General features: G+C 61.4%; 53 protein-coding genes and 3 pseudogenes (1 of these 56 only partly in view). 22 read left to right on the top strand and 34 right to left on the bottom strand.

Features of this window, described 5'->3' with window-relative positions:
- Positions 1–927, bottom strand: partial view of a sarcosine oxidase subunit beta family protein gene (locus AC2FL1_RS00280; RefSeq protein WP_496875618.1) — the 5' portion only. The gene continues 318 nt to the left of window position 1, outside the view; 927 of the gene's 1,245 nt are visible here — the first part of the coding sequence; it begins with the start codon at positions 925–927; its stop codon lies off the left edge, out of view.
- Positions 928–1,104: 177 nt separating this feature from the next.
- Here AC2FL1_RS00280 and ccmI point away from each other — a divergent pair, with 177 nt between their 5' ends.
- The 3 genes from ccmI to AC2FL1_RS00265 are packed head-to-tail and all read left to right on the top strand — an operon-like array spanning position 1,105 to position 3,048.
- A complete protein-coding gene (gene ccmI, locus AC2FL1_RS00275) occupies positions 1,105–2,340 on the top strand; it encodes a c-type cytochrome biogenesis protein CcmI (protein WP_496875617.1) in 1,236 nt (411 codons plus the stop codon).
- Entirely contained in the window at positions 2,337–2,801 is a 465-nt protein-coding gene (ruvX, locus tag AC2FL1_RS00270) for a Holliday junction resolvase RuvX (RefSeq protein WP_496826349.1), read from the top strand. Before ccmI ends, ruvX begins: the two co-directional genes overlap by 4 nt.
- A gap of 13 nt (positions 2,802–2,814) precedes the next feature.
- Complete coding sequence (locus tag AC2FL1_RS00265; protein ID WP_496826351.1) at positions 2,815–3,048, top strand: DUF1289 domain-containing protein; 234 nt, start codon at positions 2,815–2,817, stop codon at positions 3,046–3,048.
- A 69-nt stretch (positions 3,049–3,117) separates the two neighbouring features.
- Here AC2FL1_RS00265 and AC2FL1_RS00260 read toward each other — a convergent pair whose 3' ends face one another.
- The 3 genes from AC2FL1_RS00260 to AC2FL1_RS00250 form a co-directional block, all read right to left on the bottom strand.
- Entirely contained in the window at positions 3,118–4,506 is a 1,389-nt protein-coding gene (locus AC2FL1_RS00260) for a calcium-binding protein (RefSeq protein ID WP_496875616.1), read from the bottom strand.
- Positions 4,507–4,653: 147 nt separating this feature from the next.
- Positions 4,654–5,439 carry a hypothetical protein gene (locus AC2FL1_RS00255; protein WP_496826355.1) on the bottom strand — a complete coding sequence of 262 codons (786 nt, stop codon included), beginning with the start codon at positions 5,437–5,439 and terminating at the stop codon, positions 4,654–4,656.
- Positions 5,433–6,257: a sulfite exporter TauE/SafE family protein gene (locus AC2FL1_RS00250; RefSeq protein WP_496875615.1), complete on the bottom strand. Its 825-nt coding sequence runs from the start codon at positions 6,255–6,257 to the stop codon at positions 5,433–5,435. Before AC2FL1_RS00250 ends, AC2FL1_RS00255 begins: the two co-directional genes overlap by 7 nt.
- A gap of 277 nt (positions 6,258–6,534) precedes the next feature.
- Between AC2FL1_RS00250 and AC2FL1_RS00245 the strand changes: the two genes are divergently transcribed.
- Complete coding sequence (locus tag AC2FL1_RS00245) at positions 6,535–8,181, top strand: tetratricopeptide repeat protein (RefSeq protein WP_496875614.1); 1,647 nt, start codon at positions 6,535–6,537, stop codon at positions 8,179–8,181.
- Between the two features lie 215 nt (positions 8,182–8,396).
- On the opposite strand, the gene AC2FL1_RS00240 is transcribed toward AC2FL1_RS00245, so the two are convergent.
- Both AC2FL1_RS00240 and AC2FL1_RS00235 read right to left on the bottom strand, forming a co-directional pair.
- Entirely contained in the window at positions 8,397–9,941 is a 1,545-nt protein-coding gene (locus AC2FL1_RS00240; RefSeq protein WP_496875613.1) for an alanine/glycine:cation symporter family protein, read from the bottom strand.
- 23 nt (positions 9,942–9,964) lie between these two features.
- Positions 9,965–10,399, bottom strand: a complete 435-nt coding sequence (locus AC2FL1_RS00235) for a universal stress protein (RefSeq protein WP_234136350.1) — start codon at positions 10,397–10,399, stop codon at positions 9,965–9,967.
- A 146-nt stretch (positions 10,400–10,545) separates the two neighbouring features.
- On the opposite strand from AC2FL1_RS00235, the gene AC2FL1_RS00230 reads away from it, so the two are divergent.
- Positions 10,546–11,001 carry an Lrp/AsnC family transcriptional regulator gene (locus AC2FL1_RS00230; protein ID WP_234166270.1) on the top strand — a complete coding sequence of 152 codons (456 nt, stop codon included), beginning with the start codon at positions 10,546–10,548 and terminating at the stop codon, positions 10,999–11,001.
- 11 nt (positions 11,002–11,012) lie between these two features.
- Here AC2FL1_RS00230 and AC2FL1_RS00225 read toward each other — a convergent pair whose 3' ends face one another.
- The 5 genes from AC2FL1_RS00225 to AC2FL1_RS00205 form a co-directional block, all read right to left on the bottom strand.
- On the bottom strand, positions 11,013–11,429 hold the full coding sequence (locus AC2FL1_RS00225) for a VOC family protein (protein WP_496826364.1): 417 nt from the start codon (positions 11,427–11,429) through the stop codon (positions 11,013–11,015).
- 31 nt (positions 11,430–11,460) lie between these two features.
- A complete protein-coding gene (gene dusA, locus AC2FL1_RS00220) occupies positions 11,461–12,450 on the bottom strand; it encodes a tRNA dihydrouridine(20/20a) synthase DusA (RefSeq protein ID WP_496875612.1) in 990 nt (329 codons plus the stop codon).
- Between the two features lie 264 nt (positions 12,451–12,714).
- Positions 12,715–13,134 carry a hypothetical protein gene (locus AC2FL1_RS00215; protein WP_496875611.1) on the bottom strand — a complete coding sequence of 140 codons (420 nt, stop codon included), beginning with the start codon at positions 13,132–13,134 and terminating at the stop codon, positions 12,715–12,717.
- Between the two features lie 474 nt (positions 13,135–13,608).
- Positions 13,609–14,310: a histidine utilization transcriptional repressor HutC gene (gene hutC / locus AC2FL1_RS00210; protein ID WP_496875610.1), complete on the bottom strand. Its 702-nt coding sequence runs from the start codon at positions 14,308–14,310 to the stop codon at positions 13,609–13,611.
- Entirely contained in the window at positions 14,307–15,674 is a 1,368-nt protein-coding gene (locus AC2FL1_RS00205; protein ID WP_496875609.1) for a formimidoylglutamate deiminase, read from the bottom strand. Before AC2FL1_RS00205 ends, hutC begins: the two co-directional genes overlap by 4 nt.
- 72 nt (positions 15,675–15,746) lie before the next feature.
- Here AC2FL1_RS00205 and hutI point away from each other — a divergent pair, with 72 nt between their 5' ends.
- The 8 genes from hutI to AC2FL1_RS00165 all read left to right on the top strand — a co-directional run bounded on the left by hutI (position 15,747) and on the right by AC2FL1_RS00165 (position 26,724).
- Positions 15,747–16,949: an imidazolonepropionase gene (gene hutI / locus AC2FL1_RS00200; protein WP_496875608.1), complete on the top strand. Its 1,203-nt coding sequence runs from the start codon at positions 15,747–15,749 to the stop codon at positions 16,947–16,949.
- Entirely contained in the window at positions 16,946–18,472 is a 1,527-nt protein-coding gene (gene hutH, locus AC2FL1_RS00195) for a histidine ammonia-lyase (protein ID WP_496875607.1), read from the top strand. Before hutI ends, hutH begins: the two co-directional genes overlap by 4 nt.
- Positions 18,469–19,260, top strand: coding sequence for an N-formylglutamate deformylase (gene hutG, locus AC2FL1_RS00190; protein ID WP_496875606.1), 792 nt, complete (start codon positions 18,469–18,471; stop codon positions 19,258–19,260). The genes hutH and hutG overlap by 4 nt, the downstream gene beginning before the upstream one ends.
- Positions 19,257–20,927, top strand: a complete 1,671-nt coding sequence (gene hutU, locus AC2FL1_RS00185; RefSeq protein ID WP_496830347.1) for a urocanate hydratase — start codon at positions 19,257–19,259, stop codon at positions 20,925–20,927. Before hutG ends, hutU begins: the two co-directional genes overlap by 4 nt.
- A gap of 85 nt (positions 20,928–21,012) precedes the next feature.
- A complete protein-coding gene (locus tag AC2FL1_RS00180; RefSeq protein WP_496875605.1) occupies positions 21,013–22,098 on the top strand; it encodes a TRAP transporter substrate-binding protein in 1,086 nt (361 codons plus the stop codon).
- Between the two features lie 55 nt (positions 22,099–22,153).
- The gene (locus AC2FL1_RS00175) at positions 22,154–22,651 is read left to right on the top strand and encodes a TRAP transporter small permease subunit (RefSeq protein WP_496875604.1); all 498 of its coding nucleotides are present in this window, start codon (positions 22,154–22,156) and stop codon (positions 22,649–22,651) included.
- Entirely contained in the window at positions 22,648–24,198 is a 1,551-nt protein-coding gene (locus AC2FL1_RS00170; RefSeq protein WP_496830353.1) for a TRAP transporter large permease, read from the top strand. The genes AC2FL1_RS00175 and AC2FL1_RS00170 overlap by 4 nt, the downstream gene beginning before the upstream one ends.
- A gap of 234 nt (positions 24,199–24,432) precedes the next feature.
- A complete protein-coding gene (locus AC2FL1_RS00165; protein ID WP_496875603.1) occupies positions 24,433–26,724 on the top strand; it encodes a cytochrome P450/oxidoreductase in 2,292 nt (763 codons plus the stop codon).
- Positions 26,725–26,819: 95 nt separating this feature from the next.
- Here the strand turns inward: AC2FL1_RS00165 and AC2FL1_RS00160 are convergent, their stop codons facing one another.
- Positions 26,820–27,572 carry an IclR family transcriptional regulator domain-containing protein gene (locus tag AC2FL1_RS00160; RefSeq protein WP_496875602.1) on the bottom strand — a complete coding sequence of 251 codons (753 nt, stop codon included), beginning with the start codon at positions 27,570–27,572 and terminating at the stop codon, positions 26,820–26,822.
- A gap of 43 nt (positions 27,573–27,615) precedes the next feature.
- Complete coding sequence (locus AC2FL1_RS00155) at positions 27,616–27,801, bottom strand: hypothetical protein (protein ID WP_496875601.1); 186 nt, start codon at positions 27,799–27,801, stop codon at positions 27,616–27,618.
- Positions 27,802–27,810: 9 nt separating this feature from the next.
- On the opposite strand from AC2FL1_RS00155, the gene AC2FL1_RS00150 reads away from it, so the two are divergent.
- The 6 genes from AC2FL1_RS00150 (at position 27,811) to AC2FL1_RS00125 (ending at position 33,741) form a co-directional block, all read left to right on the top strand.
- Positions 27,811–29,346: a sulfatase family protein gene (locus AC2FL1_RS00150; protein ID WP_496875600.1), complete on the top strand. Its 1,536-nt coding sequence runs from the start codon at positions 27,811–27,813 to the stop codon at positions 29,344–29,346.
- Positions 29,347–29,394: 48 nt separating this feature from the next.
- Complete coding sequence (gene dctP, locus AC2FL1_RS00145) at positions 29,395–30,444, top strand: TRAP transporter substrate-binding protein DctP (RefSeq protein WP_496830363.1); 1,050 nt, start codon at positions 29,395–29,397, stop codon at positions 30,442–30,444.
- Positions 30,445–30,498: 54 nt separating this feature from the next.
- Positions 30,499–31,620, top strand: a complete 1,122-nt coding sequence (locus tag AC2FL1_RS00140) for a class II histone deacetylase (protein ID WP_496875599.1) — start codon at positions 30,499–30,501, stop codon at positions 31,618–31,620.
- Positions 31,617–32,144, top strand: a complete 528-nt coding sequence (locus AC2FL1_RS00135; RefSeq protein WP_496830367.1) for a TRAP transporter small permease — start codon at positions 31,617–31,619, stop codon at positions 32,142–32,144. Before AC2FL1_RS00140 ends, AC2FL1_RS00135 begins: the two co-directional genes overlap by 4 nt.
- Entirely contained in the window at positions 32,141–33,430 is a 1,290-nt protein-coding gene (locus tag AC2FL1_RS00130) for a TRAP transporter large permease (protein ID WP_496875598.1), read from the top strand. Before AC2FL1_RS00135 ends, AC2FL1_RS00130 begins: the two co-directional genes overlap by 4 nt.
- An 86-nt stretch (positions 33,431–33,516) precedes the next feature.
- Complete coding sequence (locus AC2FL1_RS00125; protein WP_496830371.1) at positions 33,517–33,741, top strand: hypothetical protein; 225 nt, start codon at positions 33,517–33,519, stop codon at positions 33,739–33,741.
- 797 nt (positions 33,742–34,538) lie between these two features.
- On the opposite strand, the gene AC2FL1_RS00120 is transcribed toward AC2FL1_RS00125, so the two are convergent.
- Positions 34,539–35,057 (bottom strand): MarR family winged helix-turn-helix transcriptional regulator, encoded by a 519-nt coding sequence (locus tag AC2FL1_RS00120; protein ID WP_496875597.1) that lies wholly within the window; start codon positions 35,055–35,057, stop codon positions 34,539–34,541.
- 57 nt (positions 35,058–35,114) lie between these two features.
- Between AC2FL1_RS00120 and AC2FL1_RS00115 the strand changes: the two genes are divergently transcribed.
- On the top strand, positions 35,115–37,046 hold the full coding sequence (locus AC2FL1_RS00115) for an FAD-binding monooxygenase (RefSeq protein ID WP_496875596.1): 1,932 nt from the start codon (positions 35,115–35,117) through the stop codon (positions 37,044–37,046).
- Between the two features lie 58 nt (positions 37,047–37,104).
- On the opposite strand, the pseudogene AC2FL1_RS00110 reads toward AC2FL1_RS00115, so the two are convergent.
- From AC2FL1_RS00110 to AC2FL1_RS00080, 7 genes and pseudogenes are all read right to left on the bottom strand, one after another.
- Positions 37,105–37,989 (bottom strand): annotated as a pseudogene (locus tag AC2FL1_RS00110) (phosphate acyltransferase).
- A gap of 142 nt (positions 37,990–38,131) precedes the next feature.
- Positions 38,132–39,340, bottom strand: a complete 1,209-nt coding sequence (locus tag AC2FL1_RS00105; RefSeq protein WP_496875595.1) for a benzoate/H(+) symporter BenE family transporter — start codon at positions 39,338–39,340, stop codon at positions 38,132–38,134.
- Positions 39,333–39,749, bottom strand: a pseudogene (locus AC2FL1_RS00100) (CoA-transferase); the annotation flags it as partial. The gene AC2FL1_RS00105 and the pseudogene AC2FL1_RS00100, both read right to left, overlap by 8 nt.
- A 16-nt stretch (positions 39,750–39,765) precedes the next feature.
- Positions 39,766–40,626 (bottom strand): 3-oxoadipate:acetyl-CoA acetyltransferase, encoded by an 861-nt coding sequence (locus AC2FL1_RS00095; RefSeq protein WP_496875594.1) that lies wholly within the window; start codon positions 40,624–40,626, stop codon positions 39,766–39,768.
- Between the two features lie 8 nt (positions 40,627–40,634).
- Positions 40,635–40,829 carry a hypothetical protein gene (locus AC2FL1_RS00090; protein ID WP_496875593.1) on the bottom strand — a complete coding sequence of 65 codons (195 nt, stop codon included), beginning with the start codon at positions 40,827–40,829 and terminating at the stop codon, positions 40,635–40,637.
- A 30-nt stretch (positions 40,830–40,859) separates the two neighbouring features.
- Entirely contained in the window at positions 40,860–41,717 is an 858-nt protein-coding gene (locus tag AC2FL1_RS00085) for an alpha/beta fold hydrolase (protein ID WP_496875592.1), read from the bottom strand.
- A complete protein-coding gene (locus AC2FL1_RS00080) occupies positions 41,714–42,115 on the bottom strand; it encodes a hypothetical protein (RefSeq protein WP_496875710.1) in 402 nt (133 codons plus the stop codon). Before AC2FL1_RS00080 ends, AC2FL1_RS00085 begins: the two co-directional genes overlap by 4 nt.
- Positions 42,116–42,360: 245 nt before the next feature.
- Here AC2FL1_RS00080 and AC2FL1_RS00075 point away from each other — a divergent pair, with 245 nt between their 5' ends.
- On the top strand, positions 42,361–43,236 hold the full coding sequence (locus tag AC2FL1_RS00075) for a dioxygenase family protein (protein WP_496875591.1): 876 nt from the start codon (positions 42,361–42,363) through the stop codon (positions 43,234–43,236).
- Positions 43,237–43,332: 96 nt separating this feature from the next.
- A complete protein-coding gene (locus AC2FL1_RS00070; protein ID WP_496875590.1) occupies positions 43,333–44,235 on the top strand; it encodes a LysR family transcriptional regulator in 903 nt (300 codons plus the stop codon).
- Between the two features lie 33 nt (positions 44,236–44,268).
- Here the strand turns inward: AC2FL1_RS00070 and AC2FL1_RS00065 are convergent, their stop codons facing one another.
- The 13 genes and pseudogenes from AC2FL1_RS00065 to AC2FL1_RS00005 all read right to left on the bottom strand — a co-directional run.
- A complete protein-coding gene (locus tag AC2FL1_RS00065) occupies positions 44,269–44,967 on the bottom strand; it encodes an ABC transporter ATP-binding protein (RefSeq protein ID WP_496875589.1) in 699 nt (232 codons plus the stop codon).
- Positions 44,960–45,703 carry an ABC transporter ATP-binding protein gene (locus AC2FL1_RS00060; protein WP_496875588.1) on the bottom strand — a complete coding sequence of 248 codons (744 nt, stop codon included), beginning with the start codon at positions 45,701–45,703 and terminating at the stop codon, positions 44,960–44,962. Before AC2FL1_RS00060 ends, AC2FL1_RS00065 begins: the two co-directional genes overlap by 8 nt.
- The gene (locus AC2FL1_RS00055) at positions 45,696–46,700 is read right to left on the bottom strand and encodes a branched-chain amino acid ABC transporter permease (RefSeq protein WP_496875587.1); all 1,005 of its coding nucleotides are present in this window, start codon (positions 46,698–46,700) and stop codon (positions 45,696–45,698) included. Before AC2FL1_RS00055 ends, AC2FL1_RS00060 begins: the two co-directional genes overlap by 8 nt.
- A gap of 4 nt (positions 46,701–46,704) precedes the next feature.
- Positions 46,705–47,574 (bottom strand): branched-chain amino acid ABC transporter permease, encoded by an 870-nt coding sequence (locus AC2FL1_RS00050; RefSeq protein WP_496875586.1) that lies wholly within the window; start codon positions 47,572–47,574, stop codon positions 46,705–46,707.
- Between the two features lie 57 nt (positions 47,575–47,631).
- Positions 47,632–48,729 carry an ABC transporter substrate-binding protein gene (locus tag AC2FL1_RS00045; RefSeq protein ID WP_496875585.1) on the bottom strand — a complete coding sequence of 366 codons (1,098 nt, stop codon included), beginning with the start codon at positions 48,727–48,729 and terminating at the stop codon, positions 47,632–47,634.
- A 119-nt stretch (positions 48,730–48,848) separates the two neighbouring features.
- Positions 48,849–49,600 (bottom strand): annotated as a pseudogene (gene benD / locus AC2FL1_RS00040) (benzoate diol dehydrogenase BenD).
- 23 nt (positions 49,601–49,623) lie between these two features.
- Positions 49,624–50,646 carry a benzoate 1,2-dioxygenase electron transfer component BenC gene (gene benC / locus AC2FL1_RS00035; protein WP_496875584.1) on the bottom strand — a complete coding sequence of 341 codons (1,023 nt, stop codon included), beginning with the start codon at positions 50,644–50,646 and terminating at the stop codon, positions 49,624–49,626.
- Positions 50,647–50,718: 72 nt separating this feature from the next.
- The gene (gene benB / locus AC2FL1_RS00030; protein WP_496875583.1) at positions 50,719–51,243 is read right to left on the bottom strand and encodes a benzoate 1,2-dioxygenase small subunit; all 525 of its coding nucleotides are present in this window, start codon (positions 51,241–51,243) and stop codon (positions 50,719–50,721) included.
- 12 nt (positions 51,244–51,255) lie between these two features.
- The gene (gene benA / locus AC2FL1_RS00025) at positions 51,256–52,644 is read right to left on the bottom strand and encodes a benzoate 1,2-dioxygenase large subunit (RefSeq protein ID WP_496875582.1); all 1,389 of its coding nucleotides are present in this window, start codon (positions 52,642–52,644) and stop codon (positions 51,256–51,258) included.
- A gap of 73 nt (positions 52,645–52,717) precedes the next feature.
- On the bottom strand, positions 52,718–53,866 hold the full coding sequence (locus tag AC2FL1_RS00020) for a muconate cycloisomerase family protein (RefSeq protein ID WP_496875581.1): 1,149 nt from the start codon (positions 53,864–53,866) through the stop codon (positions 52,718–52,720).
- A 190-nt stretch (positions 53,867–54,056) separates the two neighbouring features.
- Positions 54,057–55,022, bottom strand: a complete 966-nt coding sequence (gene bhcD / locus AC2FL1_RS00015) for an iminosuccinate reductase BhcD (RefSeq protein ID WP_496875580.1) — start codon at positions 55,020–55,022, stop codon at positions 54,057–54,059.
- 146 nt (positions 55,023–55,168) lie between these two features.
- Positions 55,169–56,335 carry a 3-hydroxy-D-aspartate aldolase BhcC gene (gene bhcC, locus AC2FL1_RS00010; protein ID WP_496875579.1) on the bottom strand — a complete coding sequence of 389 codons (1,167 nt, stop codon included), beginning with the start codon at positions 56,333–56,335 and terminating at the stop codon, positions 55,169–55,171.
- Positions 56,336–56,349: 14 nt separating this feature from the next.
- The coding region (locus tag AC2FL1_RS00005; RefSeq protein WP_496875578.1) for a pyridoxal-phosphate dependent enzyme at positions 56,350–56,718 on the bottom strand (369 nt) is incomplete at its 5' end.

The following is a 56,718-nucleotide window of genomic DNA, read 5'->3' as shown; positions in this document are numbered from 1 at the left end:
GAAGCTGCCGCGCTGGGTAAAGTTGTTGAACCCGTCGGTGCCGCCGCCGATCACCATCTCGCCCTTGTCGGATTGCGACATGTAGCCATGCACCGTGTTGGCCATCACCACCACGTCCATGCAGGGCTTGATCGGTTCGGACACCAGCGCCTGTAGCGCCAGCGCCTCGACCGGCAGGCGGAAGCCCGCCATCTCGGCCAGCTGGCCGGAATGGCCCGCCACCACGACGCCCAGCTTGCCGCAATCGATCGACCCCTTGGTGGTGTCGACACCGACGACCTGCCCGCCCTCGCGGCGCACGCCGGTGACCTCGCATTGCTGGATGATGTCCATGCCCATGGCCGAGCAGGCCCGGGCATAGCCCCAGGCCACCGCATCGTGACGCGCAGTGCCGCCCCGCTCTTGCCAGAGCGCGCCCAGCACCGGGTAACGGGGCCCGTACAGGTTGATGATTGGCACCAGCTGCTTGACGCGCTCGGGGGTGATCCACTCGGTCTTGACCCCTTGCAGCGCATTGGCATGCGCGGTGCGCTTGTAGCCGCGGATCTCGTGCTGGGTCTGGGCCAGCATCATCACGCCGCGCGGGCTGAACATCACGTTGTAGTTCAGGTCCTGGCTCATCGTCTCGTAGAGCGAGCGGGCCTTTTCATAGATCGCCGCCGAAGGATCCTGGAGGTAGTTCGAGCGGATGATGGTCGTGTTGCGACCGGTATTGCCGCCGCCCAGCCAGCCTTTCTCGATCACGGCCACATTCTGTATGCCGTAATTCTTGCCAAGGTAATAGGCGGTGGCAAGCCCGTGACCGCCAGCGCCGACGATGACGACGTCATAGCGTTTCTTGGGCTCGGGCGAGCGCCAGGCGCGCTCCCATCCGGTGTGATAACGCAGCGCTTCGCGCGCAACGGCAAAGGCGGAATAGTGCTTCATGTGCGAATCCGATCCGGTTCGTGACTTGGTGGCAGATATGCCGTGCCCCCCCAGCATAGCCCCGTCCCGGACCGCCGCAATATTGCGAGATTGCGACATGGCACCGCCTCGCGTCCTTTTGCCCCTTTTTTCAGCGCACAGGCAGGTCTAGATGAAGGGCATCAACGCGGAGCGCTCATGACATTCTGGATCCTCGTCACCCTGATGGCCCTGACCGTGGCGGCGCTGCTGGCGCTGTCCATGCTGCGCGCGCGCGCTGCGGCGGAACCGGCGGCGGCTTATGACCTGCGTGTCTATCGCGATCAGCTTGCGGGCGTTGACCGCGATCTGGCGCGCGGCGTGATCGACGCCGCTGATGCCGAGCGCATCCGCACCGAGATCTCGCGCCGCATCCTGGCCGCCGATACCCAGATGCGCGCCGAGGCCGAAGGCGCCGGACAGTCCCGCCGCAAGGTCGGGCTGGCGGCGCTGGTGGGCGCTGTGGTGATCGTGGGCGGCACGATGACGCTCTACACCCGGCTGGGCGCGCCGGGCTATGGCGATCTGCCGCTGCAACTACGCCTCGACATTGCCCAGGCCAACCGCACCGACCGCCCCGGCCAGACCGAGGCCGAAGCCCGTGTGCCACCGCAGCCCGCGCTTCAGCTGGAACCGGGCTATGCCGATCTGCTGGAGAAACTGCGCGACACCGTGGCCCGGCGCCCCGACGATATCCAGGGCCATATGTTGTTGGCCCAGCATGAGGCCAATACCGGCAACTTCCAGGCGGCCTATACCGCCAAGGGACGCGTGATCGCCCTGCTTCAGGGCGATGCCAGCCCGCAGGATTACACCGAACAGGCCGAATTGATGATCCGCGCCGCCGGCGGCTATGTCTCGCCCGAGGCCGAGGCCGCGCTGTTCGAGGCGCTGCGGCGTGACCCCGAATACGGGCCCGCGCGTTATTACTGGGGCACCATGCTGGCCCAGATCGGGCGGCCCGACCTGGCCTTCAACACTTGGGCGCGTACATTGCAGACCGCTCCGGCGGGCACTGCCTGGGGCGAGGCGATCCGAGACCAGATCGGCGAACTGGCGATGCGCGCCGGGGTCACCGACTATACCCCGCCCGCCCCGCCAGCCACCACCGCGCTGCCCGGACCCCGGCGAGAGGATATCGAAGCGGCTTCTGAAATGGACGCAGAGACCCGGGCCGAAATGATCCGTGGCATGGTGACCCGCCTGTCGACCCGGCTGGCCACCGAAGGCGGAACGCCGCAGGAATGGGGTCGCCTGATCGGCGCCCTTGCCGTGCTGGGCGAAACCGACCGCGCCCGCGCCATCCTGGACGAAGCGCGTCAGGTCTATGCCGAAAGCGCGGATGCGCTGGTGCTGATCGAGAGCGCCGCGCAAAAGGCGGGGCTGGCCGAATGATCTGCGACACGGTCGAGGAATTCGCCGCCGCCCTGCCCCCGTTCAGCGCGCTGGCCGGGCTTGATCTGGGTGACAAGACCATCGGTGTCGCCGTGTCCGACCGGATGCGCGGCGTGGCCACCCCGCTGGAAACCATCCGCCGCAAGAAGTTCGGGCTGGATGCCAGCGCCCTGCTTGCAATTCTCGAGCAGCGCGAGATCGCAGGGATCGTGCTGGGCCTGCCCCGCAACATGGATGGCAGCGAGGGGCCGCGCTGTCAGTCGACCCGCGCCTTTGCCCGCAACCTGAGCCGCCTGACCGAGGTTCCGATCACCTTCTGGGACGAGCGCCTGAGCACGGTTGCCGCAGAAAAGGCGCTGCTTGAGGCGGATACGACACGAAAGCGTCGCTCAGAGGTGATCGACCATGTGGCGGCGGCCTATATCTTGCAGGGGGCGTTGGATCGCCTGCGCAATCTCTAGGGGGCTTTGGCCGATGTCCGACATGGTCTGGAAACGCAACGAGGTCGACAGCCCCTGCATCCGCATCTGCGTGGTGCACCCAACCGAGCGCATCTGTACCGGCTGCTATCGCTCGATCGACGAGATCTCACGCTGGTCGAAGATGCAGCCCGAGGAACGCCGCGCCATCATGGAAGACTTGCCGGGCCGCGCGCCGCAACTGCGCAAGCGCCGGGGAGGCCGGGCCGCGCGGCAGGCGCAGGACTGAACTGCTCTTTGCCTGAACAGACGCCGCCCGCATCCGGAATGCGCGGACGGCACTCTGTGATCCAAGACGTCAGGCCGTCAGCAGGTCATCGTTTTCCACAACCTGGATATCGGCGGCTGTCAGGCCTGGATAGGCCCCGTCGATCCATGCCACGATGACGCCGTCGTAAAGGACAAGCGCAACGCCCTCATTGTCGGGCTCTTCCTCGACGGTCACATCGCCGCTGCTGCCGCTGGGCACCTCGATTCGAAGCCGATCGTCGGCGGCATTGAAATCGTCGATCCGCGCAACCGCGGTCTCCTGCATCCAGGGCCCGACAACGAATGTGTCGGCCCCATCGCCGCCGGTGGCCTGATCGCCGCTGCCCAGCCACAACTCGTCATCTCCCGCACCACCCAGGATGGTGTCAGGATCCAGTCGGTCGATCACGCCCGGGGCCGCAGTGCCGGGCCGGCCGACAAGCCCCATGATCGTGTCATTGCCGTCGCCACCGTCCAGCATGTCGTATCCGGCACCGCCGTCGAGACTGTCAGCGCCCGCCTCGCCAAGGATCCAGTCTGCAGCATAGCCACCCAGCAAGGTGTCGTTTTCATTGCCGCCCAGCAGAATGTCCTTGCCCAGACCGCCGCGCAGCACATCGGCGCCGTCACCGCCCGCCAGGCTGTCTTCGCCCTCCTGACCACGCAGGACGTCGTCTCCAGCGCCACCCAATGCGATGTCGTTACCGTCCCCGGCGTCGATCACATCCGGCCCGACCCCGCCATCGAGGCTGTCATTGCCAGCGCCCCCCGACAACCGGTCGCTGCCATAGCCGCCCAGCAGAGTGTCGTTGCCCGCGCCTCCTTCCAGATGATCCAGCCCGGTACTGCCATGCAGCAGGTCGGCACCGTCGCCGCCGGACAGGGAGTCGTCGCCCTCCTGTCCGCGCAGCACATCATCCCCGCTACCGCCATCGGCGGCGTCATTGCCGTCACCGCCAAAGACCGAATCCGACCCGCCGCCACCGTCAAGACTGTCATCGCCGCCATTGCCGGACAAACGGTCATTTCCAAAGCCACCCTGCACCGTGTCGCTCCCGGCACCGCCAGACAAAAGGTCCTGACCTGTACTGCCATGCAGGAAGTCGTCACCGCCCTCTCCCGACAGCGTGTCGTTGCCACCCGCCCCACGCAGCGCATCGTTGCCAGTGCCGCCATCGGCGCTGTCATTGCCGAGCCCCGCAAAGATCACGTCATCACCGCCGCCGCCGGACAGGGTGTCATCCCCGGCACCACCGCTGATCCTGTTTGCCAGATCCGTTCCCTGAAGCAGATCGTTGCCCTCGGTACCGGTGATCTCGGGGCTTTCAGGCGGTTCTTCGCCCCCGCCCGAATTGTCGTCATCATCGCTTTCATCTATCGCCCAAACGATGGTCCCGACCGTCAGGGCCGTGCCGAGCAAAATAAGAGCCGTCAGCATAATCACATCCCCCCAAACCCCAAAAAACTGAGCAAAAATATCACATTTTTCAGGAAGTTAGCGGGGTTTTTCGGATTGTTTCCAGTTTACACCCTCCCCGCGAAAGCAAGATGTGCATTTCACGTATTGGGAGGTATTTTTCCCCGTTTACGGGTACTCGATCCACTCTCTAACCCCTCCGGGTAGTTCGGGCCGGAAATAGGCAATCATGCGGCCATCGGGAACGGCATCCACACTTTCGGCCCAGGCGGCGACCCCGTGCAGGCAGTGCCGATGTAGGAGATAGGCCTCGCCCGGGCGCGCATGCAGGGCGATTCGCGGGCAGGTTTCGAACACTTCGCGCCGCGCGGACTGATAGGCGTCGGTCACGTCGACCCGGTGCCAGTCCTCGGGCGGATACCCTTCCATCGCGCGGGCCAGCGCAGGACCCAGGATGCGGTGGCTGCCCTCCCACAGAATAAGCGGCGCGGCCTCGGGCGGCGCCTCGGTCAGCGGCAGGCCGAGGATCCAGCCATGCGGTTCATCGACATGACGGCGACGGTCGGGGCCCGAGGGCTTCAACCCGTCCACGTGCGCCGCCCCCCGGTTCAGGCGATAGCGGAAGGCTGCCTCGCCCTCGCCCCGGCGCGGGCGGGGATAGCCGGGATAGGTCACCGAGATCTGACCGCGATGCAGGGGCAACATGCTCAGATGACGGCGGATATAGTCCACCGCCTGCCCGGCCAGCACCGGACCATCCCCCACCCGGCCCTCAGCATCGTTGTCCAGCGCATCGACACCGATGAACCAGGTGCCCTCGCAATCGAGCCATTGCGCATGGGCAGGATCGGTCACCGCACGCCGCGCGACAGGCAGAACATGAGCGCACCAACGGGCCAGTACCGGATCAAAGGGAAACCGCAGCCAGCCCCGGCGCAGAAACTCCTCTACCATCCCAGAGCCTTGCGCAGCATGTTGAGCGCCACCAGCGTCAGGAACACGGCAAAGATGCGTTTCAGCGGTTTGGGGTCCATCGCATGGGCCAGCTTCACCCCCCAGGGCGTGGTGATCAGCGTCATGCAGATGACCACGCCGAATGCCACCAGATTGACCGCCCCCACTGTCAGCGGCGGCCGCTGCGCCGGGTCGATCTGCAACAGCAGGAACCCCAGCACCGAGGGCACCGCGATGATCACGCCAAAACCCGCGGCGGTGGCAACCGCGCGATGGATGGGCGTGTTGTAAAGGCTCATCAGCGGCACGCCGAAACTGCCACCGCCGATCCCCATCAGTACCGACAGGAACCCCACCATCGGCGACAGGATCAACCGGCGCGGGCCGACAGGCATCGCCTCGCCCAACCGCCAATGGGCGCGCCCCAGCCCAAGATAGGCGCCAATCACGACCCCCAGCACGCCAAACAGCGCCTGCAACGCGACCGAGCGCAGCGAAGCCGCCACCATGACACCCAGAACCGCACCCAGCGCGATCCCCGGCCCCCAGCCGCGCAGGATATCCCAATCCACCGCGCCCTTCTTGTTATGGCTCAGAACCGAGCGCAGAGAGGTCACGATGATGGTGGCCAGCGACGTGGCCAGGCACATCTGCATCAGCTGCGGCCCGCCATAGCCCAGCGTCTGGAACGCGTAGAAGAAAGCCGGGACCAGCACGATACCGCCCCCCACGCCCAGCAGCCCCGCCAGCACCCCGGCAAAGGCGCCGATCACAATCAGCAGGGCCAGCATCTGCAACAGCAGCATCGTATCGGGCATGGGGCAGTCTCCGCTCTTGGGTTCCGTCAGGGGTACAACGCCGGCGTGGCAAGGAAAAGCGGTCTTGTAGGACAAGTGCGTGTGTCCAACGTCACATGAAGTTGACCCTCACGTCGTCAGCCGACCCTGAATATGCAACAAAATGGAGAACGGCAGATCAGCGTCCGAAGCAACCAGTATCTTGAGCCTATGCCCACATGGAAACCCGTTGGCACCGCCCCTTTGGAAACGAGCGCTTCCGTCGTATGGTTAAACAATTGGATGGAAGGATAGTGCGATGGAATATTACGAACTCGGGAGCTATTCCCGGAAAGTGACAACAAGGTCGGATGCAGCACAGCGTTGGTTTGACCGGGGTTTGGCCTGGACATACGCCTATAACCACGAAGAGGCGATCATATGTTTTCAGAATGCCGTGGCTGAAGATCCGGGCTGCGCTATGGCGTACTGGGGCATCGCCTACTGTATCGGGCCAAACTACAACAAGCCTTGGGAGGCGTTTGAAGATGAGGAAAAGCCTGACTGCCTAGGACTGGCGAAGTCGTCCATCGGTTCAGCCATGGCGCTGCTCGACCAGCTAACACCGGTTGAGCGCGCTCTGATCGAAGCCATCCCGGCGCGCTACCCCACATCATCGGATATCGAGGATTTCAGCCCATGGAATGATGCGTTCGCCGACGCGATGCGAAAAGTTCATGCCCAATTCGGTCAGGATCTCGATGTGTGCGCCATATTTGCCGAGGCGATCATGAACCGGACACCCTGGCAGCTTTGGGATCTCCCGACAGGGAAGCCGGCGGATGGGGCCGACACGCTTGAAGCCATCGCGTTGCTCGACAAAGCTTTTGCCTCGCTTCCCGGCGCATGGCAGCACGCTGGGCTGCTACACATGTACATTCATCTGATGGAGATGTCGCCGCATCCCGAGCGGGCGCTTCGTCACGGGGATGCATTGAGCACTTTGGTACCCGATGCCGGACACCTGCTCCATATGCCGACCCATGTCGACGTCTTGTGCGGAGATTACATGAACGTGGTGCTACGCAATCATGCGGCCATTGTGGCAGACCGGAAATTCCTCGAGCGCGAAGGACCGGACAACTTCTACTCCGTCTATCGGTGCCACAACTATCACTTCAAGATCTACGGTGCGATGTTCCTGGGGCAGCCCACAGCTGCATTGGAAGCGGCCGAAGAACTCATCGACACCTTGCCATCGGAAACTCTTCGCCCGATGGCCGACTGGTTTGAAGGCTTCGTCCCCATGAAACAGCATGTGCTGATCAGATTTGGGCGGTGGCAGGATATTCTGGATCAGGATCTGCCAAAGGATGAAGAGCTCTATTGCGTAACGATCGCCATGATGCGCTATGCGCGCACGGTTGCCTTGGCCAACCTGCACAGGATCGCGGAGGCCGAGCAAGAAAAGGCAGAGTTCTATGAGGCATTGGCGCGGGTCCCCGAAAGCCGCATGCTGTTTAACAACACGTGTCGTGACATTCTCAAGGTCGCCGAACAAATGATGCTGGGTGAACTCGCCTATCACAAGGGAGAGCACGAAACCGCTTTTGATCATCTGCGCAAATCTGTGGAGATCGACGACAACCTCCCCTACGACGAGCCCTGGGGATGGATGCAGCCCACCCGCCACGCGCTCGGTGCCTTGCTCCTTGAACAGGGTCAGATGGAGGAAGCAGAGGCGGTATATCGCGCCGACCTTGGTCTGGACACCACGCTCAGCCGGGCATGCCAGCATCCGGGAAACGTGTGGAGCCTGCACGGTCTGCACGAATGCCTCACCCGGCGTGGCGAAACGGTTGAGGCCGCCCACATCAAGCTTCAGCTGGACAAGGCGGTGGCTCGATCCGAGGTGCCCATCAAGGCATCCTGTTATTGTCGGCAGAAAGCATTGGCGGCGGAATAATCCCTGCCAAAGCCAGAGCTCTGGTCATTCACAACGTCCACATCTCCTGCCAAGGCAGACTTTTGAGAGGATGGGCTGACGATCGGATCATCGGGCCGGGACAGCTGCGCGCCACGATGCCCCTCCACAGGCAAGAGGCCCGCTCAGGTCACTTACTTTTCCTCCAACGCAAAAGGGCGGGGTTTCCCCCGCCCTTTTCATTTTAGTCCAAAGCTTTAGTTGAACTTCTTGATTTCGCCCGACTTGAGCCGCGACAGATAGGAGTCGAGCTCTTTCTTGACGATCGGCATCAGCAGATAGAGCGCGATGATGTTGACAACCGCCATGGCAAAGATCGCCGCATCCGAGAAGTCGATGACCGGGCCCAGGCTGGCCGACGCGCCGATCACCACGAAGAGGCAGAAGATCACCTTGAACACCAGTTCGGTGGTCTTGCCTTCGCCGAACAGGAAGGTCCAGGCCTTCAGGCCGTAATAGGACCAGCTGATCATGGTCGAGAAGGCAAACAGGATCACCGCGATGGCCAGGATGTACTTGAAGAACGGGAAGGCCGAGGAGAAGGCCGCCGAGGTCAGAGCCACGCCCTTGTTGCCGTCCACGGTCTGGATGGTGCTTGCGCCCTCGTCCAGCAGGTAGAGGCCGGTGTTCGGATCGCTGACCAGCTGACCGGTGATGATGATCACCAGCGCGGTCATGGTGCAGATCACCACGGTGTCGATGAACGGCTCCAGCAGCGACACGAAACCTTCGGTGATCGGTTCCTTGGTGCGCACCGCCGAGTGGGCGATAGCCGCCGAACCCACGCCCGCCTCGTTCGAGAAGGCGGCCCGCTTGAAGCCCTGGATCAGCGCGCCGACCATGCCACCGGCAATGCCCAGCCCGCTGAAGGCACCGGCAAAGATCTGGCCAAAGGCCCAGCCGATCATGTCCGCGTTCATCAGGATGATCACCAGCGCGGTGGCCACATAAAGAACGCCCATGAACGGAACGACCTTTTCGGTGACGCTGGCGATGGATTTCAGACCGCCGACGATGACGGCAAAGACGATACCAGCGAAGATAATGCCGGTGATCCAGCCCGGGAACTCACCCACAACATTGGTGATCTGCGCATGCGCCTGGTTGGCCTGGAACATGTTGCCGCCACCAAAGGCGCCCAGGATACAGAAGATCGAGAACAGGATGGCCAGGAACTTGCCCGCCGGAATGCCGCGCTCTTCAAAACCCTTTGTCATGTAATACATCGGGCCGCCCGAAACGGTGCCGTCTGCATATTCGTTGCGGTATTTCACACCCAGCGTACATTCGGTGAATTTCGACGCCATGCCCATCAGACCGGCAAGGATCATCCAGAAGGTCGCGCCCGGACCGCCGATGCCCACGGCAACGGCCACACCGGCGATGTTGCCCAGACCCACGGTACCCGACAGCGCGGTGGCCAGCGCCTGGAAATGGCTGACCTCGCCCGCGTCATTGGGGTCGGAATAGTCGCCCTTGACCAGCGAGATGGAATGCGGAAACGCCCGGAACTGGATGAACCCGAAATAGAGCGTGAACACCGTAGCGGCGATCACCAGCCACATCACGATCCAGGGAAAGGAGGTGCCGGGAAAGGGGCTGAAAATGAAATTGACGAACCAGCCGGTCGAGCTTGCGAAGATCTGATTGACCTTCTCGTCGACGGATTGGGCCAGGACCGGCGCTGCGCTGAGCGCGGCCATGGGCGCGGCCAGTGCCGCGGCTTTGATGGATGTGTTCATGATATCCCTCGTCTGTTGGCCGTTTACGGCACGATCGTGCAAGGCACGGGGGCGCATTGTGCAAGCGTTCCGGCAACCGAGCCGAAAACACGCGCGGCCAGGCCGCTTTCACCCTGACGTGCGATGAAGATTTGTGCCGCACCGCTCTTGGTGGCGATGTCACACAGCGTGTCGGCGACCTGCCCGTAGCGGATCGCGGTCTCGACCTCGACGCCGCTGCTGGCCAGTTCCGCCTTGAGCGGGGCCAGGATCGCGGTTTCGGCGCGGGCCATTTCCTCGGCGCGGCGCTTGTGACGCTCTTCGATCTCGGTCGGTGTCAGGAACGAGTAAGGCGACCATTCCAGAACATGTGCGACGATGATCGAGGCTCCGCCAGCCTTCGCCCGCTCCATGGCGAAGTCGAGCGCCCTGCGGGACGCCGCGCTGCCGTCGTAGCCGACGACGAATTTGGTTGTCATGTCTTCCTCCCTGGGAATGCTGCGCGTCTTTCTGACGCACTTGTAAAGTACACCACAGATCAGACGATTTGTTTCGAAAATTCCTTGTCAGTTGGAAAATTTTCGGAAAAAATCCTAATCTGAATGGCGAAGTGAGAAAATTTCCGATGGATAGCCTAGACAAGAAGATTCTTTCCGTCTTGCAGCAGGACGGCCAGATCTCGATGTCGGCCCTGTCCGAGCGGATCGGGCTGTCGTTATCGGCGTGTCACCGGCGCGTCAAGCTGATGGAAGCCGAGGGCATCATCCGCAACTATGCCGCCCAGATCGACCGCCAGACCGTGGGGCTGGAGGTGCAGGTCTTTATCGAGGTGAAACTGAATTCGCAACGGCGCGAAGACCTGGAAGCCTTTGAAAAGGCGATCCTGTCGATGCCCGAGATCCTGGAATGCCACATGATCACCGGTGAGTTCGATTTCCTGATCCGGGTCTGCGTGCATTCCCCCGCTGATTACGAGGCGCTTTACCGCAGTTCACTGTCGGCGATCCCGGCCGTGTCGCAGATGAAAACGCTGCTCAGCCTGTCGACGGTCAAGGAGTTTCGCGGCTATCACCTGCGCTGAATCACTGGCCCCTACCCGTCCCGCCCGGGCTCTGCCGGGTTGCTGGAGAACAGCGCGATCTTGTTGCCCTGCGGGTCACGCAGATAGCTCACATAGAACTGCGGCCCATAATCGGGGCGAAACCCCGGTTGCCCCTCGTCCGCGCCGCCCGCAACAAGGGCCGCGGCATGCAACGCGCGCACCTGCGCCTGATTGCGCGCCTCAAAGGCGACCATGGCGCCATTCCCGGCCGAGGCGGGGCCACCGTCAAAGGGCGGTTTGACATAGAAATCCGGCAGCAGCGGCGACTGCCCCGGCGCCACCGGCAGCGCATAGCTGAGGCCCTCGGGCCCCTCTTTCAGACCATATCCCAGCAACGGCAGGAAGGCCGAATAGAACCGTTTCGCAGCAGCGATGTCATCGGCGCCAACAGTGACATAGGCAATCATTGCATCCTACCTTTTCCCAAGGTCGCGGCGCTTACCCGGCAACCTGTCCCAGCGCCGCCTCGACCAGCTCCGGCCCGGCGCCCGGGCGCACCGCGCCTTCGGACAGCATCCGCCGCCAGCCGCGCGCACCCGGGCGCCCGGCAAACAGCCCGAGCATGTGCCGGGTCACCTGATGCAGCCGCCCGCCATTGGCCAGATGCGCCTCGATATAAGGCAGCATGGCACGCGCCACCGTCACCGGGTCGCTGGCCTCGCCCGTGCCATAGATCATAGGATCGGCCTGGCACAGGATATCGGCAGGCTGGTGATAGGCCGCCCGCCCGATCATCACCCCATCCAGCCCCGCGTCCAGATGCGCCCGCGCCGCCGCGAGCGTGTCGATACCGCCATTGATCGAGATATGCAGTTCGGGAAACCGCGCCTTCATCCGGTGCACCAGATCGTAATCGAGCGGCGGGATGTCCCGGTTCTCCTTCGGGCTCAGCCCTTGCAACCAGGCCTTGCGCGCATGGATGATGACCCGCTGGCACCCGGCCCCGGCGACCTGTTCCAGGAAATCGGGCAACACGGTCTCGGGGTCCTGATCGTCGACCCCGATCCGGCATTTCACCGTCACCTCGACATCGACCGCCGCGCGCATGGCGGCCACACACTCGGCCACCAGCCCGGGATGTTTCATCAGCACCGCCCCGAATGTGCCCGACTGCACCCGATCCGACGGACAGCCGCAGTTGAGGTTGATCTCGTCATAGCCCGCATCCGCCCCCAGCCGCGCCGCCTGCGCCAATTCCTCGGGGTCCGAGCCGCCCAGTTGCAAGGCCACCGGATGTTCTTCGGGGCTATATTCCAACAGATGTAATGCGCCCCCCCGGACCAAAGCCGGCGCGGTCACCATCTCGGTATAAAGCAGCGTCTGTCGACTGAGCAGCCGATGCAGATAGCGGCAATGCCGATCTGTCCAGTCCATCATAGGTGCGCAAGACATACGCCAAGATACGATATTGTGCGACTTACTTTTCATTGCAGACGTTTATCGCAGCTTGGGCAGTCCCGCCAGAGCATGTTTCAGGCCCGTTTATTGCTCGTCCGAGCCCGTTTTCGATCAAGTTACAACAAATGTTGCGCCTTAATCGCGATGTTGTAGCTCGGCTCTACCCCTCTCCGTTCGTCGTTAGGGGATTGGTTCCAATCCGTTCACGCACGTTTGCCGCCATTCGCTACGCCGCGCGTGAACTCACAGAATGTGGACAAACAGGTCCTTAGACTTATCAGTGCCAATGGCCGTTTACAAACCTGACACGACCCTGCCTGCGACGATAGTTAAGTGCACTTCTGAAAAAGAGATCGAGCTTATCTGCTGGCAGATTGTCCGCTGATGCAAAATGTATGGCTCGGTTGCCTTCATGCGCAAAGGCTTTTGGAGAATTGTCTGAAAGTCAGCGACAATTCTGGTCTTACAATGCACACCTACTGCGAAGCCGCCCTCATTGGGACAGCCGAACCGTATCGTCGTGCCTGATTTCGTCTCTGACGTCAGATAGGCGGGCTGACCCCATTTGAGCATTTGTTCAAGATGCCCGACGCCCTCGCTGCGCGCGGCCACTTCAAGGATGAGTCTGCGCAGATGCAGCAGGCCCTCCCGAGCCGCGCTTGGGAAAGCGGAAAACGCGCGCAATACGTTAGGATCGTCGAATGGCAGACCCATCCTGTTGCCCCTTCGTGTTCAGCGGACTGACGGGGCGCTGGCCAGTCTGTCAAACACCAGCTTTATCCGGCGACTTGTTTGCAGTTCGCGGTGCGCGACAAGCCAGACGGGGAGTGAGAAAGGCTGCGTTCAGGGGCATTTGGCGATCTCCTCGAAGCGGCTCATATTCCGAACGGACCCGCAGTGCACACCATGCGCACAAGAGGGACCTGTCGCTACCCCGAACCGTACAGCGACAGGCGTTCGGCGGTGTTTGGGGAGATTGAGCGTCAATCTTCCAACTGATGGAGACGCGAAACAGTTTGTTCGAGCGCAGTCAAGGACAGTCCATCACCGACGTATTGGAGCGTCAACCCGGTGTGGCCGTCCTTGCATCGCCTAAAACCTGCAAGACGACCTTTGCCCAAGAGAGCGCAAACAGAAATTCAAGCCCCTTTCCGGGGCAACGGGCTGACCGCCGCACACTCGACCCGCTCAGTTCCGGGCCGAAAGCTGATACCCCGGAAGAGCCACGGCCTGCACGGTCGTGATCGGTGCCGGGCCGATCCATGTGGTCCGCTCGATGACGAACAGGGCGCTGCCAACAGGGGCAGAGAGGTGTTTCGCAGTCTCGCCTTCCGCGTTCACCGCCGAAAAACTGACTTCGATACGACTGTATGGCTTATGGCGGACAAGCCATTCGTTCGCGCTTTCCCGTGTGAGGTCTACGTTCAGGATCTCCGGCGTCGACGTCGTGTCGATCCAGCGATCCTCAAGGATGTAGGGCCGGTTGTCGGCAAGGTGCAACGCCTTCACATGCAGCATCTGGGAAGGCTGCTGGATGCCAAAACGCGCCATGATTTCAATGGGCGTCTCCTCCAGTTCGCGGCTGATGAGCTGGTAATTGTACTTGGCACCGCGTTGCTCGACCTCGCGCCGGGTGATCGGAATGTCGAATGTGGCGCGGGTGACGGGGTCGGTCCGGACATGGGTGCCGCCCTTGCGCTTGCGCTCCACAAGCCCGGCAAGGGACAAATCCTGCATTGCGCGCTGAACGGTCGTGCGGGCACAGCCCAATTCCGCTGCAATGTCCTCATCGCGAGGCAGCTTGTCGCCCGGCGAGTAAGTCCTGTTCAGGATCCGCGCGCGGATCTCGTCACGAACCTCAGTCCATGAAATGCGCGTTTCCACGTTCAAATATCTGTCTCCAACCGTGTCATCGTCAGCTTGTATCGTTCAACTATCGCATCGCGCCTGACATGGCGACCGTTCGTCACGACGTGACGACCAGCGCTCCAGACCTCGCGGATGCAGGACTGGCCGCGGCCCCCAAAGATCAGGCTGTCGAGCGTCGCATCGCCGTGCCGATTGCAGAGCCATTCATTGTCATCGTCCAGCCCGACAAGGTCCGCAAGCGCGCCCACCTCGATCCGGCCAGTGTCGCGCCCGCCCGCCTGTGCACCGCCTCGCGTGGCGGCCTCGTAGAGCACGCGCCCGGTCGACCGGTCCGGCATCGCCAGCGCGGCCCGTGACCTGTCCCGCAGGCGTTGGGAATATTCCAGCGTCTTCAACTCGTCGAAGAGCGAGATGTGGATGTTGGAATCCGATCCGAAACCGATCGTGCCCCCCGCGCCAAAATAGGTCGTGCCATTGAATATCCCGTCACCGAGGCTCGACTCCGTTATCGGGCACAGCCCCGCAACGGCCCCGGTCCGCGCCAAGGCGGTTGTCTCGGCCTCTGTCATCTGTGTGCAATGGATCAGGCACCATCGCGGGTCGACCGGATGATTGCCCAGCAACCACTCCGTCGGGGGCGCGCCAAGATGGGCCAGGACCTCTTCGACCTCGGCCACCTGCTCGGCAAGGTGCATATGGATCGGGCCAGACCGGGCCTGGGTCAGGATGGCATTCAACCCTGCCGGATCGACCGCGCGCAGGGAATGGGGGGCCATCCCAATGGCATTGTCCGCAAAGCTGCGGTCAATGATACCCGCCGCGTCAGCATGCAGGCGCAGGAAGCGGTCGGGATCGTTGCCAAAACGTTGTTGGCCGCCATTCAAAGGCCGCAGATCACAGCCGCCATATTGGTAGTGCACCGGCAGCAGGGTCAGGCCGATCCCGGCCTGCTCTGAAGCAGCCACGATCCTTTCGGACATCTCTGCAAGCATCCCATAAGGCCTGCCGCCGACGTCGTGATGCAGGTAATGGAATTCTGCGACGGCACCATACCCCGCCTCCAGCATCTCCATGAAAACCAGCCCGGCGATAGCTTCGACATCGTCTGGCGTCAGCTGGTCGAGAAACCTGTACATCAGGCGCCGCCAGCTCCAGAAGCTGTCGCGCGCGTCCGGGCCCCTGGCTTCGGTCAGGCCCGCCATGGCGCGCTGGAAGGCATGGCTGTGCAGGTTGAGCGGTGCCGGAAGCAGCAGGGCAGTCCGGTGCGTCGGCGTTTGCGAGACCGGGCCGATCTGTTCGATTCGACCGTTTGCGCCGATCGCCACCTCCAGATCAGACTGCCAGCCGCTTGGCGTAAGCACTTGGCTTGCATGAACTATTTGCACGCCAACAACTCCATTGACATTTTTATGTAGCTACATATTAACTTTAAGGGGGCTATATTCCAAGGGAAACCAATGGCACAGAGCTATGTGATCTCTGGAGCAAGGGCCGCCACCTTCGCGGAAGGGGCCAATGCCTATGGTCTTGTCGAAGATGCCGCCATCGTGGTGGACGGCGCCAACATTGCCTGGGTGGGTCCGGCCGCTGATATCTCCCCCGAACATGGCGGGCTGCCGCGCCACGACCACACCGGTCGCCTGGTCACGCCGGCCCTGATCGACTGCCATACGCACGTCGTCCATGGCGGCAATCGCGCCCGCGAATTCGAGATGCGGCTGACCGGGGCCAGCTACGAAGAAATCGCCCGTGCCGGGGGCGGCATCGTGTCCACTGTTGCAGCCACGCGCGGAGCTTCAGAGGCGGAGTTACTGCAAAGCGCCCTGCCCCGCATCGACGCGCTGATCGCTCAAGGCGTGGCAACGGTCGAGATCAAGTCAGGTTACGGGCTGGACCTGGACACCGAACTCAAGATGCTGCGCGTGGCCCGTGCCCTGGGCGCGGCTCGGCCGATCTGGGTTGTGACCAGCTTCCTTGGCGCACACGCTGTCCCGAAGGGCCACGATGCAGAGAGCTATATCGACGAGATCTGCATTCCGACGCTGCGCGCGGCGCATAAAGAAGGCTTGGTTGATGCGGTGGACGGGTTCTGCGAAGGCATCGCCTTTGACACCATGCAAATCGCCCGGGTGTTCGATGTGGCCCAGGCTCTGGGCTTGGGCGTCAAACTGCACGCCGAGCAGTTGAGCCACCTGGGCGGCACCGCGCTTGCGGCCCGATACAAGGCGCTCTCTGCCGACCACGTGGAATATGCCACCGAGGCAGACGCCAAGGCGCTGGCCGCCTCCGGCACGGTGGCCGTCCTGCTGCCGGGCGCCTTCTACACGATCCACGAAACCCAAGCGCCCCCGGTTCAGGCGTTCCGCGATCACGGCGTGCCGATGGCCGTTGGCACCGACTGGAACCCCGGCTCGTCTCCTCTTGGGTCACTGTTGCTGGCAATGAACATGGCCTGCACCTTGTTCCGTCTCACACCAGCCGAGGCTTTGGCAGGGACAACCCGCAACGCGGCGCGCGCGCTGGGTCTGAAGGATCGCGGCATCATCGCCCCGGGCATGCGCGCCGATCTTGCCATCTGGAACGTCGGCGATCCCGCTGAACTCCCCTATGGCATCGGGATCAACCCGCTGCACAGCCGCATCTTCGGGGGTCTCTTGTGACGCACAACCTTACCCCCGGCACAACCACGTTGGAGCAACTGGAACGCCTGTGGCGGAGCTGCGATGCGGTGACGCTGGACCCATCGGCCCGCGCCGGTGTCGAGGCATCGGCTGCGCTGATCGCCAACGCCGCACGCGGCGACTCGCCGGTTTACGGCGTCAACACGGGCTTCGGCAAGCTTGCCTCTGTGCGGATCGCGGCGGATGACACCGAAACCCTTCAGCGAAACCTCATCCTGTCCCATTGCTGCGGCGTTGGGGAGCCGCTGGAGCCAGCCACAACGCGGCTGATGATGGCGCTCAAGCTGGCATCGCTTGGCCGAGGCACGTCTGGTGTCCGCTGGGAACTTGGCGCCCTGATCGAAGCGATGCTGGCGCGCGGCGTGATGCCGGTGATCCCGGTTCAGGGCTCGGTTGGTGCCTCGGGCGACCTCGCCCCGCTGGCCCATATGGCGGCGGTGATGATCGGCGAGGGAGAGGCAATATATCAGGGATGGACAATGTCCGGTGGCGCTGCGTTGATGGCTGCCGGGCTGGTGCCGGTCGTGCTTGGCCCCAAGGAAGGGCTGGCATTGATCAATGGAACGCAGTTTTCCACGGCCTGCGCACTCGCCGGACTGTTCGAGGCCTGGCGCGCGGCGCGGGCGGCGATCGTGACCTCGGCGCTTTCGACAGACGACATCATGGGGTCCACAGCCTCGCTCAACCCGGCCATTCACGCACTGCGGGGGCATCAGGGCAAGATCGACGCGGCAACCGCGATGGCGCAACTTCTGGACGGCAGCGACATCCGCGAGAGCCACCGGGACGGCGACACGCGGGTGCAGGACCCTTATTGCATCCGCTGCCAGCCGCAGGTCACCGGGGCCGCCATCGACCTGTTGCGCTTTGCCGGGCGCACGCTGGAGGTGGAGGCGAACGCGGTCACCGAAAACCCGCTGTTGATTGCCGAGACTGGTGAAATCCTGTCGGGTGGGAATTTCCACGCCGAGCACGTGGCCTTTGCCGCCGACCAGATCGCACTGGCCGTGGCCGAGATCGGGGCTATCGCGCAGCGCCGGGTCGCGCTGATGGTCGACCCGACGCTCAGCTTCGACCTCCCGCCCTTCCTGACGCCCGAGCCGGGTTTGAACTCGGGACTGATGATTGCCGAAGTGACCACCGCCGCCCTGATGAGCGAGAACAAACATCTGGCGAACCCCTGCTCCACCGACAGCACACCGACCTCGGCCAACCAGGAGGACCATGTGAGCATGGCCGCCCATGGCGCGCGGCGTCTGGCACGCATGACCGGGAACCTGTCGGTCATCATCGAGATCGAAGCAATGCGCGCGGCCCAGGGCATCGAACAACGCGCGCCGCTCAAGACTTCGGCACGACTGCAAGCAGTGATGGCCAGCCTGCGCGCCGTGGTGCCCAGCCTGCAGCAGGACCGCTATCTCGCAGCCGACACCGGGCGCGCCGCAACCTGCGTGACCGAGGACGTGTTCGCGCAGGCCGCAGGATTGGAGGTATTCCTTTGAGCATTGTAGAGATCATCCGCGGTAACAGCCCTCTGGTTCTGGGCCTGCCCCATACCGGCACGCACATCCCACGCGACTGCGTTGAGCGGCTGAACGAAACGGGCCGCGCGATTGCGGATACGGATTGGCACATCCACAGGCTCTATACCGGGTTGGTCGACGGCTGCACAACCGTGCGCACCACGGTGCACCGCTATGTCATCGACGTGAACCGCGACCCCTCGGGTCAAAGCCTCTATCCCGGTCAGAACACCACGGGGCTTTGTCCGCTGACCGATTTTGACGGGTGTCCAATCTATTCCGAGGGGCAAGAGCCCGACGCTGCAGAAGTCGAACGCCGCCGCCTGATTTACCACGCGCCCTACCATTCAGCCCTTGAGGCGGAACTTGAGCGGGTCAAGGCGGTCAACGGTTTCGCGGTGCTCTATGACTGCCATTCGATCCGGTCGCATATCCCGTTTCTCTTTGACGGCACCCTGCCCGATTTCAACATTGGCACCAATCAGGGCACGACCTGCGACCCGCAGATCGAGACGCGTGTCCTGCAAATCTGCCAGGCCGCGGACGGCTACGACAGCATCCTCAACGGGCGTTTCAAGGGCGGATGGACCACGCGGCGCTACGGACGCCCTGCCGATGGGCAGCACGCCATCCAGATGGAGTTGGCACAGTCCACCTACCTGTCATCCGAAGCCCCGCCGTGGAGCTATGACGCCGACCGTGCGGACCGGCTGCGCGCGCATCTCAGGACCATTCTGCAAACCCTGTCCGACTGGAGGCCCACATGAGCGACCCCCGCAAGAACACCCGCGATGTCTTTCCGCCCACTGGCACCGAGCTGAACGCCAAGAGCTGGCAGACCGAGGCCGCGATGCGGATGCTGATGAACAACCTGCACCCGGATGTGGCCGAGAACCCGCATGAACTGGTGGTCTATGGCGGCATCGGACGCGCGGCACGCACGTGGAAGGATTTCGACACCATCGTCGCCAGCCTCAAGGAGCTGGAGGCCGACGAGACGCTGGTGGTGCAATCCGGCAAGCCCATCGCCATCGTCAAGACCCACACCGATGCCCCGCGCGTGCTGATCGCCAACTCTAACCTCGTGCCGCATTGGGCGACATGGGACCATTTCAACGAACTGGATAAAAAGGGCCTGGCCATGTACGGCCAGATGACAGCGGGATCGTGGATCTATATCGGCACGCAGGGCATTGTTCAGGGCACGTATGAGACCTTTGCCGAAGCGGGTCGGCAGCATTATGGCGGCGACCTGACCGGCAAGTGGATCCTGACCGGCGGCCTTGGCGGGATGGGCGGCGCGCAACCGCTGGCCGCTGTCATGGCTGGCGCTTGCTGCCTTGCCGTCGAATGCAACCCCGACAGCATCGATTTCCGGTTGCGCACCCGCTACGTGGACGAAAAGGCCGACAGCCTCGACGAGGCGCTGGCGATGATCGACCGCTGGACCAAGGCGGGAGTGGCGAAATCGGTCGGGCTTTTGGGCAATGCGGCCGATGTGTTCCCCGAGCTTTACAAGCGCGGCATCCGCCCCGATATCGTCACCGATCAGACCAGCGCCCATGATCCGATCAACGGCTACCTGCCGCAGGGCTGGACCATGGCCGAGTGGAAAGCCAAGCGCGAAAGCGACCCCAAGGCAGTTGAAAAAGCCGCGCGCGCGTCGATGAAGACCCACGTGGCGGCGATGGTCGATTTCTGGAACGCCGGTGTGCCGACGCTGGATTACGGTAACAACATCCGACAGGTGGCGCTGGAAGAAGGGCTGGAAAATGCCTTTGCCTTCCCCGGTTTCGTGCCCGCCTATATCCGCCCGCTCTTTTGTCGCGGTGTTGGGCCGTTCCGCTGGTGTGCGCTCTCGGGTGATCCCGAAGACATCTACAAGACCGACGCCAAGATGAAAGAGCTGTTCCCCGACAACGCCCATCTGCACAACTGGCTTGACATGGCACGCGAGCGGATCGCGTTCCAAGGCCTGCCCGCACGGATCTGCTGGATCGGGCTGGGGGATCGGCACAAGGCGGGGCTCGCGTTCAACGAGATGGTGGCGAGCGGAGAGCTGAAGGCTCCCGTCGTGATCGGACGTGACCACCTCGACAGCGGCTCGGTCGCCTCGCCCAACCGCGAAACCGAAGCTATGAAGGATGGATCGGACGCGGTGTCCGACTGGCCGCTACTCAATGCGCTGGTGAACACGGCCTCGGGGGCCACCTGGGTCAGCATCCACCACGGCGGCGGAGTCGGCATGGGGTTCAGCCAGCATTCCGGCGTGGTGATCTGCGCCGATGGCACACCCGAAGCAGCCAAGCGCCTTGAGCGCGTTCTGTGGAACGATCCCGCGAGCGGTGTCTGGCGGCATGCGGACGCAGGTTACGACGACGCCATCGCCTGCGCCCGCGAACATGGGCTGCGCCTGCCACGCATCCTTGGCTGATCAATTCCCGCCGAATGATCGCGCAAGACGGTCAGCGGCATCCAACCCCAACCCACCATGAACTTGTCCACAAGGAGAACCAACGATGGATAGACGGAAATTCCTGACGACAGCCGCTCTCGGCACCGCCACAACCACGCTTGCGGCCCCTGCAATTGCGCAGGACGTGCGCAACTGGAAACTGGTTTCGGCATGGCCCAAGAACCTGCCCGGACCGGGCGTTGCCGCGCAGACGCTGGCTGACCGCATCACCACCCTGTCAGGCGGCCGGATCAACGTGACACTTTATGCCGCCGGCGAGATCGTTCCCGGCAATGGCGTGTTCGACGCGGTCTCCGAAGGCACGGCAGAGCTGTACCACGCGGTTCCGGCCTATTGGGGCTCCAAATCCAAGGGCATCCTGCTCTTCGGGTCACAACCCTTTGGCTTGCGCGCAGATGAGCAGTTTGGATGGATGTATCACGGCGGCGGTCAGGCGCTTTATGACGAGATGTATGCGCGCTTTGGCATCAAGCCCTTCCTCTGCGGCAACTCCGGCCCGCAATGGGCAGGCTGGTTCAAGAACGAGATCACCTCGGTCGAAGACCTTAAAGGCCTGAAGTTCCGCACCACGGGCATTGCCTCGCAAATGGCGGCCAAGCTGGGCATGGCAGCCGAGGCGATGAGCGGCCCGGCAATGTTCCAGGCACTGCAGACCGGCGCGCTGGACGCGGGCGAATTCATCGGGCCGTGGACGGATTCGGCACTGGGTTACTATCAGGTTGCCCCGCACTACTACTGGCCCGGCGTCGGAGAGCCCTCTTCGGCAGAAGAATGCGGCGTGAATGCCCAGGTCTTTGCAGAGCTTCCCGACGACCTCAAGGAAGTCGTGACCCAGGCCTGCCACGGGCTCTACAACCCGGTCTGGACCGAATACATGACCAAGCACGCGCAGTCGCTCAAGACGCTGGTCGAGGAGAACGGCGTTCAGGTTCACAAGCTGCCCGATGACGTGATCGCGGCAATGGGTGTGGCCGCGGGCCAGATCATGGAAGAATACCGCGCCGACGATGATGAACTGGTGGTGCGCATCACCGAAAGCTTCATCGCCTACCGCGATCTGGTGGGTGGCTACATGTCCTATGCCGACAATGGCCAGATGAACGCCCGCGCTGGCGTCTTCGGCTACTGACGCTCAAAAGGTGCGCGGCCCGGCGTCGCGCACCTCCTTTCGCAGGGGCTGGATGATGCTTGGCATTGCACATGCAATCGACCGGATGAACACCATCGTCGCGGATGTGGTCCGCTGGCTGGCGCTGATCATGGTCCTGGTTCAATTCTGTATCGTCATCGGGCGTTATGTCTTCGGCTTCAACTCCATCGCCGCGCAGGAGAGCGTGCTCTACATGCACGCCACCCTGTTCATGCTGGGCGCGGGATACACCCTGCTGGTCGACAAGCACGTCCGCGTGGATGTCTTCTATGCCAAGGTCAGCGAGACCGCCCGGCGACGCATCGATATCTTCGGGCATGTCTTCCTGCTGATCCCGTCCATGGTGGCCCTGCTCTACTGGTCGTGGCCTTCGGTTCGCAATTCGTGGAAGATCCTCGAAGGCCCGATTTCGGTCGGCGGGATCGAGGCGGTCTTTCTGCTCAAGTCCCTGATCCCAACCTTCTGCATTCTGATCCTGCTTCAGTCGCTGTCGCTTCTGGTGCGCCTGTTCCACGAAGGAGCTAGGGCATGACCGAGTATCTCGACCTGATCATGTTCGGCGCCCTGATGGTTGCGATCCTCTCCGGCTTTCCGGTGTCCTTTGCCATTGCCGGCGTTGCCGTCGCTTTCGCCTATCTCGGCTGGACGCTGGGCGTCATGGACGTGTCCTTGCTGGGTGCTCTGGGGCAACGCGCCTTCGGGCTGATCACGAACACGACGCTGATCGCGATCCCGGTCTTCGTCCTGATGGGCGCCATCCTGGAAAAGAGCAGGATCGCCGAAGACCTGCTCGACACGATGGGGCGCAGTTTCGGCCAGTTGCGCGGGGGGCTTGGCATCTCGGTTGTTCTGGTGGGCGCGCTGCTGGCGGCCTCGACGGGAATTGTCGGCGCGACGGTTGTGGCGATGGGCATGATCGCCCTGCCCTCCATGCTGCGCGCGGGATACAGCCCATCCGTCGCCTCGGGCATCGTGTGCACCGCAGGTACGCTGGGGCAGATCATCCCGCCCTCGACGCTTTTGATCATCCTCGCGGATGTGATGTCCAACGCCTATCAGCAGGCACAATACGAACAAGGCAAGTTTTCTGTCGAGGCGCTGTCCGTCGGCCAGTTCTTTGCCGCGGCGATCGTTCCCGGTCTTTTGCTGGTCACGCTGTACCTGCTCTACATCCTGATACGTGGCGCAGTTCGTCCGCAGGACATGCCACCCGCCGACATCGGGCTGGCGAAACCTGACCGCCACGAGGTCATGGCCGCCATTGTTCCGCCGATCCTGCTGATCTTCGCGGTGCTGGGGGCAATCCTCGGAGGCGTCGCCACCCCCACCGAAGCCGCATCTGTCGGTGCGATCGGCGCGCTGCTTATGGCCGGGCGCAAGATCGGCATCAATCCGGGACTGATCCTGATCGGGGCGGTCGCGCTGATCTTGCTGGGGCTTCTGGCCGGTGCTTATCCGGTACGGCTGCAACGCAACGACAATGGCGCGCTCGAATGGATGATCGGCAGCGTCTATATCGTGATGGCGGTAATTGGCCTTGCGGCGGTCGGCTTCGCCCTGCGCGCTGCCGTGCAACAGAGGATGATCCACGACGCTCTGTCTTCGACGCTGACCATGACCGCAATGATCTTTGCGACCATCCTCGCCGCCGGGTTCTTCTCGCTGGTCTTCATCGGCCTTGGCGGAGAAGAGCGCGTCGCCCATCTGTTGGAAAACCTGCCCGGCGGGGCAACAGGCGCCTTGCTGTTCGTGATGGTCTTTGTGTTCGTGCTTGGCTTCTTCCTCGATTTCGTGGAGATCTCGGTGATCGTGCTGCCGCTCGTGGCGCCGTCGCTGATCCTGATGGGGCATGACCCGATCTGGCTGGGCATCCTTCTGGCCATCAACCTGCAGACAAGCTTCCTGACGCCGCCCTTTGGGTTTTCCCTGTTCTACCTGCGCGCCGCCGCGCCGCCCGAGATCAGGACCGAACAGATATACAAAGGGGTCGTTCCCTTCATCGGCTTGCAGGCCTTGGGGGTCGTGCTTGTCTGGGCCCTTCCTTTCCTCGCGACCTGGCTCCCGAACGCGCTGTTCTAGGGCCTGTTTCCGACCACTGTACAGCGGCTGCCGCGACCAACGCGGCACTCCTTTCGACAGCTGAGTTTGGCATCGGTTTGCATGCCAACTTTGGTGAAACTTTCGCAGGAAATTTCGTTCAGTGAAAGGCGTAGCTGAACGGGTTGCTCCTGCGCGCCGATTTCGCGACTTTGCAGATGATCCAAGGCGCGCGGACTGTTGCCAGCCCGATAGAATGAAAGAGCAGGGAAGCGGATGCAGGAACACCCCGGAACAGCGCAGGCGGGATGCCCCGTTTCAGCCTTTGCCGAGAAATTTGATGCCTTCGGTGATGAATTTCGACTGGACCCCGCCGAGGCGCTTCGATGGGCGCGCGCGCAGGAACCTGTGTTTTACAACCCCCGCCTTGGCTATTGGGTCGTCAGCAGGTTCGAGGACGTCAAAGCCGTTTTCCGCGACAACATCCTGTTTTCCCCTTGTATCGTGCTTGAGAAAATCACCCCGTCTCCGCCCGAGGCGGCCGAAATCCTGAGCCGCTACGGTTACGCGCTCAACAGGACGCTGGTGAACGAAGACGAACCTGCCCATATGCAGCGCCGCCGCCTGTTGATGGATGACTTCCTGCCCGAACGTCTGGAGCATCACGCGCCCATGGTGCGCGACCTGACACGCAAGGCAATGGACCGGTTCATCGACGAGGGCCGCGCCGAGCTGGTGGCCGACATGTTCTGGGAAATCCCGCAGGTCGTGGCGCTGAAGTTTCTCGGCGTGGACGAAGAAGACATCGAGGACCTCAAGTCCTTTTCCGTGGCCCACACGACCAACACATGGGGCCGCCCTGAACCAGAGGAGCAGCTTGCCGTGGCCGAAGCGGTAGGCAAATTCTGGCAGGCTTCGGGCCGTATTCTGGAAAAGATGAAAGCCAACCCCGACGCGCCGGGCTGGATGCAGACGAGTATCCGACAGCACCTCAAGCACCCGGAAATCGTGACGGAATCCTATCTGCATTCGATGATGATGGCGATCCTCGTGGCCGCGCATGAAACGACGGCCAACGCCTCGGCCAACGCCATTCGCATGCTGCTGAGCCAGCCGAGTGTATGGGATGAAATCCTCGAAAACCCGGGCCTTATTCCCAATGCGGTGGAGGAATGCCTGCGCCACTCCGGCCCGATTGCGGCATGGAGGCGGCAGGCCACGCGCGATTGCGAGTTGGGCGGCGTTTCCATCCCGAAGGGTGCGAAGCTCTTGATCGCAACCGCCTCGGCCAACCATGACGAGCGGCAGTTCGAAAACCCTCATCTGCTGGACCTTTACCGCGACAACTCCTCTGACCATCTGACCTTTGGCTATGGCAGCCACCAATGTATGGGCAAGAACATCGGGCGCATGGAGATGCGTATATTCCTTGATGAGTTTGCCCGCCGCCTGCCGCATGTAAGGCTCAAGCCCGATCAGCAGTTCGAATACCCTGCCAATATCTCGTTCCGCGGGCCAAAAGAGGTCTGGGTGGAATGGGATCCCGCGCTCAACCCCGAGAAGGTGGACCCGGCATCCGTCCGCCCGCCGATGGACTTCCCGATTGGCCCGCCAGAGAAGCGGTCGATCATCCGTCATCTCATGGTGGCCGCGGCCGAAAAACGCGCCAATGTGCTCTACCTGACGCTCGAAGATCCGCGCGGGCGGGAGCTGCCGGCATGGAGTGCGGGCGCGCATATCGACCTGATCGTTGGCGACTACGTGCGCAAATATTCGCTCTGCGGCGATGCGGGCGACCGCAACCGCTGGCAGGTCGCCATCCTGCGCGAAGAGAACGGGCGCGGCGGGTCGATCCATATTCACGACACGCTTGCAACAGGCAGCAAGGTCAGCACAACCGGGCCGCACAACCATTTCCATTTGGCCGATGCGGACGACCGCCATGTGCTGATCGCCGGCGGCATCGGCATCACGCCGATCCTGGCGATGGCTGACCGGCTCAAAGAGGCGGGCAAGCCCTATGAGCTGCACTTTGCCGGTCGCACGCTTGCCGATATGCCGTTGCTGGCCCGCGTCCAACGGGATCACGGTGAGAACCTGACGCTTTATGCAGGGAACGACGGACGGCGGATGAAGCTGGCTGATATCACTGCGGGCTGCACTCCGGCGAGACCTGTCTATGCCTGCGGGCCGGAACGGTTGCTCTCGGAACTGGAGGAGCTGGCAACAGGCTGGCCCGATCAGAGTCTGCACTTCGAGCATTTCAACGCCGCCGAGAACCTGCTCGACCCCGAGAATGAGCATGCCTTCGAGGTAGAGCTCACGGATTCCGGTCTGACGCTCACCGTCGGTCCCGACCAGACCTTGCATCAGGTTTTGATCGACGCGGGCATCGATATCACCTGCGACTGCAAGGAAGGGCTTTGCGGGTCTTGCGAGGCGACCGTGACCGAAGGCGAGATTGACCACCGCGACCGGGTTCTCACGCAGGCTGAGCGCGCGGCGGGCAAGCGGATGATGACCTGTTGTTCGCGGGCCAAGGGCACCAGGATTTCGCTGGCACTCTGACCGCATGCCAAAACCGGTTGAACGCTATCCGACGTCGACAATCATGTTGACAAAAGTCGTTCGCGCCACGACCCAGCAGCTCTGCTTTGACATGGTCAGCCGTTGCTCTTGTCGATTGCGGCAGCGATCTCCTGTGCCGCTGCCGTCAACCGCTCGAGATGGTCTGATGCGATGTTTTCCTGCGAAACGGCGCTTTTGTAGTAGAACAGGTTGATACAAGCTGCGGGGCTGCCCTTGACCATGACGGGAACAGCTATCGCACTGAAACCATCATGCTTGATCTTGCTGCGCACGCCGTAACCCTGCTCGCGCGTCTGCCGAAGCAGTTCAGGGAACGATTTCGGATCGCGCAGTTCGGGATGCGCGGGCGTTGCTTCTTTGATGCTCGCGATGATTTCGGCGCGCTCCTGCTCGCCGCAAAACGCCAGATAGGCACGGCCCACCGCAGTAAGCAGCATGTCCGGCTGGTGGCCATGCGGTGTCGGCTTGATCGGAAAGGGGCTGAGCATCCGGTTTGACGCAATCACTGACATGCTATGCCCATTGCGCACCACCAGATCGGTCGGCCAGGCGATATCCTTGCAAAGATTGGACAGGATCGGCACGGATGCCTCTTGCAGAACGAGTTTCAGATCGCGCTGCCGGCCGAACAGAAAACTGTTGCTGCTGACCTGGTAGCTTTTGTCAGCGATGGCCCGAAAAATGATACCCCGGCTTTCAAGGGCGGCGAGAATCCGCAGCAGGGTCGGCTTGGGCAGACCAGTCGCCTCGTGTATCTGGTGAAGCCCGCAGGGCCCATTCTCGATCACGCATTGAATAACCGCAAGGCCACGGTCCAATGCTTGCATCCCAAGCCTCCGAAAAAGTTTTCCTCGGATGTATCCTAGCACGTCATTTCAAAAATGCGAAATACCAGCACAACATTCCGTTGTATGAAATTTTCGCCATTTCTGTTTGCCGCATTGATGGATTGGCTGCACCGTCACGAACAATTCCTTGCCAAGGGGACATCAGACCTTGCCTGCCGGAAAACCGAATTTTCTTGTCATCATCACCGATCAGCAGCGGGCCGATCACCTGTCCTGCATGGGCAACAGCATCCTCAAGACCCCGAACATCGACAAGATTTCCGAACAAGGACGACGCTACGAGAATTTCTATGTCTCGATCCCGATCTGCATGCCGAACCGGGCAACATTGTTCACCGGAAGGATGCCGTCGCTGCACGGCGCGCATTGCAACGGAGCGCCGCTGAGTCTGTCGTCGAACACGATGACCGAACTGATGCGCCGCGCGGGATACCACACCGAGCTGGTCGGGAAATCGCATCTGCAAAACATGACAGGCCGCGAAGCCATGATGCCGCGCCGGTCGTATGATGGGCTGGTCCCGCCCGATCCAGAGGCCTCGGAAGCCCGTTTGGGCATGTGGTCGGATGGCGACTACGAGCAGGAAAACACGCGGCTTTGGGCCGAAGACCCGGCGCACGAGCCGACCTTGCCCTATTACGGGTTCAGCAAGATCGACCTGTCGACCATGCATGGCGATGTCGTGGGTGGCAGCTGGCGGCGTTGGGCCAAGTCGCATGACCCGGATGTGGAACGCTTGATCGGCCCGGAAAACGCGGACCCCGACCCGCGCTACATCACCCCGCAAGCCTATCGCACCCGTATCCCGGAGGAGCTTTACCCGACGCGCTATGTCGTGGATCGCACGATGCAGAGCCTGGACGCGGTGAAAGCCAACCCCGAGACACCGTTCTTTCTGGTGGCGTCTTTCCCTGATCCGCACCACCCGTTCACGCCGCCCGGCAAATACTGGGACATGTACGATCCCAAGGACATCCCCACCCCGGTGTCACTTTGCAATACCGGCGATCCGGCGACGCCTGCGCTGGAGCACATGCGGCGTGCGCGGGCCGAGGGCAGAGCAAACACGCAAGGTACCCTGCCCTACGCTGTGAACGAGCGCGAAGCGCGCGAAGCCATTGCGCTGACCTATGGCATGATCGCGATGATCGACGACGGTGTTGGCCGGATCATGCAGCGGCTCGAAGAGCTGGAGCTGACCGACAACACCATCGTGATCTTCATGAGCGATCACGGCGATTTCATGGGTGACCATGGGCTGATGCTCAAGGCCGCGCTGCACTATCAAGGCCTGGTCAAAGTGCCCTTTATCTGGAGCGAGCCGGGCCAGCCCAAAGTGGGACAACCGACCAAGGCCCTGCACAGCACCGTCGATATCGCCCGTACGATCCTGTCGCGTGCAGGTCTCGCGCCGTTCTGGGGGATGCAAGGAACAGACATGGCCCCCAGCCTTGAAGACCCCTCGCGAGAGGGTGTCGAGGCGGTGCTGATCGAAGAAGACGGGCATGAACCGGCACTGGGCTTTGAACAGCCCGTGCGGGTGCGGTCGGTTCTGACGAAGCGGTATCGGCTGTCGATCTATGAGGGCGCCGAATGGGGCGAGCTTTATGACCTGCAGAATGACCCGCACGAGATGACCAACCTCTACGACGATCCGGCTCATGCCGGGTTGCGCGCCGAAATGTTCGAACGCCTTGCCTACCAGATGATGACCCACGCAGACCACAGCCCGTTTCCCACCGGACGGGCCTGAGCCTAACAGAAAGACCGCTCAATCGGTCGACAACCAAGGGAGTTGAGAATGAAACACACACTGCAAAAGGCCTTCTCATTGAAGAAGACCATGACGACCGCGGTGACTGCCGCCTTGTTGGCAACCACGATCGCCCCCGCGGCACAGGCCAAGGAATTGCTCTACAGTCTGATCGCGCCGGGCCATCCGCTGAACGAGCCGGTCTTCGGAGCATGGGCCGCCAAGGTCGCCGAAGCAACCGAAGGGCGCGTGACCGTGCGCATCATGGACACTGCCGCAGCGCCTGCACCGCGGCTTTATGATGCCACGCGCACCGGAATCGTGGATGCGTCGCATACCTTTATCGGCTTTCTGGGTCAGGCCGCGCCCCTGATCCAGCTGAGCATGCTGCCGATGATCTCGGAGTCTGCCGAAGCGAACGCGGTTGCGCTGGCGCGCACCTATGCCAAGTTCATCGAAGAGAAAGAAACGCTCGAAGGCGTCAAGATTCTCGGCTTTCTGAGCAATCCGGGCGGTGTGATGTGCTCGCTCAAGGATCCGATCGATTCCCCCGAAGCCCTGAAGGCACTCAAGATGTGGTCGCTGCCCGGCTATGCCGCAAATGCGATGAAGGCGATGGACGTACCCGTGGTGGCAGGCCCCGCGACAGAGATGTACGCGCTCGTCTCCAAGGGCACCGTCGACGGCTTCAACGGTATTTCCATCGGTGACGCCTTTGCCTTCAAGACCGCGCAATACGCGAAATCCTGCACCATGGTGAAAGGCGGTGTCTTTACACCGATCTTTGCCCTGATGATCAATCAGGGCACGTGGGATGCGCTGGATGACGCGGACAAGGCGGCGATCGAAAGCGTCTCGGGCGAAGCCTTTGCCCGCCTGTCCTCCGAAACGGACGCATGGAACGAAAAGGTCGTGCAGGCCTACCGGGACCAGGGCGGCGAGATCGTCGTGCCCTCTGACGCCTTCAACGCTGAATTGACCCAGAAATGGGCCCCCATGCACGCCGCATGGATTGAAACGGCAAATGCTGCCGGTTTGAACGGTCAGGCAGTCTATGACTACTACAAGGCGCAGGTTGCTGCAGTTCTGGCCGAATAATCACCACAGGCCAGGCCTTTGTCCAAGGCCTGGCCCAAACTTGGGGGCAAAGAGATGGCGACCGGATTGATCTGGGATGAACGGCTGATGTGGCATGACGCCGGCAATCATTTCGGCCCGCGCAGCACATGGATCGAACCTGCCGCCCACCCCGAAAGCATGGAGTCCAAGCGCCGCATCAAGAACCTGCTCGATGCCAGCGGCTTGACCCAACAGCTTGTTCAGATCGCGCCCAAGATGGCCACGCCAGAAGAGATTTTGCGGGTGCATACCCCAGAACATCTCGCCCATGTTGAGCGGGTCAGTCTGGCCGGGGGCGGAAATGTCGCCAGCAAAGCGACCACGCATATCGGCGAAGGCGGGTATGAGAGCGCCCGCCTTGCCGCCGGGGCCGCGATCACGGCAGTGACAGCCGTGGTCGGAGGTCAGGTGCAGAACGCCTATGCGCTGGTGCGCCCGCCGGGCCACCACGCCGAGGCAGACGAGGCGATGGGGTTTTGCGTTTTCAACAATTGCGCGGTCGCCGCGGCCCATGCCTTGGACGCGCTGGGCCTGTCGCGTGTCGCGATCATCGACATCGACGCCCATCCCGGCAACGGAGCGCAATCCATTTTCTGGCGCGATCCGCGCGTTCTGGCGATTTCGCTGCACCAGGCAAACGGTTTTCCTTTGCGAGCAGGTGAAAGCAGCGAACAGGGCGAGGGTGCCGGGTTTGGGTACACGCTGAACGTTCCACTGCCAGCGGGCAGCAGTGAGGCGGCCTATCTTGCCACGCTTGACCAGGTGGTTGGGCCCGCGCTTGACCTTTATCAGCCCGAACTGATCATCGTGGCCTGTGGGCTGGATGCGGGCTTCATGGACCCCACGGCGCGCATGATGCTGTCCAGCGACAGTTACCGCGCGATCACCGCCAGGCTCATGGCCTTTGCTGACCGCCACTGCGACGGGCGGATCGTTTTTATGCATGAGGGTGGCTACCACGTCCAGACGGTTCCCTTCTTCGCGCTGGCGGTCTTTGAGTCCCTGAGCGGCATCCGCACCGACGTGGCTGACCCGTTCCTTCCTGCAATTGCGGCGGCCTGCGCCGCGCCGTTGCAGGACCATCAGAACGAGGTCATCACCCGCGCCGCAGCGCGGCTTGCGGCGGCCCCTCCTGTCAAAGGCTTCCAGCGATGACCGACAACGGCGACTTTGAAACCGAGATGACGGGCACCATCCCGTTGCCGGCGGTATTGCTCGGCACATTGCGGCTTTTGATTGCCTTCGTGGCCTTTGCCATGATGGCGCTGATCTTTGTCGATGTCTTCATGCGCTACCTGTTCAATGCCCCGCTGGCGGGTGCCTTCGAGATCGCGCAGTTCCTGCTCGCCCTTCTGGTGTTCCTGTCCTTGCCGATCGTTGTCTGGGCCGAGGAGAACATATCCGTCGCGCTGTTCGCGGGCTGGTTTCGAGGTCGCGCTGCGCACATGCTGAAAGCGGCGGTGATGGTGGTGAACATCGCCGGGATGTGTCTTCTGGCGGCGCTGATCTATCGGCAATACGGATCCTTGCAACGTAGCCAGCAGGTGACCGGCTATCTTGAATGGCCGATCTATCCGCTGGCGTTGCTGATGGTCGCGCTTGTCGCGCTGGCGGTCCTGATCCAATGCGCGATGCTGTGGCATCATCTGCGGCCGAGACCCTCGGAGGGCGCGCAATGACCTTGTCACTAATCGGTCTGGGGCTGCTCTTCCTGATCTGTTTTCTCGGCGTACCCTTGGGTTTCGGCATGCTGATCATCGGCACGCTCGGCTTTGCCTATATTCGCGGCACGATCCCGGCGATCGAGATGGCCGGACAGCAGATCATCGACCTCTCGATGAACTACAATTTCTCGACTCTGCCGCTGTTCATCCTGATGGGGGCCTTCGTGCATCGCGCGCGCCTCTCGGATGACCTCTACGGAGCGGCCCATGCGTGGCTCAGTCATTGGCGCGGCGGGCTGGCGATGACGACCATCGCCGCCTGTGCAGGGTTTTCCGCCGTCTCGGGCAGCTCACTCGCCACGGCCGCGACCATGTCGAAAGTTGCGATGCCCGCCATGCGCAAGTACCGCTACAGCGACGGGCTGGCAACGGCCTCCATCGCCGCTGGCGGCACTCTCGGGATCCTGATACCGCCCTCGGTGCCGCTGGTGATCTACGGCATCCTGACCAATTCCGATATCGGCAAGCTCTTCGTGGCCGGTGTCGTGCCCGGGCTGTTGCTGGTTGTGCTCTTCATCGGCGCGATTTCGGTCCTGACGTTCATCTACCCCGAATTGGGCCCCAACGGCCCCAAGACACCCTGGGGCGAGCGCTATCGCGCCTTGGCCCGGGTCTGGGGTATACTGGTGTTGTTCCTCATCGTGCTTGGCGGCATCTATCTGGGTGTTTTCACCCCGACCGAAGCGGCCGGGATCGGAGCCGCCGGGGCCATGCTCTTTGCATGGGGTCGCGGGCGGTTGACCTTTTCGGCCCTCGTCAGCGCCTTGGTCGAATGCGGCGTGACCACGGCGATGATCTTCGTCGTCGCATTTGGCGCTGTAGCCTTCTCCAACTTCGTGGCCATGGCAGGCCTGACCGGCACGATCGTTCAGGCCATCAGCGCGATGGAGCTATCGCCGATGGGCGTCGTTCTGGTTATGTGCGCAATCTACCTCGTCATGGGCAGCGTCTTTGACAGCTTGTCGATGATGTTACTGACCATCCCGGTGTTCGCGGCGATCCTGACCAACCTGGGTGTCGATCTGATCTGGTTCGGGATCGTCGCGATCATCGTCATTGAATTGGGCCTCATCACGCCCCCGATTGGCATGAACGTCTTTGTCGTCAAATCAGTCGTCAAGGATGTGGACCTTTGGACGATCTTTGGCGGTGTCTGGCCATTTGTGTTCGCTGGTTTGGTTGCCCTGGCGCTGGTTCTGGCCTTCCCGGCCCTCGCCCTGTGGCTGCCATCAAAGATGTAGGTTACGGCCCAAGTCACAAACGGACTTGGGCACATCAGATCGCGCGCCCTGCAAAGCGTCATCAATTGACCGACAGGACCATCAGAATGAAAGGCGAAAAATTTCTGAAGGCCAACAGTACCAGAACATTCTGGCATCCGATGACCAGCCCCGCCCAAAACCGTGCCACGCCTCCGGCAATTCTTGTTGACGGAAAAGGCGCTAGACTGACGGATATCGATAGGCACGAGGTTGTCGATGAAACCGTCGGCATGTGGAGCGTCAGTCCGGGATACTCCTGCGCGCCGGTCAAAGCCGCGCACGGCCTCTGAAAATAGCCACTTTTTCTTCTCGGCCAGATCCGCTCAACATGAAACAGCGCTCCGTGGCACGATGACCGAAATATTTGGCCGCTTCTCCGTCTTTGCTCGGCGACAGGAGGATCGCGGGATAAGCTGGCCAAAGCGCTCACATGTTTTGGAAGAGTAAGGGGTCAGCAAACCGGCGCTCGAAAGTTACAACAATTTTTTCAAAATGCCCCAAAAGGTCCAGACAAAGCCTTCAGAACAAGAAGGAAAAATTAGACCGCCCGTTCCAGCCATCATGGGCGCAACCGACAAGCGTGAAACGCTGAGAATACCATATTTCTATCTTTATCAGAGACTTATCACCCACCCCATCAGCCTTGCTCTTGTCTGATTTGTTGTAATTTCCACCCATTTCCAGTGTGATTTATAATAAATGTTGTAGAAGAAACCTCATGCTATAACGCCATGGGTGGCATCATCAAGCGCAAGCGGAAAGACGGCTCCGTCGCCTGGCTCGATCAGATTGCCATTCGGCGGCACGGTAAGACTGGCACGTTGAAATGTGTCGGTGCTCGTGGAACCGACTGGGGAACATAAACCGACAGGCAAACACCTCAGGCGACTTGACCCAGAATACCCACATCGGGTCGCTACGGAGTCGGTCCGATCCTCCATCGATGACGATTTCAACGCAGGCTTCAGTCGCTTCACATCGACGAATACTGCTGGTCGGATTCACAGATGGGCCGACATACGGCTGCTGAACCGACTGGATTCAATGTTACACTCAGTGCAGTTGGAGATCGGCAACCTTTAGACCGCTATCCAGATGCTTCGGTAGCACCGATGGCCTTGGTGGCCAGCCTTATGAACTGGTCCTGTTCCTCAGGCTCGAGGCCCGCGAGTATCTCCGCCTGAAGTTCCTTTACGATCGGCAATATCTCGTCATGGGCCTTTGCCCCATCGTTTGTGAGCCTGACCTCTCGGGCGCGCCGATCCGATTTGCTGACGGACCGCTCGACAAAACCCTTTTGTTCCAGCCGGTCGATGACGCCACCGATTGTCGCCTTGTCATACGCAATTCTTGCCGCAACGCTTGCCTGGTCCAGTCCAGGGGTCGCACCGATGGCGTCGAGTGCAGCGAACTGAACCGGAGTAAGGTCGTATCCTGATGCTTGCATGCGATGCATGAACACTTGGGTCGACAACTGGTTCAATCGGCGGATCAAATGCCCAGCCATGCTAAAGACGTTCATACCAGATTTCCTGAGTGTGGTTGTTTCGGTTCCAGCCACTTCGTTAGTACACTCAAAAAGGTATGCATACATACCTTTTTTCATGCGATATAGTAAGTACTAATACTAAATCTAGACGCAGCACGAATCCTGGAGAAAACAATGCAGTACTATGTGGACGGGTTCCGGCCCGGCGATCCGGATCTCAAGGCCCCTGCCCCAGGTCGAGAGCAACCACATGGTGGTGCTATGCCTGCAACCGTTGACGTCCTGATTGCCGGCTGCGGGCCCGCCGGGCTTTGCCTTGCGGCGCAGCTGGCAGGTTTTCCCGAGATCACGACGATGATTGTCGAGCCCAAGCAAGGCCCGATGGAAAAGGGACAGGCGGACGGCGTGAATGTGCGGTCGATGGAAATGTTCCAGGCCTTCGGCTTTGCCGACAAAGTGAAGCGCGAGGCCTACTGGGTGAACCAGACCACGTTCTGGAAACCCGATCCCTTGAACACCGATCACATCACGCGTGTTGGGATCGCGCAGGATGTGGCAGATGACCAGTCAGAGATGCCGCACACCATCGTCAACCAGGCGCGCATTCACCAGCTGTTTCTTGATGTAATGAAGAAGTCCCCGACCCGGCTGGAGCCGCACTACGGGGTGCGGGTCGTGGATCTCGCAATCGACACAGGCACAGAGGATTACCCCGTCACCGTCACGCTGGAACGCGTTCAGGCAGATGGCGGTCCGGGTGACACGATGACCGTGCGCGCGAATTATGTCGTTGGGTGCGACGGGGCCCGCAGCACTGTGCGCAAGGCGATTGGCGGCAAACTGCATGGCGACGCGGCGCATCAGGCGTGGGGCGTGATGGATATTCTCGCGAATTCCGATTTTCCGGACCTGCGCCGCAAATGCCTGATCCAATCCACCAAGGAAGGTAACGTCCTGATCATCCCGCGCGAAGGCGGCTACCTGTTTCGGATGTATGTCGAACTGGACAAACTCAACCCCGACGAACGCGTCGCAAACCGGAACCTGACGTCCGAACACATCATCGCCGCGGCGAACCGGATCATGCGACCTTATACGATCGATGTGAAAGAGGTGGTCTGGTGGTCGATCTACGAAATCGGCCACCGCCTGACCGACAAGTTCGACGACGTGCCCGAAGGCGAGACAGCCACGCGCAATCCAAGGGTTTTCACCGCTGGCGACGCCTGCCACACCCACAGCCCCAAAGCAGGTCAGGGTATGAATGTCTCCATGGGCGATACCTTCAACCTCGGCTGGAAACTGGCCCATGTCCTTACAGGCCGCGCGGATGCGAGCCTGCTGCACAGCTATTCCGCCGAACGGCTGGAAGAGGCCAGGCGTCTGGTCGAAACCGATCACAAATGGGCCCGCATTATGAGCGCACCACCGAGCGAATCCGAGCTGGACGGCACCGACATGCCGCGCTTTCAGAAGCAGTTCATCGAGAACCTCGAATTCACCGGTGGCCTTGCCGTCCGATACGATCCGTCACGCATCATCGCGGATACGACACAGCAGTGCCTTGCTACCGGCCAGATCCTCGGAAAACGCTTCCACTCCGCCCCGGTGCTGCGGCTGTCAGACGCCAAGCCCTTGCAGCTCGGTCACGTGGCCGAGGCGGATGGACGATGGCGCCTTTACGCCTTTGCCGGTCAGGATGACGTGGGTGCCAAGGGCGGCGCCATCGAATGGCTTTGCAGCTGGCTGGAAAACGACCCCGCCTCGCCCGTTCAGCGGTTCACGCGCAAGGATGAAGACATCGACGCCCTGTTCGACCTGCGCGCAGTGTTCCAACAAGACTTCAAATCCCTGAAGCATGAAAACATGCCGTCTCTGCTGCGACCTGCGAAGGGGCGCTACAGGTTGCGCGATTTCGAGAAAGTCTTCTGTGTCGATCACAAATTGGGCGACGACATCTACGACATGCGCGGGATCGACCGAGCAAGCGGCTGTCTGATCATCGTGCGCCCCGATCAGTATGTCGCGCATGTCCTGACATTGGATGCATTCCACGAGCTGTCTGTCTTCTTCAACGGGATACTCACGCCACAAGATCACCCATAGGCAAGCCGAGGCGCTGCCTCGGCATAGATCTTTTGGCAATTCCGGGCACAGCCTCGGGTTATGTCTTCGATCCCGCTGCATCGACGGCAGCCAAGGCGGTCAGGTTCAAAAGCCCGCGCACGCTGACGGATTGCGAGGCAATGTGCACAGGCCGTGCGGCAACGATCAGAATCGGTCCGACAGGCACCCCTTCGCCCATTTCACGCAGAAGGTTCAATGCGATATGCGCCGCATCCGCATTGGCCATCACAAGAAGGTTGGCAGAACCCGTCAATGGCGAATGCGCATAGGCGCGCTTGTACTGATCGAGATTGTCGCGCCCTGTGTGGATTGGCCCTTTGCTGTCGCAAACGATGATATTGTCCTTCGACGCCCCGAAGCTGACCAACAGGTCAAGGCAGGCAAGCGATGCGGCACCTGCCCCATTGGCCACGATCCGCACGTCTTCGATCTTCTTTCCAACAAGGATCAGGGCGTTCAGGATCCCTGCTGCGGCAACGATGGCCGTGCCGTGCTGATCATCATGGAATACAGGAATGCCCATACGTTCCTTGAGGGCCTTCTCAATGACAAAGCATTCCGGGGCCTTGATATCTTCGAGATTGATGCCGCCAAAACTTGGCTCCAAACGCGCGACGACTTCGATGAACTGGGTCGGGTCCGTTTCATCGACCTCAAGGTCAACTCAGTCGAGACCTGAGAACTTCTTGAAAAGCGCTGCCTTGCCTTCCATCACCGGCTTCGACGCCAGCGCGCCGATATTGCCGAGACCCAGGACCGCAGTGCCGTTCGTGATCACCGCGACGGTATGCGAACGTCCGGTGTACAAAGCCGCAGCGCTCGGGTCCGCAGCGATCTCTTCACACGGAAACGCAACACCGGGACTGTAAGCCAGTGCAAGGTCGTGCTGGGTGGTCATGGGCTTTGTCGGCAGGGTCTGCATCTTTCCGGCAGGCCCCCGCGAGTGATAATTCAGCGCTTCTGTTTTCAGATCGGTCGTCAGGGTTTTTCCTTGTCCAGGCGGTTTGGCAGGACGTCCGTTCGCCTCTCCATCACCAGCCTTCATATGTTGAATTTGAGAATTCTCAGGTGTTTGTGCCGCCCGAAAACAACGCCGCAGACCTGCTCAGAAAGTGGACGGCGATCCCAATGACCACACCCCAGAACGCCGAACCGATCCCGAACAGGGATACTCCTGATGCCGTGAACAGGAACGTGAGCAGCCCGGCCTGAGCATCGTCAGATGCCAGCATCGCACTGGTGAATTTCAGGATTGGCTGCAAAAGCGCGAGACCAGCCAGAAGGGCAATAAGGGCAGTCGGCAATAGCACCAGGACTTCGACGATAGTTCCGGCAAAAATGCCGCCAAGACAGAAGAAGGCGCCACAGGCGATGCCGGCGACGTAACGGCGACCGGGGTCTTCATGGCTATCTGATCCCGCACAGAAGGCTGCCGTAATCGAGGCCAGAGCAGTTGTGATACCGCCCAACAACGCGGCCAGGACAGAGACAAGGCCGCCAACAATCAGGATCGGATTTGCCGAAACCCGAAAGCCATTGGCCCTCAGGATCGCCATGCCCGGAAGGTACTGGCCACTCAATGTTGTGATGAGCAAAGGCAAGGCCAGGCTCAGCATGGCCCCCGTTGAAAAGGCCGGTCCGCTGACTTCAAGAGACGCGAAAACCACGCCCACGGTTCCAACCGATGCATCGTAAAAGACGGCGCTGATCAACAATGCCGAGGCCAGCAGGACCAGCACGGAATAACGGGGAATGACCATCGTGCAGATGGCGAAGATGACGATAAGCAGCGCAATTGCAGCGGGATCAGTTGCCAATCCTCCAGCGGCCTTCAGGCCGAACCCGAAAAGGATGCCAGCCATCATCCCATTGGTCACCGAAGGCGGCAGGAGTTGTACAAGCCGTTCGAAAATGCCGGAAACGCCGATGAGGACCAGAACCGCCGCCACGGCGATGTAGGCGCCGACCATCTCGGCGGGTGACAAGGATGTCCCGAGAGAAATCAGGAGAACCGTGCCAGGGGCCGACCATGCCATCGCGACCGGAACACGAAACCTAAGGCTCAGCCCGATGCTCGACAGGCCAGCTGCCACGGAAATTGCGAACACCCAGGACGAAAAACCTTCCTTCGAGACCCCCATCGCTTCCGCAGCGCTCAGATAGATCAGAAGAGGACCTGCGTAGGATACAAGGACAGCCAGGAAACCGGCCCCGATCGCGGAGCCGGAGATGTCACGCAGGCGCAGCCCTTGATGTCCTGCCGTGTCAGACAATCGTTGCCTCTGTCGCCTTGATGATATCGTCGCGGGTGGCACCATCGGCACACTCGACGATGTGCAGACCCTTTTCGGTCACGTCCAGCACGCCCAGGTTGGTGATGATGCGGTCGACAACGCCCTTGCCGGTCAGCGGCAGCGTGCATTCCTTCAGAACCTTGCTTTCGCCATGCTTGTTGGTGTGGTCCATGACGACAACCACGCGACCGACACCCGCGACAAGATCCATCGCACCGCCCATACCCTTGACCAGCTTGCCGGGGATCATCCAGTTGGCAAGATCCCCCTTTTCAGACACTTCCATCGCGCCCAGGACTGCCGCAGCGATCTTGCCGCCGCGGATCATCCCGAAGCTCGTCGCGCTGTCGAAGTAGCTGGTTCGCGCAAGCTCCGTGATTGTCTGTTTGTCTTTTATACCTTGTTCATGCTGCGCGTCCTTTCGAGGCATTCTCAGGAAGCCGCAATCCAAGAATGCGGCGCGCCTCTTGCCACGTCGCCACCGGCCGCTCGTTCCTGTCACAGATCTCGACGGCCCGGCGCACCAGCGCTGCGTTGCTGCGAGCGAGCGTGTCGCGATCCAGTCGCACGTTGTCTTCCAACCCTGTGCGCGCGTGACCGCCCGCAGAGATGGCCCATTCGTTCAGCTTGAGCTGATTGGTACCAATGCCCGCGGCGCACCATGGCGCGTCGTCACCGAACAGGCGGCGCACGGTGTGGATGTAATAGTCGAACACATCCCGATCGACCGGCATCGCGTTTTTCACACCCATCACGAACTGGATGTAAGGCGTACCGGCAAGCTGACCCTTGTCCGCCATGTCCTTGGCTTTCAGGATATGGCTCAGGTCGAATGCTTCGATTTCCGGTTTTACATCGTAGGTCAGCATTTCGCTGGACAGCCAATCCACCAGATCAGGCGGGTTTTCGTACACGCGCGTCGGAAAGTTGTTCGATCCGACGGATAGAGAGGCCATGTCGGGCGAAAGGGGCAACATCCCACCGCGTGTCTGCCCCGCGCCTGACCGCCCTCCGGTCGAGAACTGGATAATCATGCCGGGGCAGTGTTTCTCGATCCCCTCTTTCAGCGCGGCGAATTTCTCCGGATCGGAAGACGGGGTTTCATCATCGTTGCGCACATGGGCGTGCACGATGGTGGCCCCGGCCTCAAAGGCCTCGTGCGTGGACTCCACCTGTTCGGCAACTGTGATCGGAACGGCGGGGTTGTTGGCTTTTGTGGGCAGACTGCCCGTGATCGCCACGCAGATAATACAGGGATTGGTCATGAGTTTACTTATCCGTTGGACGCGACCGGACGGAGGCCAGCATGTCCGGGTTCAGGTTTCAGAAAGGAAAGGTCGAACAGTGCCGGACGCTTGCGCGATGCCTCGATGGCCTTGCGCTCGTCATCGGTGAAGAACATCCAGGCCGCTTCGGCTTTTTCATGTTTCTTGCATCCAGGGCATGGGTTTTTCGCGTTCTTGCACATGGCTCCTCCTCCTGCGCAGGGGTTGATCTGTCAGGCAGCTTTCGCTGTCGGGCTTGGCATCTTTTCCAGTGCGTCGACAAAGAATGGACGGAACCCTTCGGGGTGTTCGCTCATCGGGAAGTGACCGAGCTCGTCCATGATCGCCAGCGTGGCGCCCGGGATGGCCTTGGCCGTGCGCTCGGCGTCTTCGGGCGTACACGTCAGGTCATATGCACCGACGATGATGTGCACCGGCGCTGCCCGCGTATCGATAGTCGGCAAGCGCGGGATCAGGCTGTCGTCGCGGGTGTAGAAGCTCAGATCGCCGCGGAAAACGCCAGGACCGCTTTGCATGAACATCCAAAGCGTGTTCCAGCGTTCGGAGTTGGGCGCAAAGGGCGAGATATTGGCTGACACGAGCGCCGCGCCCATTTCGCCGCCATGGGCGTCGGGACGGTGGAACCAGTCGATATCGTACCACGCAGGCTGGAAGTCCGAGGCCTCGATCGCGATGAAGCCGCTGAATTTTTCCGGGTGAAGCGCCGCGATTTGCAGGGCAATCCGCCCGCCCATCGAGCAGCCAGCAAGGACAGGCCGGTCAAGGTCCAGCCCGTCAATGACGGCCAGAACCGTTTCGATGTAGGCTTCGGTCGTCAGCAAGTATTCCTGGGTCTCGAACCCTTCAGGCGGCAGCGACTTGCCGTGCCACGGCATGTCGAAGGCGATCAGGCGGTTCGATGCGGTGATCTCGGCGTCGTTCATCAGATGACGCCACTGGCGGGTATCGGCGCCTGCGGTGTGCAGGCAGATGACCGGACGCCCCTGCCCTGCTTCCTCGAAGTAGATCCGACGCGGTGCCCCTTCGATGGTGACGGTGACATAGCGACCGGTGATGGGCTCGATGCTCATGCTGCCATCTCCTCTTTTGCGCGGGCGAGAGTCAGCACTTCCTTGAAGAAGCGCAGGTTCTTGACGAGGCTCAGAATGTCGCCGTCGATCCGACCGCGACCGATCTTGACCAGTCCGAAGATGTCGTGAAAGCCCGGCTCGGGCCGCGTTTCCCAGAACTTGTTCAGCGCTTCGGCATCAGTCCGCAAAGCAAAACGCCAGGGCGTCTTGCGGCTTGGGCCTTCGACGACCGATACGATGTGCCCCTTCTCGAAGGACAGGTAGAATTCATCGCCTCCCACCTCGATAAGCACGGTTTCGGAAAACAGCCGACCGAGGCGCAGCAAATGCGGCGTTGCCTCAAGGCGCGTTTGTATTTGCTTGAAGGTATCGATCACCTTGGCCTCCCATGCGTTCATAAGCTGGGGGATAGCTGCCACGATCGCGGGCCTATGGGCCATGCCAGCGAGGGTATGGGTCAATACTCTGCCTTGCGACCTTTCGAGAAACGCCATGTTCGCAAGGGTCGGGTCGCCGTCGGTATCACCCGATACCGCCGCAGGCATTGGGTAAGCGTGGGGATTCGGCAAAGTCTGTGTTGCAACGAGAGGCAGTCATGCAACTCGTAATCGGATATACAGATTGCCAGGAGGAGGAACTACCCATGGGCATCGTCAACCAAGAGAACATAACCGACGTCGTGATCGCGAGCCTCGGCAAACATGGCGACATCACCGACCGTCAGCGCGTGCTTGCAACCGGCCTGGTCAAGCACCTGCACGCATTCATCAAGGACGTGAAACTGCAGCATGACGAATTCCTGTTCGTCTGCGACTACCTCGCTCGCGCCGGCAAGCTCTGCAACGACAACCGTCAGGAATTCATCCTTCTGGGCGACATCCTTGGCGTCGAGGTTCTGGTCGACATGATGACCAACCCCATCGAAGGCAACGAAAGCGAGTCCACCGTGCTGGGCCCGTTTTACCGCGAAAACCCGCCGGTCCTGCCCAAGGGCGGTTCGACCATCCAGAAGCACTATGACAACGAAGAGACCGCCTATTTCGAAGGCTACATCAAGGATGAAAATGGCAATGGCATCGCCGGTGTGATCCTCGACGTCTGGGAAGACGCGCCGAATGGCGTCTACGAGAATCTCGACCCCGATCAGCCCGAATACAACCTGCGCGGCCGCTTCGAGACCGACGAGAACGGCCATTACGCCTTTGTCGCCGTGCGCCCCGTCCCCTACCCGATCCCGGACGATGAAACCGCCGGAGAGCTGCTGCGCTTCATGGGCCACCACCCGAACCGCCCTGGCCATATGCACTTTATCATCTCGAAGGACGGCTACCGTCCGTTGATCAGCCAGATCTACGACGCCGACAGCGCATGGCTGGAAGAGGACAGCGTGTTCGCGGTCAAGGAAAGCCTGATCGGCAAGTTCAAACCGGCAGCTGCCGATCTGGGCACCGACCTGCATTTCGAGTTCGATTTCGTGCTCAAGACGGCCGCCGACGAAAAGGCAATCGCCGCCGAGTAATCCCCGATGCCTCCCTGAAAACTGGCCCCCGCAAGACGGGGGCCATTTTTCGTTATGAGGTATAGCATATCGTAAGTTCTTGGGAGGACGGCCAAAATGAACTTCAAACAACTGACCTATTTCATCGCCGTCGCAGAAGAGCTGCATTTCGGGCGCGCCGCGGAACGTCTCGATATGGCGCAACCCCCGCTCAGCCGTCAGATCAAGCAACTTGAGGAAGACCTCGGCGCGATCCTGTTCAACAGGGGCCGGAGCGCGATCACCCTGACACAGGCAGGGGAGCGATTGCTGAAGCGTGGCAAAACAATCCTCGCAGACCTTGAAGACACGCAACTGGAGGTGCGTCGGCTGGGACAAGGGGCCGAAGGACGGCTCAGGATCGGCTTCGTCGGCTCTGCCACATTCGGAATTCTGCCAAACATCATCAGATCGTACCGGGCAAATTACCCGGACGTGAACCTGAGCCTGATCCCGATGAACAACGCTGAACTGCACCGGTCCCTGGTGTCACGGGAACTCGACGTCGTATTTGCCCGGCCAACCCTGAAAGACCCTGAGTTCCTGTCAAAGCACCTGGTCGAAGAAAAGCTGATCCTCGCCCTGCCCGATATCGTCGATACGGGAACTCGGACAGTGGCCAAGTTGGAACGGCTTATGACCCATCACCTGATCCTTTACCCAGAACGGCCCAGGCCCAGCTATGCGGACATGGTTCTCAAGGCGGTCGAGGATGCGGGGTTTGAGGCGCCCCTGCGCATCTGGTGCATGGATCTGCAAACCGCACTCAGCCTTGTCGCGGTCGGTGAAGGGGTGTGCATCGTCCCGGAATCCGTCGCGAATGCGCCGCGCAAGGGTATGAAGTTTCTCGATATCGAACCCGAGATCGCGCGGACCGAACTGTCGGTCAATTACCGCCTTGATGAACAGGGCGTGCACGTCAAGAATTTCGTCAACATCGCACAGAAAGTGGCGCGAAAAAGCCCTCTCAAAAAGGGATGAGCGTGCAGGGCGCGTCGGCCCTGCACGCAGATTTCAAACGCCCAGCCAGGTGTGCTGAGCGTCTTCGTCAGCCTTGATCGCCTCTGCATCTCCGGTCCAGAAGATCTGCCCCTTGCTGACGACGACCACATCATCGGCAAGCGACGTGGCAAAACCGAAATTCTGCTCGACGATGATCATCGACAGGCCCGCCGCTTTCAGCTCTTGCAGCTTGTCATGGATCAGCTTGACGATGATTGGAGCCAGGCCCTCGGTCGGTTCATCAAGGATCAGCAGCTTTGGGTTCATCAGCAGGCCCCGCGCGATGGCCAGCATCTGCTGTTCGCCACCCGAAAGCTGCGTGCCACCGTTGTCCATGCGCTCTCCCAGTCGCGGAAACAGGTCCAGTACCCGCTCGATTGTCCATTCAGGGTTCGACCCACCAAACCGCTTGGCCGCAATCTCAAGGTTCTCGCGCACGCTGAGCGACGGAAAGATATCGCGTGTCTCTGGCACATAGGCGATACCGCTTTGGGCGATGTCGAAGGGCTGCCCCGCGATCGGCTTGCCGCCCCACAGGATTTCGCCGGACTTGAGCGGCAAAAGTCCCATGATCGTCTTCAGTGTCGTGGACTTGCCGGCACCGTTGCGTCCGAGGATGGCCAAGACCCGGCCCGTCTGTGCCTGAAGCGACAGACCGTAGAGGACCTGCGTTTCCCCGTACCCGGATTCGATGGCTTTCAGTTCAAGCATCTTCCCAGCTCCCCAGATAGATTTCCTTGAGCAGGCTCGACCCACGCGCTTCTTCCGGCAGCCCGTCAAAGACCACTTCGCCGTAGTTCAGCACCGTGATCGTGTCGGCCACGTCAAAGGCAAGGTCCATGTCGTGCTCGATGATCAGCATGGTCAGGTCGCGCGGCAGGTTGTTCAGCAGATCATGGAATCCTTTGGACATTTCCGGCCCGACACCGCTGGTCGGTTCGTCCATCAACAGAACAAGCGGCCGCGTGGCCAGCGCAACACCGACTTCAAGCTGGCGACGCACGCCATAGCTGATCTCGGACACTTTCGCGTGGATGAAGGGCATCAGGTTCACTTGGCTTGCCACCTCCTCGACGATCTCGCGAACCTCGGGTTTTGCCAGGCTGTCGGACCAGAGCTGTGTTGCATTGCCGGTGTGAACCGCTGCCGCAAGCCCAAGATTTTCCTCGACCGTCAAACCATCGAACAACGTGTTCTTCTGATAGCTCCGCGAAAGCCCACGACGGGCGCGTTTGGCGACCGGCAGCGCGGTGACATCTTCGCCGGCGAGATGCACCGATCCGCTGTCTGGGGTGAGTTCGCCGACAAGCTGATTGAAGAGTGTCGTCTTGCCCGCCCCGTTCGGTCCCAGGATCACCCGGCGCTCGCCCCGTTCCAGCTTCAGCGATACGTTGCGTGTGACGTGAACGGCACCAAAGCTTTTGTCCAGATTACGTGTCTCAAGCATCGGTCAACGCCTCCTCGGGCTCCTGTTTGCGGGTTGCATCAGCAAGACGGCGGTCGAAAACGCCGCCCCAGCGGGCCTCGATCCAGCCGAAAATGCCATTGGCGCGGCTCATCACGACGGCGATCAGGATGACACCGACAACAAGGTGCCAATAGGTCGTGACCGAGCTCAGTTCATGTTTCAGGACGACAAAGGCCGCCGCTCCAATCAGCGGGCCGACAAGCGTTCCAAGACCACCAAGGATCACCACAACCAGTGCTTCGCCCGAGACCGTCCAGCTGAGCAGACCCGGCGAGATGTACATGATGTGTTGTGCGGCCAGCGCGCCGGCGAGGCCAGCGATCATGCCGGACAGACCGAACACATCGGCCTTGACCCGCCAGACCGTCAGGCCAAGCGCTCGCATCCGCTGCTCATTGTGCATGACGCCGGTGAGCGAGCGGCCAAGACCGGATCGCAGGATCAGCACAGACGCACCGTAGACCGCCCCGAGAATGGCCAGACAGAAGAGTGCAAAGCTGCGGCTGTCGTTCAGATCAACGCCGATGAAGCTCAAATCCAGCCGGGATATGCCGCCCAACCCGTCATCGCCGCCAAAGATCGGCGCCTCGAATACGTAGGAATAGGCCATCTGCCCAAAGGCGAGCGTCGCCATGATGAAGTAGATACCGTGGCTGCGCGAACCGATGGCGCCGATGACCCAGGCAGCCGCTCCGGTCAGCGCAATGCTACCCGCCATGGCAACGGGCGGTGCGATCCCTGCCTTGGTCGACAGGATTGCGTAGGCATAGGCACCAACCCCCATCAGTGCGCCGTGGCAGAGCGAGACCATGCCACCGAAGCCCGCAACGATATCGAGCGCCAGGACCAGCATGGCAAGGATCAGGATCTCGGTCAGGACTTCCAAACCGAAATATTCGGCCGTGAAAGCCTGAAAGAGGGCGCCGGCTGCGAGCAGGACCAGAGCGGTGTAACGAAGAGTGTTGTGGCGAAACATCGTCTTATCCTTTCGCGGGAAAGAGGCCCTCTGGCTTGATCACAAGGACAGCAGCCAGAAGCGCGTAGATGAGAACAGAGGCCAGCCCTGGGGCCAGAACCGCACCGAAAGTCTGCACAAAGCCATAGATCAGTGATCCGGCGATGGCGCCCTTGAGCGAGCCGAGACCACCGATCACGATCACGATCAGCGTCGGGATCAGGATCTGCAGCCCCATGTCGGGCGTCACACTGAGAAGCGGTGCCGCGACGGCCCCGGCCAAGCCTGCAAGTGCACAGCCCACACAGAAAACGATGAAGAACAGCCGTTCCACATTGATGCCCAGACAGGCCGCCATGGAATCATTGTCGACACCGGCGCGGATCATCGCGCCGATCTGGGTTCGGCTGAGCACGAAAGCGAGAGCGCCGAAGATGGCGAGACCCAGAACGATGATGAACAGTCGGTAGGTCGGATACTCGACGCCAAGGAAGGTCAGACGACCGCCAAGTAGCCCGGGCACGTCGATGGCAAGAGCCAGATCACCCCAAAAGATACGTGTCAGATCGAGCAGGACAAAGATCAGCCCGAAGGTGACGAGAACCTGTGCCATGGGCCCCGATTTCCGCATCCGCTTGATGAGGCCGGAATAGAGCAGGATCCCCACCCCGGCCACCGCCACGGGCGCCAGAAAGAACCCCATCCAGTAGCCGCCCACAGCAGCCAGCGAGGCAGCGAAATACGCGCCAAGGGCGTAAAGCGAGCCATGCGCGAGGTTCACGAAGTGCATCAGCCCGAAGATGACCGTCAGGCCGATGGAAAGAAGAAACAGAAGCATGGACAATTGCAGGGCGTTAAGCGCCTGAAGGGTCCAGAATCCAAGATCATGTGCCATTGAGGGTCCTCCTCGGACGTATGTCCCGGCCGCAGGCGCGCAGCCGGGACAGTTAGGTCAGTTGGAGACGGGTGCCATCTCGCAGCCATTGGTCGGATCAGCTTCCGCGGGGAGCTGTGCGAGGACTTTCTGCGTCAACCCACCTTCACCAGCGACGGTCTCGTAAACATAGATCGGCTGGATGATGTTGTTGGTCGCGGGATCGATCGCCAGCTGACCGCGCGGCCCCTCGAAGCTGACCTTGCGCAGGGCATTTGCCAGCGCAGCGCGGTCGGTTGCACCGGCCTTGGCCGCCTCAATCAGCGCGCGGGCCGCATCATAGCCCTGGACGGCAAATTCCGACGGAGCGCGGCCGGTTTCCTCGGTAAAGGCGGCCACGAAAGCAGCGTTCGCCTCGCTGTCGATGGTCGGAGCGTAGTGCAGCGCTGTGATGACGCCTTTGGCGGCCTCGCCTTGCGCATTCATATAAAGCGGTGAGGTCAGAAAACCCGAGCCATAGAGGGGGAGTTCGGCTTTCAAACCAAAGCTGTCATATTGCTTGACGAAGGAAATCGCCTCACCGCCTGCATAGAAAACGTAGACTGCATCCGCACCGCTGGCCTTGGCCTGCGCGAGATAGGGACCGAAGTCCTGTGTCTTTTGGAACGGCGTGAATTCCTGCCCGACGATCTCGCCGCCTGCGGCGGTGAGGGTCTCGGCAAAGGCATCGATCATCTGGCGACCGGCGGCGTAGTCAGGCGCAAGCGTGAACACCTTCTTCACGCCCTGCTCTGCCATCCAGGTGCCCATCGGACGGTTGATCTGGCCGTTGGAAAACGACATCCGCGTGATGAAAGGCGAGCAAAAGGCACCGGTGGCCTCGTCATTGCCGGCATTGGCCACGATCAGCGGCACACCTGCGCCATGCACCATGTCGCGCACCGCGCCCAGAACACCGGAACTGACGATCCCGACCATGACATCGACCTTGTCTTGCAGGATCAGTTTCTTGGCCTTGCCAAGCGCGACAGGCAGCTTCACCTCGGTGTCTTCGCGCGCGATCTCGAAAGTGACATCGGTCTCGGAACCGAACTGTTGCAGACCGAGGTTGAAACCAGTCTCGATTTCATTGCCGAGCGACGCGTAGACGCCCGAGAAAGGGAGCAGAAGCCCCACTTTGATGTCTTCTTCTGCCACAGCAGGCATAGCGAAGCTGGTGGCGAACCCGAGGGCCGCCAGGATTGCGCGTTTTATTTTGGATGTCCTCCAGTTGGTTTATGACCCCTCCTCAGGGCCTATCCTAAGTCGCCGCCACCGACCGGGACGGTGACCCCGGTGATGTAGGCAGCATCGTCCGACGCCAGGAACAGGATCGGACCTGCCTGCTCGTCGAGCGTTCCGTATCGTTTCATGAACGAGGACTGGATCGTCTGGTCGACGATGGTCTGGTACCAGTCTTCGCGTTGTTCTTCTTCGGCGTTGGGGTTGCGCGGCACGACCCGTGGCGGTGCTTCGGTTCCGCCCGGGGCTGTTGCCACGACGCGGATGCCCCGTTCCGCCACTTCCCAGGCCAGGCTTGCGGTGATTGCGTTCACCCCCCCTTGGCCGCGGCATAGGGCACCCGATTCAGGCCCCGCGTCGCAATGGACGACACGTTGACAATCGTACCTGAGCCTTGCGGCAGCATCCGTTCAATGGCAGCGCGGCAACAGTAGAGTGTCGGGAACAGCGAACGGCGCACTTCGGCGTCAATCTGCTTGGGCTCGTAATGCTCAAAGGGTTTGGCCCAGATCGTTCCGCCGACATTGTTGATCAGGATGTCGATACGACCCCAGAGGTCGCAGGCCTTTTGTATCGCCTTTTCGCAACCACTCCACGTCTCGAGGTTGACCGAGATCGCCTCGGCCTCGCCCCCATTTTCGCGGATCGCCGCGACGACGTCTTTGCGGGCGGGCGAGCGGTCCACGATCAGGACCCGTGCCCCCTCGCTGGCCGCCCGTTCGGCGACGCGGCGGCCGATACCTTGTGCCGCCCCGGTGACAACCATCACCTTATCGTCGAAACGGCGTGTCATGCCGCTTCCGCCTTCTCTTCGGTGGGGTTGAATTTCTCGTAGTAGAAGTTCGCGGGCTCGACGCCCAGTTTCCCGAAATGCGCGCGCACGGCATCGACCATAGGCGGCGGGCCGCACAGGTAGACGTCGCAATCCCCGCCCGACAGGTCATCGCCGCTGAGGTGATCGGTCACGAAACCCTTGCGCTCATGCGCGTCCTCTACGGCGGCCAGAATGGTAATCACGCTGACGTTGCCGATCTTTTCAGCAAGCGCGTTGACGCGGTCCAGTTCCACGAGATCGGCGGCGCGGGTCACGGCATAGTAGAGGGCAATCGGGTGCTCTGCTCCCTGCTCAGCCACCTGTTCCAGCATCGACAGGAACGGCGCCAGTCCGGTGCCCCCGGCGAGCCAGACCTGCGTGCGCTCGATTGGCCTCAGGTAAAAGGCACCCATGGGACCGGTTGCCGTCAAAGCGTCGCCGCGCTTCGCCTGTTCGCCAAGATAGGTGCTCATGACACCGCCGGGCAGGTTGCGGATCAGGAAGGTGGCTTCCTGCGCACCCGGTGCGGACGAAAAGGAATAGGACCGGTGTTTGTCCGTACCGGGGACTGTCAGGTTTACATACTGGCCCGGCAGGAAGTTGATCGGCTTGGCCAGCTTAACCCGAAGGCCGAAAGACGTCTCGGAGAGCTTGTCGACGCCCTGTACTTCGGCGTAGACTGCTTCTGGTGCAGTCTTGCAGACAGCCGAAGAGGCCGGGACCCGTACGACACAGTCGCTCTCCGGGGTCATCTGGCAGGTGAGCGCATAGCCCTGTTCTGCTTCCTCGTCGCTCATCGACTCGTCCATGTAGAATTCCAGCTCGTACTCGCCCTTTTCGACGAAGCACTTGCAGGTACCGCAGACGCCATCCCGGCAGTCCATCGGCAGGTTGATCTTCTGACGGAAGGCCGCATCGGTCACCTTCTCATCGTCATCGCACTGGATGACGCGCGTGACGCCATCTTCGAAATTCAGGGCAACGTTGTAGGTCGTCATGGCATGCTCCTCCCTTGGCCGCGCACCCTGACGTGGATGCGCGGAGGTTTTCAGTTTCCCGGAGACCGGGGATCAGACGTGGTAGACGTCGATCACGTGGTGAATGTGATCGTTCTTCTGGACCACCTTCTTGTCGGTGATCAGCGGCCTCACGCCGCTGGTGTCGATCGTGTAGAACGACGTGCCCCAGTGGGTATCGGTCTCGTGGTAACGATAGCTCAGCGTTTGCCAGTTGAAGCGCAGCTTGATTTCGTCGCCCTCCCGGCTGAGCACTTCGATGCCCGACAGATAATGGTTGGTGCGCGGCTCGGGCAGCGAGGTCGCCGACGACCGGTCGGTCTTGATCCGGAACACGCGGTCCTCGATGCCCTGCTTGTTGGGGTAATACATCAAGGACATTTCGTTCTGAGGATCTTCCGTCAGCGTGTCGAAGTCATCCCAGGTCGGCATCCAGAACGGACAGTCCTTGTGATAGAATGTCAGCCAGGTATCCCACTCACGATCGTCCAGCGCGCGGGCCTCTGCGAAGAGGAAGGCCTGGATGTCTTCGAAGCTCATCGCGTCGGTTGCAGGGCGTTCAAGAGTTGCAGTTGTCATGTTCTTTCCTCCTCACTCGGCTGCGACCGACGCCTGAGGCGCGGTTTCGCGTTCCTTTGCGATGGCTTCACCCATCCGCTCGGACCAGTTGCTGTGTTGAATGACGAAGAGGCCTTCGTCTTCGGTGCGGGCACCGGACAGAACCGGGTTGATGCCCAGGGCCTTGGCGTCTTCGTCCGGGCCTTCGATCCATTGGGTCGCGCCACGGGTCAGGTCGTTCCACTTGGCGTGCGATGCCCCGGCGTAGCCACGCTGCGTGGCCCGGAATTCCTCGGTGTCGTCCGGCGTCGCCATGCCGGAGGCGTTGAAGAAGTCCTCGTATTGCCGGATACGGCGGGTGCGCGCTTCCTGGCTCTCGCCCTTCGGCGCGATGCAGTAGATGGTGACCTCGGTCTTGTCGACCGAAACGGGGCGGAAGACGCGGATCTGGCTGGAGAACTGGTCCATCAGGAAGACGTTGGGATACAGGCAGAGATTGCGCAGCACACCCACCATCCATTCGGCCTTGGTCTTGCCGTACTTCTCCGTCCATTCTTCCAGACGCGGATAGCCGGGGCGGTTGGTCGGGTCGGCCCATTCGGTCCAGAGCAGGATGTGACCATTCTCGTAGGCATGAAAGCCGCCGCGCTGCTTGGCCCATTTGGACGCGTCGGTCGCCTTGATGTTGTCTTCCTTGCCGTCATCGGTCCGGTGTGCCGTGGTGGCGACATAGTTCCAGTGCACGGCGGACACGTGATAGCCGTCCGCGCCGTTTTCGGCCTGAAGCTTCCAGTTGCCGTCATAGGTGTAGGTGGACGAACCGCGCAGCACTTCGAGACCTTCGTCAGCCTGATCGACGATCATGTCGATCATCTTGCGCGCCTCACCGAGGTACTCCTCCAGCGGCTTCACATCGGCATTGAGCGAGCCGAACAGGAAGCCACGGTAGTTCTCGAAGCGGGCGACCTTGGTCAGGTCGTGGCTGCCGTCCTTGTTGAACTGCTCCGGGTATCCCGCTCCCTTGGGGTCCTTGACCTTCAAGAGCTTGCCGGTGTTCGAGAAAGTCCAGCCGTGGAAGGGACAGGTAAAGGTCTTCTGGTTACGGCGCTTGAAGCGGCACAGCTGCGCACCACGGTGCGAACAGGCGTTAACCAGCGCGTGCAGTTCGCCGTCCTTGTCGCGGGTGATGACGACGGGCGTGCGGCCCATGGTCAGGGTGAAATAGTCGCCGGGGTTCGGGATCTGGCTTTCATGCGCCATGTAGATCCAGTTGCCTTCGAAGATGTGCTTGATCTCAAGCTCGAACAGCTCTTCGTCGGTGAAGATGTCCCTGCGGCAGCGGAAGACACCGTTTTCCGGGTCGTCCTGGATGGCGCCGTCAAGCCGAGCTTCGAATTTGTCGAGATTGGATTGGGTGAACATGTGTGGTCCTCCTCCTGACTGCCTCGGCGCTTTGGAACGCGCTTTGGCGGGGTTTGATATCCGTGTCGCGGGCTTATTCTCCGGCGACGGCTTTCATGGTCCGCCCGCCATCGCGGCGGAAGAAATTGATCTTGTCCTGGTCGAGCTTTGCGCCGATGCCGATGCCTTTGGGGATCTCGACACAAAAATCGCGGTAGATGATCGGCTCGGCGAGAATGTCTTCGGTCAGCAGGAGCGGGCCGAACAACTCGGTGCCCCAGGCCAGATCTTCGATGGTGGAGAACAACTGCAGGGCCGCAGCGGTGCTCAGACCGGTTTCCAGCATCGTGCCGCCGTAAAGGCCCAGTCCTGCCGCCTGCCCGATCGCAATCACCTCTGACGCGCGCTTGAGCCCGCCCGACTGCCCGATCTTGACAGCGAAGACATCCGCCGCGCGCACTGATGCGACTTCCAAGGCGTCCTCGGGACCGTTCAGCGCCTCGTCCGCCATCACGGCGATCTCATAGCCTTTGGCCAGTTCCGCCATGGCGCGGCGATAGCGGGCAGGCACGGGCTGCTCGACCAGTTCGCAACCCGCCTCTTGCAAGCCCTTCAGACCCCAGCGGGCCTCTTGCAGGGACCATGCAGTGTTCACATCGACGCGCACGCTGGCAGTATCGCCCACAGCTTCCTTGATCCTTGCCACATGCGCCACGTCCTCGCGGACAGACCGCTTGCCGATCTTCAGCTTGAAGATGTTGTGGCGGCGGGTTTCGATCATTTCGTGGGCTTCGGCGATGTCGGTCTCGGAATTGCCGGAGGCCAGTGTCCAGGCGACCGGCAGACGCTCGAGAACGGCCCCACCGAAAAGCTGCGACATCGGCACGCCCAAGCGCTTGCCAAGCCCGTCCCAGAGGGCAATCTCGACAGCTGTCTTGGCGATGCGATTGCCTTTCACCAGCTTGTCGATGAGCTGTATCGCACCATTCACATCGTCGCCGTTGCAGCCAAGCAAGGCGGGCGCGATATAAGTCTCGATCGCCGACTGGATGCCTTCAGGGCTTTCCGGTCCGTAGCTCAAGCCACCAATCGTCGTGCCTTCGCCGATCCCTTCGGAGCCATCCGAGAACTTGACCCTGACGAGCACGGCAGTTTGCGCGCGCATCGTAGCCATCGAAAGCACGTGACCACGAATGGTGGGGATGTCGAGGATCAGGGTCTCGATCTGGTCAATCTTGGTCACTGGGGCTCACCAAATTTGCATGTTTCTGTTGGGTGCAGATTGCCCGCCCGCGCTGGATTCTGTCGATGATTGGAGGGGTCTTGGGTGATACCCTGACGAGACATGCGGGTGCCCGCGACACCTCTCGAACGAAAACAGGCGCCACCAATGGTAACGCCTGCAACGGATCATTTGCGTGTTTGGCTACGGATTAGAATTCCACGTGGATTGCGACGCCGCGGTCTACTGCCAGGTTGACGACGGCGGAGGCAACAGCGAGGTCCTGCAAACCAACGCCGGTGCCGTCGAAGAGGGTGATCTGATCGTCCGACGTGCGGCCCGGATGGGTGCCGTTGATCACGGCGCCCAACTGGACGATATCGGCTTGCGTGATCAGACCATCCGCAATCGCGTGTTGTGCCTCGCCGATGCTGACCGACTGGGCGACTTCATCGGTGAACACCGAAGCGCGGGCCAGAAGCGCGGCCTCGACCTCCTGCTTGCCCTTGGTGTCGGTTCCCATGCAGGCGATGTGGGTGCCCGGGCTGACGTGATCCGCCATGAGGGACGGCGAGAAGGCCGAGGTGATCGAAATGATCACATCCGCCTCATCCATTCCGGGCAGATCGACAGCCTCGAACGGCACGCCGGCCTCTTCGGCAACCCTGGCTATGTTCGGCAGCATCTCAGGATGATAGTTCCAGCCGATGACCTTGTCGAAGGCGCGCTGTTCCAGGGCGGCGCGCAGCTGGAACGTGGCCTGATGGCCCGCGCCGATCATGCCGATCACCTTTGCATCCGGGCGGGCGAGATGCTTGATCGACACCGAAGAGGCCGCCGCCGTGCGCAAGGCCGTCAACAGATTGCCGCCGACCATGGCCGAGGGTTTGCCGGTATCGGGATCGAACAGGAACACGGTGGACTGGTGATTGATCAACCCGCGCTTTGCCAGGTTGTTGGGCCAGTAGCCGCCCACTTTCAGGCCCAGTGTCTGGCCAGCGCGGTCAAACCCTCCCTTGAAGCCGTAAAGCGCGTCCTCGTGGCCGAGGGCCTCGCGCACCACGGGAAAGTTGCAGGCATCGCCCGAGGCCATGGCGGCAAAGACCTGTTCAACGGCATCAAAGGCAGCCGCGCGGGTCATCAACCCGGCTATCTCACGTTCTGGAACAATCCACATCGCATCCCATCAGGGCCAGGCCCTGCCTCTTCCTCTTGCTGCAAATATCCCGGGGAGGTCGGGAGGGGCGTCGTCCATTGGGCTTGAACCAATGGCGCCCAAAGGACGACCCTCCAGCCGGTCGGACAGGCTGTGCCTGTCCGAAATCAAAAAGCGCGGCCGCGGGCCGAGACCGGCCAGACGCATTCGACCTTGCCGTTGCGCACACCGACATACCAGTCATGCACATTGGCGGTCGGGTCGCAGTGACCGGGCACGAGCCTGAGCTTCTCATTGACCTTCAAGACGCCCTTCGGGTCGGAAATCACGCCGTGTTCATCCGAGCATTTGACGTATTCCACGTCGTCGCGCCCATAGATGAACGGCAACCCGCTATCGACCGATTGCGCCTTGAGGCCCGCGTCGCAGATCGCCTTGTCGGGTTTGGCGTGGCTCATGACCGAGGTCAGGATGAAGAAGGCGTTTTCCCACTCGCCCGCGTCGATGCGCTGGCCGTTCTGATCGAGGATGCGACCATAGTCGGCATCCATGAAGGCATACGACCCGCACTGCAATTCATTGTAGAGGCCGGAATTGCTCTCGAAGTAATACGATCCCGTGCCACCGCCCGACACCAGGTCGGTCTCGACCCCATCGGCCTTCAGCGCGTCGACCGCGTCCTGGACCTGCGCAATGGCCGCATCGATCTTGGCCTTGCGGTCCTCGAAACTGTCCATGTGCTGCATCGCGCCCTGATAGGCCTGGATGCCGCGATAGGTCAGGTTGTCCGCTGCGACGACGGCCTTGGCGATCTCGACCACCGCCGGGGTTGTCGTCACACCGCAGCGCCCGGCACCGCAGTCAATTTCCACGAAGACGCCCAGCCGGGTGCCCGCCTTGACGGCCGCCGCCGACAGGTCCGCCACGTTGGCGACATCATCGACACAGACGATCACCTCACCTCCGCTCAGCTTCGGCAGCTGGACGAGACGTGCGATCTTGCCCGGATCGCGGACCTGATTGGACACGAGGATCTCCTGGATACCGGCGCGGGCAAAGACCTCGGCCTCACTGACCTTCTGGCAGCAGACGCCGACAGCACCGCCCAGCTCCATCTGCAGCTTCAACACATCGACGGATTTGTGCATCTTGCCATGCGCGCGGTGGCGCATGCCGTGCGCCTTGGCATAGTCGCCCATCTTCCTGATGTTGCGCTCCAACGCGTCGAGGTCCAGCACCAGCGCGGGCGTCTGGATGTCGGCGGCATCCATGCCCGGCTTGGCGGGAATGTCGAAACCGACCTCGTAGGCGTCCAGGTCAATCGAGTCTTTCATGGGAATTCTCCTGTTCAGCCCTGCATCCAGGGCAGTTTGTCCAGATCGACGTTGCCGCCGGTGATGATCACGCCCACGCGCTTGCCACGAAACGCGTCGGGGTTTTTGAGGATGGTCGCCAGAGGTACCGCGCTGGAGGGTTCCATCACGATGCGCAGGTGCTTCCAGATCAGCTTCATCGCATCGACGATTTCCTGTTCCGAGGCGGTGTAGATCTCGGACACGTGGTTTGACACGAAATGCCAGGTCAGATCCTTGAGCGGCACCAAGAGCCCGTCAGCGATGGTCTTGGGTGCATCATCGGCAATGATGTGGCCCGCCTTGAAGCTGCGATAGGCGTCGTCGGCCTGTTCCGGCTCGGCGGCGATCACATCTGTTTCGGG

It is taken from the genome of Ruegeria sp. YKSF070, from assembly GCF_059612725.1.
This window is presented reverse-complemented; position numbering and strand designations above follow the sequence as displayed.

Excerpts from the sequence above, each read along its gene's own strand:
- ccmI (WP_496875617.1), top strand. The coding sequence starts at position 1,105 with ATGACATTCTGGATCCTCGTCACCCTGATGGCCCTGACCGTGGCGGCG.
- ruvX (WP_496826349.1), top strand. The coding sequence starts at position 2,337 with ATGATCTGCGACACGGTCGAGGAATTCGCCGCCGCCCTGCCCCCGTTC.
- AC2FL1_RS00265 (WP_496826351.1), top strand. The coding sequence starts at position 2,815 with ATGTCCGACATGGTCTGGAAACGCAACGAGGTCGACAGCCCCTGCATC.
- AC2FL1_RS00260 (WP_496875616.1), bottom strand. The coding sequence starts at position 4,506 with ATGCTGACGGCTCTTATTTTGCTCGGCACGGCCCTGACGGTCGGGACC.
- AC2FL1_RS00255 (WP_496826355.1), bottom strand. The coding sequence starts at position 5,439 with ATGGTAGAGGAGTTTCTGCGCCGGGGCTGGCTGCGGTTTCCCTTTGAT.
- AC2FL1_RS00250 (WP_496875615.1), bottom strand. The coding sequence starts at position 6,257 with ATGCCCGATACGATGCTGCTGTTGCAGATGCTGGCCCTGCTGATTGTG.
- AC2FL1_RS00245 (WP_496875614.1), top strand. The coding sequence starts at position 6,535 with ATGGAATATTACGAACTCGGGAGCTATTCCCGGAAAGTGACAACAAGG.
- AC2FL1_RS00240 (WP_496875613.1), bottom strand. The coding sequence starts at position 9,941 with ATGAACACATCCATCAAAGCCGCGGCACTGGCCGCGCCCATGGCCGCG.
- AC2FL1_RS00235 (WP_234136350.1), bottom strand. The coding sequence starts at position 10,399 with ATGACAACCAAATTCGTCGTCGGCTACGACGGCAGCGCGGCGTCCCGC.
- AC2FL1_RS00230 (WP_234166270.1), top strand. The coding sequence starts at position 10,546 with ATGGATAGCCTAGACAAGAAGATTCTTTCCGTCTTGCAGCAGGACGGC.
- AC2FL1_RS00225 (WP_496826364.1), bottom strand. The coding sequence starts at position 11,429 with ATGATTGCCTATGTCACTGTTGGCGCCGATGACATCGCTGCTGCGAAA.
- dusA (WP_496875612.1), bottom strand. The coding sequence starts at position 12,450 with ATGAAAAGTAAGTCGCACAATATCGTATCTTGGCGTATGTCTTGCGCA.
- AC2FL1_RS00215 (WP_496875611.1), bottom strand. The coding sequence starts at position 13,134 with ATGGGTCTGCCATTCGACGATCCTAACGTATTGCGCGCGTTTTCCGCT.
- hutI (WP_496875608.1), top strand. The coding sequence starts at position 15,747 with ATGGCACAGAGCTATGTGATCTCTGGAGCAAGGGCCGCCACCTTCGCG.
- hutU (WP_496830347.1), top strand. The coding sequence starts at position 19,257 with ATGAGCGACCCCCGCAAGAACACCCGCGATGTCTTTCCGCCCACTGGC.
- AC2FL1_RS00180 (WP_496875605.1), top strand. The coding sequence starts at position 21,013 with ATGGATAGACGGAAATTCCTGACGACAGCCGCTCTCGGCACCGCCACA.
- AC2FL1_RS00175 (WP_496875604.1), top strand. The coding sequence starts at position 22,154 with ATGCTTGGCATTGCACATGCAATCGACCGGATGAACACCATCGTCGCG.
- AC2FL1_RS00170 (WP_496830353.1), top strand. The coding sequence starts at position 22,648 with ATGACCGAGTATCTCGACCTGATCATGTTCGGCGCCCTGATGGTTGCG.
- AC2FL1_RS00165 (WP_496875603.1), top strand. The coding sequence starts at position 24,433 with ATGCAGGAACACCCCGGAACAGCGCAGGCGGGATGCCCCGTTTCAGCC.
- AC2FL1_RS00160 (WP_496875602.1), bottom strand. The coding sequence starts at position 27,572 with ATGCAAGCATTGGACCGTGGCCTTGCGGTTATTCAATGCGTGATCGAG.
- AC2FL1_RS00150 (WP_496875600.1), top strand. The coding sequence starts at position 27,811 with ATGGGCAACAGCATCCTCAAGACCCCGAACATCGACAAGATTTCCGAA.
- dctP (WP_496830363.1), top strand. The coding sequence starts at position 29,395 with ATGAAACACACACTGCAAAAGGCCTTCTCATTGAAGAAGACCATGACG.
- AC2FL1_RS00140 (WP_496875599.1), top strand. The coding sequence starts at position 30,499 with ATGGCGACCGGATTGATCTGGGATGAACGGCTGATGTGGCATGACGCC.
- AC2FL1_RS00135 (WP_496830367.1), top strand. The coding sequence starts at position 31,617 with ATGACCGACAACGGCGACTTTGAAACCGAGATGACGGGCACCATCCCG.
- AC2FL1_RS00130 (WP_496875598.1), top strand. The coding sequence starts at position 32,141 with ATGACCTTGTCACTAATCGGTCTGGGGCTGCTCTTCCTGATCTGTTTT.
- AC2FL1_RS00125 (WP_496830371.1), top strand. The coding sequence starts at position 33,517 with ATGAAAGGCGAAAAATTTCTGAAGGCCAACAGTACCAGAACATTCTGG.
- AC2FL1_RS00120 (WP_496875597.1), bottom strand. The coding sequence starts at position 35,057 with ATGAAAAAAGGTATGTATGCATACCTTTTTGAGTGTACTAACGAAGTG.
- AC2FL1_RS00115 (WP_496875596.1), top strand. The coding sequence starts at position 35,115 with ATGCAGTACTATGTGGACGGGTTCCGGCCCGGCGATCCGGATCTCAAG.
- AC2FL1_RS00095 (WP_496875594.1), bottom strand. The coding sequence starts at position 40,626 with ATGACCAATCCCTGTATTATCTGCGTGGCGATCACGGGCAGTCTGCCC.
- AC2FL1_RS00090 (WP_496875593.1), bottom strand. The coding sequence starts at position 40,829 with ATGTGCAAGAACGCGAAAAACCCATGCCCTGGATGCAAGAAACATGAA.
- AC2FL1_RS00085 (WP_496875592.1), bottom strand. The coding sequence starts at position 41,717 with ATGAGCATCGAGCCCATCACCGGTCGCTATGTCACCGTCACCATCGAA.
- AC2FL1_RS00080 (WP_496875710.1), bottom strand. The coding sequence starts at position 42,115 with ATGAACGCATGGGAGGCCAAGGTGATCGATACCTTCAAGCAAATACAA.
- AC2FL1_RS00075 (WP_496875591.1), top strand. The coding sequence starts at position 42,361 with ATGGGCATCGTCAACCAAGAGAACATAACCGACGTCGTGATCGCGAGC.
- AC2FL1_RS00070 (WP_496875590.1), top strand. The coding sequence starts at position 43,333 with ATGAACTTCAAACAACTGACCTATTTCATCGCCGTCGCAGAAGAGCTG.
- AC2FL1_RS00065 (WP_496875589.1), bottom strand. The coding sequence starts at position 44,967 with ATGCTTGAACTGAAAGCCATCGAATCCGGGTACGGGGAAACGCAGGTC.
- AC2FL1_RS00060 (WP_496875588.1), bottom strand. The coding sequence starts at position 45,703 with ATGCTTGAGACACGTAATCTGGACAAAAGCTTTGGTGCCGTTCACGTC.
- AC2FL1_RS00055 (WP_496875587.1), bottom strand. The coding sequence starts at position 46,700 with ATGTTTCGCCACAACACTCTTCGTTACACCGCTCTGGTCCTGCTCGCA.
- AC2FL1_RS00050 (WP_496875586.1), bottom strand. The coding sequence starts at position 47,574 with ATGGCACATGATCTTGGATTCTGGACCCTTCAGGCGCTTAACGCCCTG.
- benC (WP_496875584.1), bottom strand. The coding sequence starts at position 50,646 with ATGACGACCTACAACGTTGCCCTGAATTTCGAAGATGGCGTCACGCGC.
- benB (WP_496875583.1), bottom strand. The coding sequence starts at position 51,243 with ATGACAACTGCAACTCTTGAACGCCCTGCAACCGACGCGATGAGCTTC.
- benA (WP_496875582.1), bottom strand. The coding sequence starts at position 52,644 with ATGTTCACCCAATCCAATCTCGACAAATTCGAAGCTCGGCTTGACGGC.
- bhcD (WP_496875580.1), bottom strand. The coding sequence starts at position 55,022 with ATGTGGATTGTTCCAGAACGTGAGATAGCCGGGTTGATGACCCGCGCG.
- bhcC (WP_496875579.1), bottom strand. The coding sequence starts at position 56,335 with ATGAAAGACTCGATTGACCTGGACGCCTACGAGGTCGGTTTCGACATT.